This is a genomic window from Streptomyces tropicalis (assembly GCF_029269835.1).
GTDB lineage: Bacteria > Actinomycetota > Actinomycetes > Streptomycetales > Streptomycetaceae > Streptomyces > Streptomyces tropicalis.
In genome coordinates this window covers 1-56,675 of record NZ_JARJBB010000023.1, presented here as the reverse complement: position 1 = coordinate 56,675, position 56,675 = coordinate 1, and the positions used below count along the sequence as shown (strand labels likewise).

The window sequence follows — 56,675 nt, the reverse complement described above, 5'->3', positions numbered from 1 at the left end:
CCGGCAGTGCCTTCGACTCGCTCCGCCTCGACGCCGTGCCCGACAAGGAGGCGCTGCGCCGGGTCTACGACCTGCCCGGCGAGGCGGCCGTGCGCAAGCAGATGACCGAACTCACCGCACAGACACAGCGGTTGATCGGATGCTCATCGCTGGTCCTGGTCGCCAGCGCGGACGCCGAGGGCAACTGTGACGTTTCCCCGCGCGGCGGTCCTGCCGGGTTCGTCGCCGTCCTGGACAAACGGACGGTGGCGATACCGGACGCGACCGGCAACAAGCGACTGGACACCCTGCAGAACGTCGTCGCCACCGGACGGGCCGGGCTGCTGTTCGTCATCCCGGGGCGCACCACGACGCTCAGGGTGAACGGTCGGGCGTGCGTCTCCACCCGTCCGGAACTGCTGTCGCAGCTGACTGCCGTGGGCAAGCCGCCGGCCAGTGCGCTGGTGCTGGGCATCGAGGAGGTCTACCCGCACTGCCCCAAGTCGCTCCTGCGCAGTGGAGCCTGGAAGACGGAGCAGTGGCTGCTGGCGGACGCCCAGCCGACCTCGGCCGAGGTGACGCTGGCCCAGCTGCGGATGCCGGAGCTGACGATCGCTGACATCGAGCAGGCGGAGGCGGATTCGCTGAAGTACCGGTACGAGTAACGCGCCGACCAGCGATTGTGTCTCATGTGGCAAGTTTCGCGCGCTTCTTGTAGCAGGTCAGGGCGGCGCCCATGGCCTGGCCTCGGCCCTGCCGGCCGTTGCGGACCCGGTACGGGATCTTGAGGCCACGAGCAGCCCATGGCAGGCTCATGCCGCGTGATCGATGAATTCGCGAAGGACAACCTGCACGGGAGACTGCGGCGGGACCGCAAGGCGCTGCTCTGGAAACTCGACGGCTTGTCCGAATACGACGCCCGCCGACCCTTGACAGCGACCGGGACCAACCTCCTCGGCCTGGTCAAACACGTGGCCACCGTCGAAGCCAGGTACTTCGGCGAGGTCTTCGACCGCCCTTCCCCGGAACCGCTGCCCGGATGGCAGGACTACAACGGCGGCGACCAGTGGGCGACCGAGGACGAGACCCGCGATCAGATCATCGGGTTCTACCGGCGCACGTGGGAACACTCGGACGCGACGATCGACGAGCTTCCCCTCGACGCCCCCGGCCACGTGCCGTGGTGGCCGGAGCCTTGTCCCAACACGAACCTGTTCGCCGTCATGGTCCATGTCCTCGGCGAGTCCAACCGGCATGCCGGGCACGCCGATATCCTGCGCGAGGGCCTCGACGGCCGGACCGGGATGCGCGCCGAGCACGAGAAGCAGATCGACGAGGAAGCCCGTGCAGCCTACTGCGCGAAGATCGAGAAGGCCGCCAGGTCGGCCGCACCCATCAAGGCCCAAAGGCTGTCTCACGTGACTTGATCTTCGTGCGGCATGCTGCCGATCGTGGGTGCTGATCTGTCGAAGCGTCTGGTTGCTGATGAACTCTGGGAGCTGGCGGCCCCGTTGCTGCCGTCGTTCGCTGCGCGTCCGCAAGGCGGTGGGACCGCACCGTGTGACGAGCGGGCCGTGTTCACGGCAGTAACATGGCCCGCCCCGACGCCCCACCCCTCTACCACGGAGCATTCATGGCATCAGACCACGGACCGAACCGTGCGTGGCTCATAGCCTTTCGATCGGCGCTCTGCGCGGCCGGTGCGGCGGGGCTCGCCGGCACCACGGCCAAAAGCCTTGCGAGCCCCGGTCCCGCCGAGTTCTGGATCTACTTCACGGTCCAGAGCAATCTGCTACTGACCGTGTTCTTCGCAGCGCTGGTCATCCGAACGTTGTGGGGCTCGGATGTCGAAGATGCCGAAGGGGCCTTCCCGGCATCGGTCAAGGGCGCGATGACGCTCTACATCATGATCACCGGCACCGTCTTCAACCTGCTGCTCGCCAATCCGGCCAGTCCCTTCTACCAGCAGCAGAAGGAGTCGCACTACACGTGGGACAGCGTGCTTCTGCACGTGGTCACACCGCTGATGGCCTTGCTGGACTGGTGGTTCTTCGGCCCGAGGGGTGCCCTGCGTCCGCGACATGCGGCGCTGTGGCTCGCCTATCCGCTGGCCTATCTCGCCTTCGCGCTGGGCCGGGGCGCTGTGGTGACCAGCGGTACGCGCTACCCGTACCCTTTCCTCGACGTCGCCGGTTTCGGATACGGGCGGGTGTGCGTCAACTGCTTCTTCCTCGCCTCCGCCTTCTACCTGCTGGGTCTCGGGCTCGTTGCCCTCGACCGCCGCTACACCCCGCGCGCCACCCCGGCGGTCACAGTCGGTCAACGGCCGGGCTGAGTCGCGGCGTCGCCGCACGCCGAGTCGTCCATCGCTACCGAGGATGATGCAAAATGCTGACGGTATTGATCGTGGCTGGCATCGTCGGGGCCGTATCGGGAGCGATTGGCATGCTCCTCATGCAGCGGAAACAGCGCGGCCGGTGAGGATCGGGACACCTTGTCGCTCCCAGCTCGGGATGATGCGGTGGGTGCGGACTGCGGTCAGGTCGTGGGTGCGGCCCGGCAGTACGGGCGAGATCCACGTCACCTCGCCGGCGGGATCGGTGATGATCTGGAGGTTCACCCGTGCCGACGGTGCTTTGCCGAGTAGTCACCCCGGCCGCGCCTGCGCGGTCGCACTCGGCGAGGGCCCTGTCCACCAGTACGAAGTCCGGATCGTGCTCGCGCAGAATCTTCAGCAGGCCCGGGGCCCGATCGGCGAGCAGGCCGGTGACGGCGGTGACGTGGGCGTGTGCGGTGCCGGGTGGCGTGGCGGTGCAGATACACGAGAGCGACGAGCGCACGCTGGTGCGGCGGGAGTTTGCGCCGGCTGTCTCACGGGTGACGATGAGCATCGTGACCACTCGACCAGCACGTGGGGCAGGTGGAGTGCGGCAGGGTGGGAAACCAACGAAGCATCTGCGCCGATGGGTTGAGACTCCGAACGCCTTCCTCAACGGCACGGAAGCCTGGTGCGTTGCGGCCCCCACCCCACTGCGTCGGCGTCACCCGATCAGTGGCCATGCTGTCGCGCCGCGTCGGTGTGGCGGGCGCCCTGGTCCACAAGGCGAAGAGACTCAGTCAGTCGCTCAGTGCGGGGGTCGGCGCAGGGTCCGGAGGAGTTCCGGACGTGCGTGGTGTTAGCTTCCCTTCCGTGACGGAGCACCAGGGTGAGACCAGGGCGGCCTACGACGGGGTCGTCGAGCTGTATGCGTCCATGTTCGCTGATCGGCTGGAGTCACGGCCGTTCGCACGGTCCATGATCGGAACTTTCGCCGAGTTGGTGCGCGGGACGGGGAACCTACGAGCAGTCGACGTCGGGTGCGGGCCGGGACATCTGACCGCCATGCTGCACGACTTGGGGCTGGACGCCTTCGGGCTCGACCTCTCCCCGGGCATGGTCGACCACGCCCGGCAGGCCCATCCGGCGCTGCGGTTCGACGAGGCGCGGATGGAGGCCCTGCCGGTCGAGGACGACTCGCTCGGCGGCGTGCTGGCCCATTACTCGATGATCCATACCCCGCCCGGGGAATTGCCGGCGCTCCTCGCCGAGCAGGTACGTGTCCTGGCCCCAGGGGGCCTGCTCCTGGTCTCGTTCTTCGCGACCGAGGGACCGGAGCCGGTCCGCTTCGATCACAAGGTGACGCCCGCCTACAGCTGGCCGGTGGACCGGTTCGCCGAGTTGCTGGCCGGGGCCGGGCTCGTCACGTTCGCCCGGCTGCTCCACGACCCGGCCTCCGAACGGGGTTTCCTCGACGCCCACTTGCTGGCCCGCTTCGACTAGTGCTGTGACCGGAACCTTCACCGGCCCGCGACGCCCGGCCACAGTGGGCTTCGCTCGTAGCGTTAGGGTGCGCCGATGACCTCTCAGTCGCTGTACTTCCATCCCGACTATCTCGATGCCGTACGTGCCGAACGGAAGACGACCACGGTGCGTTTCCGCGACCCGGTGGAGACGGGCGCAGTGAGCCTCGTGTTCGAGTTGGACAACGAAGTGGTGTTGCCGGGTGTCATCACACAGGTCATTGCGAAAACCGTTGCCCAGTTGAGCGAGGCAGATGCCCGCGCGGACGGTTTTCGTGACCTTGCCGAGCTTCACGACAGGCTGCGGTACCACTACCCCGACATCGGGCCGAACGACAACATCACCATCGTTCACTTCCGGTTGGCGAAATGAGCTGGTGGCACTGGGCACCGCTCGGAGGGGTCCCCGCGTGATCACGCAGCTTCACGGCGTGGGCGGGCCCAGCGGATGCCTTTCTCGCGGCGGATGCGGGCGGGTTCACGGCGCTGGGCGGCCAGGACGTCGGGGTGCCGTGCGTTGGTGTTGAGTCAGCGCAGACAACGGTGCAGTTCCCGGGTCCGGACGATGTGGTGGGGGTGGTTGGAGGTGGCGAGGGTGAACTGCTGCAGGGGCCCGAAGTGCGCCTCGATGGGGTTCGCCCAGGAAGCGTTCGCCGGGGTGAAGCACAGCTCGACCCTGTTCTTGGCCGCCCCCCGTCGAATGGGCAGTCGAAGTCGGTGAGGTTCACTCGGACGGCCCAGACAGCCCGCGCCTCGGCGTGATCAGCGACCATCCGGAGGTTGCGGCGTTGCTGCCAGCCCGTGGCCGAGCAGACGCTCCAGCTCCCGATCCAGCAACGTGCCGGGAGTTCAGGAGCAGGACCTGGGTCCGCTCCATGTGCTCCTCCTTCCCCCGCGCGGGGACCCTGCTGTGCTGCGTGGGGGCGGGACCTTCCCGCTGGGCGCGGGGAGACAGGGCAGGACCAGATGCTCCTCGCGCCCGCAGGGATCCCCGGGCCCGCTCGAACCACACCAAATACGACTCGGTCGTGTCGCCATCGGTGGACGTCGTCAGCATCGGGTGGGTGATGCCTCGAGGCGCGATCAGGTGGCTGCTGCCGGACCTCATCCGCGGGTGATGGGCGGCCCCGTCACCAGGGCGCAGGTAGGGGGCCGCCCAGCCCTGCCGTCCTGTCACGCGGCAGGGCACTACGACGCTAAGGCGCGGTTCTCCCACGGTCGTGCTCGATGACGCGTCCGAGTGAGCCGCTGCGCCACCCGTGGCACGCCCCGACGTCAGGAGCGGGTAGAGCCCAGGGGACGCGGCTTCGGCGGGGCCCAGCCGTGCGGCGCGCGGCGCCCGGCATGCGGGCTCCCGAAGGGGAAACGGGAGGGCATTTCTGCAGCTGGTGCGGAGAGCGGTGCCGACCGCTCCTGCTTGTCGAGCGTCGCGAAGACCTCACGGACCCGGCCCGCCGTCAAGGCCGGCCCCTCACCTCGAAGAGGGCAGAGGGCCTGCTCCCGTCGCCGCCCTGCCGAGTCGGCTCAGATGCCGGAGTCGCCCGTCACTATGTCCTGGGCCCCGGCGGATGGGTGCGGGCCGATCACCGGGCTGTCCGCGACCGCCATCAGTGCCCGCAGGCCGACGACAAGACCGGAACGCAGATGGCCGGGCAGCCTGCCCACCAGCGCGGCGATCTCCCGGTGCCGGTGGTCGAGCACGGTCCGCACCAGGTCAGTGCCGGTTCCGGTGAGCCGCAGGACGACCTCTCGGCGGTTGTCCGGGTTGGTCCTGCGGTCGACGAGGCCGCCGGCTTCCAGACGCTCCACCATGCGCAGAGCCGTCGAGGGGTTCACTCCCAGCGTGGTGGCCAGCTCGGCGAGCTTGACCGGCCCGCAGCCGTGCAGGACCACCAAGGCGCGCAGTTGCGGCAGCGTCAGCGTGCTGCTGACCTCGGCGAGTGCGCGGGCCGACAGTGCGACCAGGAACCGTGAAGCCGCCATGAGGGCGGCGGTCACCTCCGTGGTCTCCTCGGCAAGATCATCCTCGTCGAGGTCGTCTTCATCCGCCGACGGCGGCACCTGGTTGTGCGTGGCGTCTCGGCCCATCTGCCTGTCCATGTGTCCATCATCCGGTCGTTGCTTTTTATTGCACACTGCAATGTTACCCTGGGGGCATCGATCCGGTCCTCGCACGGGTGCGACAGGGCCGGTCAAGGGATGTGATGGCTATGGGCATGGAGCTGATTCACCGAGCATATTCATTTGTCTGTCTCAGGTGCGGACACGGATGGGAGGCCGAGTACGACATCCGCCTCACCACCGATGAGTACGACCGCCTGCACGCCGACTACTTCGTAGCCGGGCGGAAGGTGACCTCGCCGCTCAAGTCGGGGCATTGCCCGGCCTGCGAAAGCGGGCGCATACGAATTCTGCGCCCCGGCAGAGTGGACTCCGCCCGCCCCCGCCAAGACTGACAGCGACACCCCCCGCCGCCGCCCCGTCGGGCCCTGCCGGGCCGTGCTCCCCGGAGCCTCAACGGGATCTCCTTACGTCCCGGACCCCCCTTCCGTCTCCTTCCAGGGCAAAGGCGCCCGCTCCTCCACCGTGCAGCCCCGTGCCGGGCCGTCGACTCCGCTTTCCGCGGATGCTGACGGCCCTGCTCGTGCGCGCGGCAACGGTGGACTGCTCCCTCACTGCCTCAACAACGCATGAAATGGAGGTACTTCGTGCCCACGGCCGATACTGCCCACAAACCGAAGAAGCCGGCGGAGGCAGAGTCCGCGCCATCCGGTCCCCACGCCGGCGTGAAGATCGCCCACCTGGGGGACTTCCAAGTCCTGCCGCGGGTCGTGGTCATCACCGCGCTGGCCGCCCCCGTCGGCGCGGTTGCCGCGTTGGTCGCCGTGGGGCTGCTCAAGCTGATCGCGCTGTTCACCAACCTCTGCTTCCACGGCCGTCTCTCCTTCGGCCAGACCACTCCGGGCAGTACCGCGCACTGGTGGCTGATCCTGTTCATGCCGGTGCTCGGAGGCCTGATCATCGGGCTGATGGCCCGGTTCGGCTCCGAGAAGATCCGTGGGCACGGCATGCCGGAGGCCATCGAGTCGATCCTGGTCGGCGGCAGCAAGGTTCAGCCCCGGCTCGCCGTCCTCAAGCCGGTGTCGTCCGCGATATCCATCGGCACCGGCGGGCCGTTCGGCGCCGAAGGGCCGATCATCATGACCGGCGGCGCGGTCGGCTCGATCCTCGCCCAGTTCCTGCGCGTCACCACCGACGAACGCAAGACGCTCCTGGTGGCGGGATCCGCCGCCGGCATGGCGGCCACCTTCAACGCGCCGCTCGCCGCGATCCTGCTCGCCGTCGAGCTCCTGCTCTTCGAATGGCGGCCCCGCTCCTACCTGCCCGTCGCGGTCGGCGCGGTCACCGCCACCGTCGTGCGCGGGCCGATCCTGGGCACCGCTCCGCTCTTCGGCGGCGCCCACGTCCCCGCCCAGCTGCCCGTCTCCACGTACGCGTTGTGCATCGTCGCGGGAATCGTCGCGGGGCTGCTCGCCCTCCTGGCCACCTGGCTCGTGTACTTCTCCGAGGACCTGTTCGCCAGGGTGCCCCTGCACTGGATGTGGTGGCCTGCCCTCGGCGGCGCCGTCATCGGCATCGGTGGTCTGGCGGAGCCGCGCGCGCTGGGTGTCGGGTACGACGTCATCGACCAGCTCCTCACCGGCCGTGCCACCGTCGGACTCATCCTCGGCATCCTCGTCGTCAAGACCCTCATCTGGGGTCTCTCTCTCGGATCCGGCACCTCCGGCGGCGTGCTCGCCCCCATGTTCATGATCGGCGGTGCACTGGGGGCCGCCGAAGGGCTGGTCTTCCCCTCCGTCAGTCCGGGCTTCTGGGCCCTGGTGTCCCTGGCGGGCGTCCTCGGCGGAGTGATGCGCTCGCCCCTCACCGGCATCGTCTTCTGCCTGGAGCTGACCCATGAGATGAACGCCCTCATCCCCATGGTCATCACCGCGTCCTCGGCCTATCTGCTCTCGGTGATCATCCTCAAGAGGTCCGTCCTCACCGAGAAGATCGCCCGCCGTGGCCTGCACCTCACCCGCGAGTACTCCGTCGACCCCCTCGAAGTCCATCTCGTCCGCCAACTCGAAACCCCGGCCACCACCACGTTCCGCAGGGATCAGAGTGCCGGCGGCGCTACCGCGCTGCTCCGAGAGGCCCACCACAGCGCCGACGGCGACGGCCTGCTCGCCCAGCGGCTCTACCCGGTCCTCGACGACGGCGGACGCCTCATCGGTGTCGTCACCCGCACCGAGCTCCTGCACGGCGACCCGGACGACACCCGCCCGCTGAGCGACCTCGCCCGCCCCGCGATCACCGCTCACCCGGACGAAACGCTGCGGACCATCGCCAACCGTATGGCCGGCCAGCACGTGACCCGCGTCGTCGTCGTCCCACGCGACCGACCGGGACACGTCGAGGGGATCCTCAGCCTGCGCCACCTGCTGGAGGCCCGGCGCGTCGACCTGCACGAGGAACAGCACGCCGAGCGCATCCTCATGCCCTTCCCTCGGGGGCCCCGGCAGCCGGCGTTGGCTCTTTCCGCTGCCACCGACGCGCTCGGCGACGGCTCCGACCGCTGATCCTGCGCGCCGCGCCGACCACCGGACGGCGGCCGGCGCGGCCGGGGTGCTGGAGCGGTGGACGACGCACGGGCGCATGAGGTGTCCGACCGGCACTGTGGAGGCATGCACCAGTCGGCTGATCGGCCACGGCGCGAACAGCGCCGTGACCGGCAGCGCGTGCATCCGGTAGACGAGCGCCGCGTGGGCCGCGGCGGCCACATCGGGGGCTGGGGCGTTCGCGCGGCGGGGCCACGACCAAGCTGCACTTGGCTGTCGAGCAGGGTCAGAAGCCCAGGACCTCTCTTCGCGCCAGGAGGACAACACTCCGTGGTACGGAGGGTCGGCCCTGCGGAACCCCGCCGGGGGTATCTGTTCCAGCTCGTTCAGCGTCAAGACCTCCGACGGCCAGGACGAGCTGAGCACGGCCTACCACTGCAATGGGGGCGACACCGTGTGGCACACCTACTGGGGCGGGAAGCTCATCGGTGCCACCGACAGCGCCCAGCGACGCGCTTCGGACGACGCCCTGGGCATCCACTTGCCGTCCGGACAGTCCGCCGGTCGCCTCTATGACGGACCTGCGAACGAGACCGACGGGTACTCGAAGGCTGTCACCGGCTGGGGACACAACAACGTAGGAGACTACGTCTGCACCGACGGTGCCAACTCCGGCGTTCACTGCAACGTGCAGATCTCCAAGACGGACATCGGGGTCACGGGAGCGAACGGCGTCTACCGCCCGATCACCGATCTCGCCTATTCCACGTCGCTCACTCCGGACCGCATCGCAGCAGTGAACGGCGACAGCGGCGGCCCCGTCTTCGCCGGCGTGAACAACTACTCGGCCGATGAGGCGCGGGGAATGATCACGGCCCTCGACCGGACAGTCACCTGCCCGTCGTCCGAGTACGTTCTCGACAGCGGCGTGAGAACCCCTTGGTGCGTCCAGGGCGTGTACTTCGTGCCGATCTTCCAGACCTTGACCGACATGAACTGGACCCTGGTCACCTCAAAGTGAACCGCTGAGCGACCGGTGGGCCGCCCCGCTGAACCTGCGGCCCGCCGCACTCACCCAGCCCGCCTGAAAAAGCCAGGATCGGCCCGGTCACTGGCCAAAGATTGTGGAGTGTGACCATGCCCAAGACAGGCCAACGGCGTCTGCAGCGCACGACGTGGGCTGCCATAGCACTGGCCTGCCTGATCGCAGCCGTGGCCGGCGGCTGGGCGCTCTGGGACCGCTCGCACACCTACGACGCCTCCGTGCCCGGCGACGTGCTGATCAGCGGCGACGGTCGCACGCTGACCACCCCCGTGATCTGGACCGGCTGCGAGGACGAGCCCCGCCTGGTGGCTCACGAATCCGCGCGGACGGTCTCACTGGAATTGGAGCGCAAGCAGCACGCTTCTGTGCCCAAGAACGCCGCGTGCATCGGAGACGGGGGAGACAATCAGCGGGCGCTCACCACGACCCTGGGCCGCCCGCTGGGAGGCAGGACGCTCTCCGACGCCGTCTCGCACGACATCATCCGGCCCTTCGAGGCCCCTCACATCGACCATCCCCGCTACCTCCCCAAGGGCTATGCGCCATCCGACAAGCCCATCGGTCCGGGCGACGTCACCCAGCCCCCGTACCGGCGCACCCGGACGCCCTCGTGGACGGTCACTTACCTCAGGAATCCCGGCCAGGGAGGGGACACGGGCTCCCTGAGCATCAGCCAGACCACCGGTCGGATCACTGAAGGACCGGGAACATCCGTGTCGGTCCACGGCCACCCCGGCCACATGGAGCGCGGCCCACTGGGTGAGCAGCATCTGACCTGGTACGCCGCCGGATACACCTTCGATGTGCACGCCGCAGACCGGCTCCTGACCGAAGGCGAGTTCCTCAAAGTAGCCGATCAACTCGGCCCCTAGACGATTCGTCGTCCCCCACTCTGATCCCTGCCTGGTCAATGTGCATTGATCGACGACGTGACGAGGGCCCATGCAGAGGGCACGGCTCCTCTCAGAGCACATCGTGAACTTCCACTGCGTCCATGTACGGCCAGTCTCCGTATGGTTGGCCGGATGAGCAGGAGATTGCGCATGTGTTTCATCGGCGACTCCTTCGTCCAGGGGATCGGCGACCCGGACTACCGGGGACGGGTCGGCCGGGTGCTCGCTGCCGCCCGTGACGACATCACAGCGTTCAACCTCGGCATCGGACGCAGCACCTCCGAGGACGTCATGCGCCGCTGCTGGCAGGAGGTAGGGTCCCGGACTCTGCCCGATGCCGACAATCGGCTGGTCATCTCCTTCGGCAGCAGTGGCGCCGTCGAAGAGGGCGGCAGGGTCCGTGTCGCCGCGGATCGCTGCCTGGGTAATCTGGCCTCGATCCTCGATGGATGCCGGCGTCGGGCGATCGCGCCGCTGGTAGTGGGTACACCACCGGTCATCGGCGCAGGTACGGAGCATCTGCGGCGGACTTCGAGACTCGCCGACGAGATGGCCGCGCTCTGTCGATCACGTGGCGTCCCGTTCATCGGCACCACCGAGCACCTGGCCGTCGACCCTGTGTGGACTCGGGAGGCCATGGCCGACGACGGCGCACACCCCGGGAGTGGCGGCTACGAAAGGCCGGCGAACCTCATGCGCGTGGACCAATGGCACGAATGGGCCAACGACACGGGCCCCTGACTTGCGTCAGCCGTAGCCGTCCCTTCGTCACATTGGCGGCCAGACGGCTCCCCGCTTTTAGTCGCGCTTGGGCCACATCGGGCCCTGGTCGGTCCAGATGACGCCCTTGTTGCGGCACAGGCAGAAGGGGTGGCCGATCGGGTCGGTGTAGACCTGCCAGCCGTAGCCGTTGGGGCCGATGAAGTCCTGCCTCAGCGTCGCGCCGAGGTCGAGGATGCGGCGCTGCTCGGACTCGATCTCGTCCACTTCGAAGTCGAGGTGGAACTGCTTGGGGTGCTCGCTGTCGGGCCACTGCGGAGCGCGGTAGTCGTCCACCCGGATGAATGCCAGCTCGATCTCGCCGAACTGGATCCCGGCCCAGTCCTCGGAGCTGCCCTCCTTGATCGGACGGCCCGTCACCTCGGAGTAGAAAGCCGCCAGCTTCATCGTGTCCGGACAGTCGATAATGAAATCAGTGAGTCGCAGCATCCCGCGATCTTGTCACAAGCTCACAACCGACTTCGAGACAGGCCCTCATACTCCAGCAGTACTTCGATGCCTGACCTGGGGAAACGTCGAGCGGTGGGGGCGTAGCTGAACCAGTAGCGCCACCCGGGCCGCTCCCAGGCTGCCGCAGCAGCGACCGGTGTCACCGGAACTGGAGACTTCCGCCTCAGGCAGCAGGCCCGGGGGGAGCATCCCAGTCGCCTGGGCCGGTTTGCCTATCCTCACCCGTTGCACTGCCCGGGCCCACTCCTATTACGCCACGAAAGCCGCCGTCGACCGGGAACATGATCTCGATGACGAACGACGCAAGGTGGTGAGACGCCCGGGTGTCTCACCATCCTGCTCTTCTACCCTGTGCCGGAGCGGCCGAGCAGGGGGAACCGGCGATGAGCATGGATTCGACCTCGGTGGCGAGACAGTGTGGAACCGGTCAAACGGTGCCGGCCGCCTGTTCTTACGACAGGTTGCGGCCTTTGAGGCGGAGCTCAAGCTGCCCTCGGGAATCGGCCAGGGCCATCAATGGGGCGACCCGGACACACTCGAGATCGATCTGGCCGTTTAGGCGGAGTTCGCACGCGGCCTGGTCGCCTGGCACTGCCGGACGGGACACTCAGTGGTCATTGCGCTTTCCGAGGGGTTCGTGGCGACGGCGGTCGCGCTTGCGCGGCGCGCGGGAATCGAGGTGGAGATGACCGAAACGGGGTCCGCCCGCGTAGGGGGCGGCGTTCAGAGCAACGTGCAGGTTCCCAGCAATCCCCGGAACGCATCTGCCGCCGTCGCCACTGCGCTGGACACGCGGGCGCGGGAGATGGACTGTTGGATGGCCCGCTGAGCCGGTAGACCCAAGGCCGCTTCCTGTCGACCTACCTCCATGCATCACACTTCGACAGGAAGAGGTGATCACCTCTTCTCCATGGGGATCGAGATCAAAAAGGCGGTCCCGCGAGACTCGTGCGCCGTTTCGTTTTCTTGTGGAGTGGGTCTCGCATGGTTTTCCCAGCGTGGAACATGCGCAGGCTCCCTCCGAGGAGGGGGCCTGCGTCGCTGCTGATGGTGTGGTCCGTCGAGATCAGGTGGGCAAGTGGCCGCTCTGATCGGTACTGTGTTCGACTTGGTGGATGAGCCGCTTGAGCTGGTTGATCTCGTTGCTCAGAGCGTTCTCTCCGGCGGGGGTGAGGTGGACCCAGGTGCGGCCACGTTTCCCCTCGTAGCCCTTCTCGATCTCTACGAGTCCGACCTTCTCGAGTACGGCCAAGTGCTGGCTGAGGTTGCCGGCGGTCAGGTCGAGAGTGCTGCGCAGAAAGCCGAACTCCACGCGTCGAGCCTCGTGAGCGATCGCCAGGATGCCCAGCCTGACCCTCTGGTGAACGACGTCGTCGAGTCCGTTGGAGGGATGGTTCACGTTGTTCGCCGCCTGGACAGGGCGAATCCGGCGGCCCCGATCAGCAGCACGCTGCCGTTGACGACGAGATGTGGCAGGTCGGTCCACATCGACGGAGCTGTGATGAACTGGCTGAGGTCACGCGGCAGCAGCACGATCGTCAGGTAGCCGAGCGCGAAGGCCGCTAGCGCCCAACTCCGCTCCACTCGGGCAAGGACCAGCAGGCCCAGGCCGATGGCGACGGCTGGAGTTGCCACGCGGTACAGGAATTCGGCGCTTGAGGCGCTCCCTGGAATGTGGATGCCGTTGAGGCTTCCTTCCTGCGCCAGCGGGTGGTGCACCGCCCACAGCGAAGTACCGGTGAGGACTAGGCCGAGGGTGGTCCCCGCAAGAACGTAGGACCATACCCGGGTTCCGATGCCGCGCCGCCGGGACCTGCTCACGTAGAAGCCGCAGATCGCCACGTACGCCAGCATGAGAGCGACCGGCCAGTAGATGAAGGACCAGGTGGCGTAGTGATTGCAGAACGTGATACTTGAGTTACCCACCGGTAGCTCGGGTCTGCAGGTCATGGGGTGAGGGCCGTAGCGGTAGAAGGGGATCGCCGCGAGGTGCACGAGGCCGAGCAGGAGAAGCGGGAACCAGATGCCGCGGTGGGCTTCGCGCACCCGTCGGGTGAGCTCACGGGCGGTGGCCAGAAGCTCCTGAGGTGTGCCTGTCGAAGGCGCCGACATGTCTGCCATGCGGTTATGTTTGCAATACAAACCTGTTGGCGCAAGAGGGTAGTTGGGTGAGGTGGCAATTGAGGTCTTCCTGGAAGTCCGACAGGTAGGCCTGGCTCGGCTCATAGGTGGACCGAGTCCGCGGACGTGGGCCGGCCGCCTCGCCCGGAGCAGCCGTGGCGCCGCCCTCGACGTGAACTCCTGTCGACCGTCGACGCGTCGTCACTGCTCGCGGGCAGCACGCTCTCTGTCGCGTAGGTGGGCCGGTGCTCGGAGCGCTCCTTGACAGAGCGGGACGGCGGGGACGCCTGCTGGCCGCAGCCCTCGTTCTCTATGCGGCGGGGCTGGTGATGGTTCTCGTGGGACTGGACCGGTTGCCGTTCGGTGTCACGATTCCGATCGGTCTGGTGACGGGGCTGCTGGGGCCGGCCCTGCCGGGAGGATGGACTGGCCCAACTTCCCTGTGTGGTGCTGGGCGACCGCCTGTCCCGGGCAAACGTGCTCGATGCCGTGACGTTCAGCGTGGCGAGTCTGGCCGGTCCGGCTCTCGCCGGCGGCGTGGCGCAGACGCTGGGGGCCACGACAGCCGTGGTGGTCTCCGCGGTACTCATCGGCTTGGCACTGCCTGCTGCCTGGATGCTGCCCACCCTTCCCAGTCGGGCGCGGTGCGCTCAGACAACCTCAGTGGTCAGCGATCTTGCTGTCGGTCTGCGGGTCGTCACCGGAAGAGCGTCGTGGGCCCGAGCGAGCCTCACCTCGGTCCTCTCGTGTGCGGCGCAGGGCATGCTGGCGGCCTGCATTCCGCTCCTGGGCGGATCCGGCCGGGGCGCGGTGCTGCTCTCCTGCACAGCGATCTCCGCTCTGATGGCCAACGCCGTACTCGCGCGGTTTCCACGTTCGGTCGCCCCCGACACGGTTATCTGGGCCAGTGCCCTTGCCCAGGCTGCGGCGTCGTCCTTGGCCATATGGGGTCGACCAGGTGTGCTCATCCTGGCCGTACTCCTGGCCGTACTCCTGGCCGGGACCGGTGAGGGACCCCAATGGGTTGCATTGTTCGCAGTCCGCCATCGGGAGGCACCTGTTGGTGGCGGCCTGGGAGGTAGTCCGGGACTCGTTCGCTGACCATGACGTCTCTGGCACTTTGTTGGGCGTCACTGTGCTCGGCTACAGGGACCAGCTCGTCGAGATCGAGGCTGTCGCCGCCGTACTCGATTCGTGAGAATTGCTGCGGCGGCCGAGCGCGGCTTGGACCGGATGTGCCTGCTGGGAACGCCGCGGATGCGATACTGCCAGCCGCTTGTCAGGGTGACTGGCAGTCGAAGTAGGTAGTTGCGTAGCTGTCTGAGGTCGGCCGGTTCGGGTAGGCTCCTCGGCTCTTGCCCGGGTGTCCCTCACGATCACACCCACATCCGCGGTGGCGCCCGCGGTGCCGTTGCCACCGTGCTCTCCGCGTCTGCAGGGATGGTCCCGTCGACCACAACCCCGGCATCGTGGTCGACGGGTGCTCCGCTCGGGGATGGTTCCCCGTTCAAGCTGGACGGGCGCTCCGATCCGGAGTGCTCCCTGCGTTCGCGGGGATGGTTCCGAAGCGCCGATCGTTCATCAGTTGTGCCGGGGCCGCGGCCGGCCGCGGCCCCGGGGTGTGCAGGCGGTCCGCGGTATCTCGGTAACAGCTGTTACCATGCTGGTATGGCGAAGACACAGCTGGGTGCGCGAGTGGATGAGGACGTTGCGGAACTCGCGAGGAGGCGTGCCGCTGACCTGGGGCTGAGTATCGGGGACTATCTCGCCAGGCTTGTGCAGGACGATGCCAGTGGTCTGCGTGCCCGGGCGGTGGACGCGGCGGCCCGGTTCCTGGCCGAGCACCAGGGGGTCTTTGACGAGGCCGAGCAGGCCCAGCAGGCGCCTCGGGGAGCGCGTGCGGCCTGATGGATCTGCACATCGATGTTCCCTGGATCCTGCAGGTCGCCGAGGCTGCCGGGGCGGATGATCCGGCTCCTGACGATTACGGAGTTCCTGTCTCGGCGGTCGCCCGCCACCAGGCCGAGCTGTTCGAGCAGCCCGTCTACGAGGGCCCCTACGCCAAAGCTGCGGCCTTGGTGCACACGTTGGGTCGGTGCCGCTGGTTGGAGCGCTCCAACCTGGCCGTGGCTGCCGCGTCTGGTGTCATGTACCTCGAAGCCGCCGGGATTCCGGTCAAGCCCGCCCGCGAGGATGCCATCGCTCTCAAGGACCTGCTCCTCGACCCCGCCTGTACCGCGGGCAGGATCGCCGCTCTGCTGCGGACCTGGCCCACCGCGACGTGACATCGCTGCAGCCCCTGGCACCGTTTCATCCGGCGTGACGACGGGGTGGCCCCAGGTCCTGGGATGGCTCAGGGCCAGAGGCGCGGTGCTCCCGCTCGCTGGCGGGGGATGGTCCCCACCCGTCCGCCGTCGGCTACGGTCCGAACTGCGTGCTCCCCGCGTCTGTGGGGATGGCGGGCAGGTCCCTCGGGCTGTGGATCCAGGAGGGTCACTGATGTGTCGCTCTGTGTACGAGAACCGGCTCTGGTCCGTTTCTCGTGGTCGTCTACACAGCGCGGCTCGATTTACGGGCCCGCCGCGATGCCGCACGAACCGGTCTGGCCCGCTGTACGAGTGACGTCGGGGGCTTCTCCCACTGGGGATGGGTGAAGGCCAACCCGGCTGCGGTCAGCCGGCCCGGCACCACCCGGCGGCTCTTGAGCAGCAGCTCCGTGTTCGATCATCGCTGTTCTCGATCTTCTGCCCGACGCGTGGGAGTGGGCACATGGGGCCGCTGTGCCGCTGTGGGTGGTGCCGGTCACCGCGCTCGCCTCGTATGCGGCTGTCGGCGTCGTGGTCCGTATGGGCTGCCCGTGCGAGCTGGGCCGCGCCGGTGGCATCGGCGCGGCATCCGGGCTCGCCCTGCACCGGTTCCTGGAGGGGGCGACTCTGGCGCTGACCGCCTCTTTTGTCGTGGTGTCGGCGCTGCTGGTACATGCCGCGAGCGAAGGTCTGGCACTCGCCGCCCTGCTCGGGCGCAGCCGCGCCGGCGAGTGGCGCCCTGGATCGGGCTGGCCTGCCTGGTCCGGCCGCGGGCGCCTTGGTGGCCAGTGCGCTGCCCATCCCGAACGGTCTCATGTCGCTGCTGCCGGCATTCGTTGCCGGGGTACTCGCGCAGGGAGCGTGGGTGGCCCTCAGGCTCGCCCGTCAGCAACATCCTCGGGAGGAGCGATTCCTTGGAGTGCCAGCAACCATGGCGATGACTCTCGCGGCCCTCCTCACGGCGCTGGTCGACCTTGTCGGTGCCGTCGGCCGCTGAAGCTGACAGCGCCCCACGGCTGCCGGGAGTTGATCGCTCTCACCGTCGGCTCCCGCGAACCGGGCCGGTCCTCAGCCGCACGTGATGCGTGAGAGGGCCGACGAGGCGTACGCCCCCTCCGGGCGGCCGGTGACGGCGCCCTGCGTCTCAGGAGGGCCTGGCCAAGGTCTTCCCTGCCCCCTCACGTGAGCAGAGGTACGGGGTTCACCAGAGGGCCGACGACCTCGGCTCTCCTTCTTTTGCGAAATCCGTGCAGCCCGGAGCGATGAAGGGGATCCGGGCCATCTGCACGCCGGGGGCCGCCACGAGAGGGCCGGCCGCGGGCAGGGATGTACGTCCAGCTCAACGGTGCCCCCTCAGGGACGCCAAGAGGGTCCACTGACGTGAGGACCGCGTTGCCGGTGCCCAGTCCGGCCGGTTACGGCGCCGTCGAGCCCTGACAGAGGCGAGTGAGGTTAGCCCGGCCATCGGCATCGACCCGATCCGCAAGAAGTTGAGCAAAAGGGGGTGAACAGCTCGAACCGTTCGGCATGCGCCGCCCGTGGAACTGAATGAGCGCGCCCGTCCAGGATCCGGCCCACCGACCGCCCCGAGGTTGTTGGCGGTCTTCCCCCTCCGGTCTCCGCACATCCACGGAAGAGCCAGAAGACCATGTTCGTGACCGATTCCCCCAGCCCGAGCTCACTGCTCGGCCGGCCCTGCCGTCACCAGGCGCTGCTCACCCTGTCCGCCCAGGAGGCACACGTCTCTGCCGCCCGTCACTTCGCGGCCGATCTGCTCACGACCTGGAGTGTGCCCGCGAGCGAGCGGGACTCCGCCGTTCTCATCGTCGACGAACTCGCCACCAACGCCGCCCAGTACGGCCGAGAACGCATGACCCTCCAGCTCGCCCTCGACGACGGCACACTGCACATCGTGGTCACCGACTCCGGCAAGGCCGTGGAGCGCCACCGCCCCGACATCGCCTCCGACGAACACGGCCGAGGTACCGGCATCGTCCAGTACCTCGCCCAGTCCACGCAGGTGCACCAGACGCGCAGCGGCCGCGAAGTCCGCGCCTGCCTGAGGTGCTCGCCATGACCGGACCGGACGTTCCGCACGGGCCGCGGCCCTCCGCCGGGGCCGACACTGCAGCACAACGACAGACCACCGTGGGCGGCTGCGGCGCCGGGTCACCCGACGACCCCTCCGAGTGGGCCTCCGCGACCAACAGGCCGCGCCCCGTCGACGGCTGCCCGGACCCGGCCCAGGTGCCCACGCGGTCCCGGGTGAACCTGCGGGCCCCCGATCACGGCGGTCCCGACCACGACACGGTGCTGTGCCGACGCTGCGGCGGAGGTGTGAGCGTGGAGGGCAGCCCGAAATGTGCCGAGGACATGGCCGCCCCGCCCCCGCACGAGGCGTATGCGAACGCCCCCGACCTGCGCCGCGAGATGCACCAAGTACTCGCCCTCGGTGCCGAGCGCGACGGCCGCCGGACCAGGTCCGTCACCGGCCCCCCGGTCGATGCACCGGCCGCCGAACGCGCCTGGCTGCTACGCCGGGCCTCCCTCATGGACCGGATGGCCCTGGACGACCCCGGCCCCGCCCTGGTCGCGGCCGCCGCACAAACCGCCGAACAACTCGTCCTGCACGACCGCCGCCATCCCGACCTGGTGGCCGGCCCGCACCACCCCGACGCGATCACGCTCACCCCCAGCCGCCGTCTCTACGTCCGCCAGGAGTACGCCGCCTGGACGGCCGCCGGGCGCCCCGGAACCTGAACCGACCCCACCCCCTCGGGAAGAAGGACACATGACCCGCAAGGACGTCGACACCCGGAACGTCCCCACAGCAACCGACCGATCCCACTCGCCTCGCCTCTCACGTCCGAGAGCCCTGCGTGAACCTTGCGCCGGCCTGCGGCAGGACCGGTCATGCCGGGGAGAGGCGATGAACCCACCATGGCCGAACGCGCAGACCCACCAGCCGCTCCAGGTGCCCGAACGCGATTGCTCCCAGGAACCACGGCTGAGGGGCCGACCGGGCCGAACGCCGCCGCACACCCTGCGGGCCGGGCAGCCGGAGCGCGTGGCCATTCAGGTCACAGGCAGCGAACTTCGCCTCGTCGTAGGCCTGTTGCCGATCGGTCTCCCCGCGGTTGCGGCGGCGCCCCAAGGTTGTACGGTTACGCACCGTAGCAAACATACGTTCGAAGGGTTGGGGTGACGATGTTCCGCAATGCGCTGGAGCCCTGGCACCTGCTGATCCTGGTCGCGGTAGTGGTTTTGATCTTCGGCTCGAAGAAACTACCCGACACGGCCCGGGCGCTGGGCAAGTCCCTGCGAATCCTCAAGAGCGAGACCAAGGCCATGAAAGACGACGGCGCCTCGAACGAGCCACGCCCCGAGCCCGAGCCCGAGCCTGCACCGGGACCGCGGACGATCTCGGGCGCTCCCGAAGACACCGCCACGGCCCGCGCCGTGCCCACGGACAGCACGACCAGCCACCGAGACTGAGCCCGGTCCTGCGCTCCCCTGGCTGATCCTCCGCACGGGACGCTGCCCGAAGCCTCCTCCGACGGCTCACCTCCTGGGCTGCCGAGCCCCCCGCGCCGTTGTCCGCAGTATCGGCCGGCGTCTTGGCCGGAGCGGGGCGGCTTCCCGGCCCGGTCGCGGCGCGTCACAGTGGACGGTCTGGGGTCGTGAGCCGCCCACCCTCGCGCGGGGCAGGACAGATCAGCTCGCCGTACGTGGTGCCGACCTGAACCAACTGCCTCCCGGACGCGCGACCGGCAGCAACCCACGCCGTGGCGAGTTCGCGCCCCACCGGGCAACGGAGACGATCACGTACGAACGCAGGGCCGGCAGTCTCCGGTCCGGCGCACGGGATGAGGACCTCGAGTGCCCCAGTCAGCCCGCAACAAGAAGAAGGATTCCGGGGGATGGATGCCGCTCGCGGAGCACCTTCGTGAGCTTCGCAATGGCTGGCGTCGTGCCGGCCTCACCGGTATGGCTGTACCAGCTGTGGGCGTTCGTTGCCCCCGGGCCTGCACAAGCACGAGCGGAAGTACGCCTGGGCGTTCGTCGGCGCGGGCGTCCCGCTGTTCTTCGGCGGCGTCTTCTTCGCCTACCAGGTGCTGCCCACGACCGCGAAGGTATTGATCGGCTTCACCCCGCACGGGGTGAGCAACCTGCTGCCGCTGGATGATCTGCTCGACCTCGTCACCCGCATGGTGGTTGCCTTTGGTCTCTCCTTCGAGATCCCGCTGCTGCTGGTGATGCTGAACCTCAGCGGGGGAGTGTCCGGCCGGCGGAAGCTCGGCTGGTGGCGCGGCATGATCCTGGGGATCACGGCCTTTTCGGCTGTGGCGACGCCGAGCACGGACCCGCTGTCCATGCTGGCGCTGGCCGCACCGATCTAGGTGCTCTATTTCGCCGCCGTCGTCTTCTCGCTTCTCCGTGACCGACGCAAGGCTCGCAGAGAGGCAGAGGGACGCGGCGACGCGGAGGCCTCCGACCTCGACCTCACGCCGCAGGACATCGGCGAAGTGGAATCGGTGTCCGCCGGCCGGGCCCTGCCCGCGCAGCCGGACGCTGACGACGACCGCGCCGACGGGTAGGACGACGTGAGGACGGGCCTTCACAGGGCACGGATTGCGGAGGCCCCGACGGTGCGCAACACCAGCCGACAGCCCGGTCTGCCTCCGCTGCCTTCACGGTCCGCATTCTTGCTGTCCACCTCCTTCATGCCGCGGTCATGATGCCCATGGGGATGCCGATGGCTGTGTGGTCTTGACCGTCGTCGGGCCCTGGCGGTGGGTCTCCGGCAGCAGGGCGCAGGGGGTGGGGGAGTGTTCGGGGGCGTCGGCCGCCGTAGCCTGTGGGTCGACCCGCTCCGACCAGCTGATCAGCGCCTCCCGAACGACGGAGGAACCTCAGAGCTCGACGCCGTACCCGGAGAGCCGGGCACCGGCAGCGAGGCCCCCACGGTGAAGCGCATACCTCTGCTCACACGTGGGGCGAGGAACACCTCGGCCGGGCCGCTGCAAACACCAGGGCGGAGCCACCGGCCGGCCGGACAGGGAAAGTGCACGACCCCTTCGGCGTACTCCTGCATCAAGTCGGTTGCGGGCTGGGCCGGTTCGCCGAAGCCGGGGTGAGGGTGAGGGTGACCAGGGCCCGGAAGTCGCCCGGCGCACCGCGAGAGCCGCCGTGCGCTCGCACACGACCGCTGTGGTCACGTCACCGGGCGGCCAGGCCGCCCGGTGACGTGACCGCCCTCGCCTCACGCCCGGATGGTGACCAGCTTCTGGTCGTTGCCTGTGAGAATCTCGAAGTGCCCGATGGCTTGCGGGGACATGGCGACCGCCCCTGGAATCGTGGTGCCGGGAGGGTACTGGCCTGCCCGCCAGCTTGCGACGTCCGTCCTGGCTCCGCCAGGCCCGACCGCCTGCAGCCGGCAGGTGATTCCGGCGGGTGCCCCCTTGGCGGAGACCTGCAGGACGCTGCCCCAGGCAGAGGGCGAGACCTTCACCGAGGCGGAGACGCCGGTGGTGGGATCGCTTCCGGAGAAGGTGCGCCAGGCAACCGGCGCGGTCGGCCCGGGCGGCGTCGCCTGACTGCCCACGGATCCGATGGCCGCCAGCCATGTGCCGCCGGCCGCTGCCGCGATGAACGTCAGCGAGGCGGCAACGCCCGCCAGTTGCAGACGCCAGGTCCTGCGGCGGCGGGACGCGGCCTGCTGGAGCAGCCTCTCCAGCACACCTCTTTCCGGCGCCTGCGCCACCACGGGCGCGGCGGGCCGTTCGGGCAGGGAGCGCTGCGCGTTTTCGGCTGCCCGGGCCACCAGTCGGTGGGCCAGGTCTGCGTCGGCCGTCGGCACCGTCTGGCCTGAGGCTTCGGCTTCGGTCACCGTTGCGAGCAGCGCAGGCAATCCCGCCAGCCTGGTGTGTTCGGCCCGGCATTCGGGGCATTCCGCGAGGTGGGCGCGCACCCGTTCCATTTCCGGCGAGGGTAGCGTGTCCAGGACGTACCCTCCCAGCGCCAGCCGGAGGGTGTCGTGCTCCGCATTCATGGTCGCCACCTCCTGCCCGCCACGGTCATGGCTCGATGCCCCGTTCCTGCAGCGCCAGCCGCAGGGCGTGCAGGGCGTAGTACGTGCGCGACTTCACGGTGCCCAGCGGGATGCCCAGCACCTCTGCGGCCTCCGTCATGGTCCGGCCCCGGTAGTAGGTCTCCAGTAGGACGGCACGGTGGTCCGGGGACAGCGTCCGAACGGCGTCGGCAACCGCCCAGCTCTGCAGTGCCTGCTCGATCTCGTCCTCGCCCGGTTTCTGCTCGGCGGCTCGCTCCAACGCCTCGCCGCCGGCCTCGGTCGGCCTGGCCTGCCGGGCCCGGTGGGCGTCGATGACCAGGTGCCGGGCGACCGTACACAGCCATGCCCGGGCCGGGCCGCGTGCGGGGTCGAACGCGGCGGGATGCTGCCACGCCCGCAGCAGTGTCTCCTGCACGACGTCCTCCGCCCATTGCCAGTCTCCCGAGGTCAGTCGCAGCGCGTAGTGGAACAGGGCTCCTGCGTGCTCGGCGTACAGAGTGCGCAGCAGTTCCTCGTCTGCGGTCGAAAGGGTCCCTTTACCGGAGACACGGTGCGCGGAGCGATCCGGATCGGTCCGCGGACCACGTTTTCGGGAACTCCAGGTCATAAGACGATCATCGCGCACATATACCGCTTTGTCCTGTAACGCACGACGTGGGGCGGGTGGCGCTCCGTGAGCGACGCGGGCGATCCGCCCCTACCGCCAGGGTCAAGAGAGCGTGGCGCCCGGGGAAGACCGGCTGATCTGCGGCGATATCAAGAAGTCCTGCAAAAAGTGCATATCTTCCGAACCGTGGGACCCCTGCCGTCCGTGGAGCCGGACAAGAGCTGACGCACGCGCAATTCCTCATCGATTTCCCCACGCGGCAAAGGATGGATCAGAGGTGACCGAAATACAGCACGCGACGTACGCGCTCCTTGCGCCGACCACGCCCACCCCGCCCCCGCGCATCGAAGGCGGTGTCACCGCGCAGCCCCGGCCGGTGCCCAGCACGCACCGCGGCGACGGCGCTGCTCGGCGCTCCACGCGCACAGCGCTCGAGGGCCGAGCAACCACCGGGGCAGAACTCCACCCGGCCCGGCGTGCGCACCAGTCGTATGGGCACCGCAGACCCGCCCCGATTCGCTCGCGGTCCTCCGCACAGGAGACTGCCGCGCGCCGCCTGCACCTTCACGGCGTACAAGGGCGGATGCGCAGCGCGGGGCACATCGAGGCCAGCGGCCGGCACGGGGCAGCCCCCTTCCTCGTTCGCCGGCTCCGTGAGAGCCCGGCGCCCATGTACGCGGCATCCACCACTCATCCCTGCCCGCGCCTGCGCCCAGCCGGCGCAGTCCCCGTCTCCGCCGACCAGTGAGGAACGGACACCATGCAACTGAACCTTCGCACAGCAGGCCGGCGATCACGCGCTGCAGCCGGGCTGGCCGTCGCCACCGTCGCCACTGCCGGTGCGCTGGGGCTCCTCAGCGCATGCGGCCATTCGTCGCACTCCCCGGCCTCCGGAGCCGGCGCCGTCACGCCCGGTCCGGGTCAGCACCAGACGGCAGGAATGCCCGGTGCCACCGGGCCGGGGCACACGGCGGGCTCCGCTCACGGCGCCTCACCGATGCCCAGCATGAGCATGCCGATGGGTCCCTCGAGGGCGGGGGCGCCGGCCGCGCCGGTGGCCGGGAACGCCGTGGCGATCAAGAACTTCGCTTTCTCCCCGGCCACGCTGAAGGTCAAAGTGGGCACGACGGTCACGTGGGCCAACCAGGACACCGACGCCCACACCGTCACCAGCGCCGGATCGGGCGGCCCGTTGCACTCGGCCGCGCTGAACACCCACGCCACCTACAGCTACACGTTCACCAAACCCGGCACCTACGCCTACCTCTGCACCATCCACCCCTTCATGACCGCCACCGTGGAGGTGACCCCATGAGCGACTACTACAACAGTCACGACGAAGCGCCGGCTGGCGACGCCGGTCGGCCCGACACCGAACACGGTATGACCCGACGTCAGCTCCTCCGGCACGCCGGATGGTTCGGCGGCGCCGTGGTGCTGACCGTGGCCAGCGGAGAAGTGATCAGCCACATCGCGGACTCGCGTGGCACCAATGCCGGGGCCGCCGCCGCGGCCGCCGCAGACATCGGTGCGCTGCGGTTCGTACAGGTCTCCGACAGCCATATCGGGTTCCAGGGCCCGGCCAACATGGACGTGGCCGGCTCGTTCACCGAAGCGATCAACCAGGTCAACTCGCTCGGATTCAGACCCGACTTCGTCATGCACAGCGGCGACCTGACCCACCTGTCCACGACCGGGCAGTTCGACCAGGTCAGGCAGATGATGACCGGCATGCAGACGGACCGCGTCTTCACCGTACCGGGCGAGCACGATTCCATCGGCGATGCAGGCCGCGCCTACCGGCGGATCTTCGGCATGGGCACGCTCGGCGATGGCTGGTACAGCTTCGACACCCACGGCGTGCACTTCATCGCCCTGGTCAACACCCTGAGCCTGGAGAAGCTCGGCCATCTCGGCAACGACCAGATCGACTTCGTTCGCAAGGACCTGGCGGGACTGTCGTCGGACACCCCCATCGTGGTCTTCAGCCACATCCCGCTGTTCGCCATGTACCCGCAGTGGGGCTGGAGCACTGACGACGCCCTCAAGGTCATCGCCCTCCTGCGCCGCTTCTCCTCCGTCACCTGTCTCAACGGGCACGTCCACCAACTGTTCACCAAGACAGACGGCAACATCACCTTCCACTCCGCCACCACCACCGCCTACCCCCTGCCCAAACCGGGCCGTGCCCCTGCCCCCACCCCGCAGGTCGTTCCCGCCCGGCAGCTCAAAGAAGCACTTGGCATCCGCAGCGTCGGCTACCGCCAAGGCGACCGCGAACTGGCCGTCAAGGATCAGAGGCTGGCATGAACACCCGACGATTCCTCGCCCCCGTCCTGCGGTCGGCGACCGCCGCCACCCTCGCCGCCGGCGGATACATCCACGCTCAGCTCTACATCGACGCGTACCGATTCATCCCCTTCATCGGCCCCCTGTTCCTGCTCCAGGCCGGCGCCTCCTTCGCCCTCGCCGCCCTGCTGCTGATCGGGACACCGCCCCTGCTGCTGAGGATGGCCGCGGCAGGCGTCGCGCTCGGCGCCCTCGCCGGCTTCACCGCCTCGCGCACCGTAGGTGTGTTCGGCTTCACCGAGCACGGTCTGCAGCCCGCACCGCAAGCCGTCCTCAGCCTCCTCGCCGAGACCGGCACTCTGCTGCTCCTCGCCATCTGGCAGGTGACCGTAGCCCGACAACACCGTGCTGCCCGACTCCCTGTCGGTACACCCACCTGGAACCGGGCCACCACCCGCACACCACCCCCGGCCTGACCCCGTCCCACGCTGCGCGGGCCGCGGGCGGCCGGCGGTGTGGACGTCGCACGCGATCAGACAGGCCGACGGGACACGCCGTCTGCGCCAGCCGCCCTGGGAGCGGCTGCGTCAGAGCAGTTCATAGCGCTGCAGATCACATGTGGAAGGCGGGCAGTGCTGTGGGACCTGCGTCTCGCCTCAGCGGCGCCTGAGGGGATGAGCCTCCTGACGTCAGCCTGTCTGGCGGATCGAGGCGCCGACGAGGATGCCGTCGGCCACGGTGTACTGGCCGGCATATGTCTTGAGCGTGCCATCGGTCTGGGTGGCATACAGGACGGCGTGGACGCCGGAGGCTCCGAATTCGCTGATGGTTCCCAGGGTGATGCTCTGGGTGGTTCCGAAGCCGGCCACCCACCGGCCGTAGGTCGTCCCGGCGATGTTCGAGCCGCCGAGCGCCCAAGCGGCCGCGTAGTCGTGATCGGTGATGTCCTGGTAGTACTGCGAGACCACCGCCGAGGCGTTGGTCAGATGCGGGCGAGGAGCCGCCGGGGGCGCGGTCTTGGGCCTGACGGCCGCCGTGGCCTGCGCCGTGGACGTCGGCGTCGGTCTGGCAGTTGGGGACATCGAGGGGGGCGAGACCGAGCCCGGCACGGTGCGCGTCACGGTAACGGCCGGGGTTGCCCCGGATGCCGTTCTTGCGGAGCAAGCGGCGAGAGGCAGGACAGCGAGCAGAACGGCTGCCGAGGTGATGCGACGCACGGGCCCCCCTTTGGCGGTGCGGAAGTTACTGCAGACACCATGGCACCTGCGCACGGAGCGAGCGCCGGTGTTGGCCAGAACGTTGTCGCGGATGGACCCTGCCGGACCGTCTGCCTTCTGCAGCGCCTTGTCGACTTGGGGGAGTTGCGCGAGAACTCCAGCACGTCGGTCCGTTGGCAGAAGCCGCAGGGGGTCCAACCAGGTTGCCCCTCGCGTCGTCGCCAATCCGGAGCAGCGCCGCAATCCATCGGCGGCTGCCTCCTGCGTGGGTGGGTGCCGGCGCGCTCGGGCGTCGCCTCGTGGACGTCTTCGCCGCCGTGTACTTCGGCGCCCGACTCCGGTCTGCTGAAGCGGTCGGCCTCGCCGAGACGGACCTGGTCCTTCCTGAGCAGGGCTGGGATCGGCTCTCCTCCACTGGAGTCCTTCGGTCGGCAAGCAGTGGACCGATTCGGGGGAGACCCGCGACGACCGCGGGTTGAAGAACCGGGCGACCGAGGATGTCGGGCGGGTGACTTTCCCAACCCACCTCGTTGGCGCCCATTGCGTCCATGTACGGCTCCACGACTGCCGGCGGCGGCCGCGGACGCTGGTACCGATGGTGACCTGACACATCACCATATCTGCGGGGTGGGTCCCAGCCGAACTGGCTGGACCCACCCCGCATTTCGGGGTCGGATACGTCGACGACTCCGCGCGAAGGCCTCCATATGGGAAATGGGGGTACTCGGGTTTGAGTCGGGGGCGGAGTGGGCCCGCGCGAGGGAACCTGCGCGACCTCCTGCTATGTCCCCGCCCCCGGCTCCCTAAGCCGGCTAAACGGGTGCGGGATCCTGGAAGCAGGCGGTGACGTCCTTGCCTCGCGGGCAACGGTGCGCCTGCCATCCGTCAGCGAGCGCATCGACGAGGAGCAAGCCACGTCCTCCAAGGGCCCCCGCACCGGGATGACGCTGCTCGGGCAACTGGGGAGAGGCGTCGTGCACGGTCACGTGCAGGCACTCCTTGTCCCAGGTGAGGATGAGCTGAGCGGCACTGCGCGCATGCACATGCGCGTTGGTCACCAGCTCGGACACAGCCACAAGAACCCCTTCTACCAGATCCGGTGCTGTCTCCGGCCAGCCGAGAGTTGCCAGGTGTGCCCGCGTCCAGTCTCTGGCTGCCTTCACCCCGCTGTCGATCGGCAGCGACCGTGCCCATCCCACTGCCTTCAGCGACGAGTCCTCCTGACGCACCGACAACTCCCTAAGTCGTACAACATGCCTGAGCCATATGCCCGCGAAGCGGCTGGCAGAACATGCCGCAGAACCTGCGCCTTCGGGCGAATCATCAGCCACCAGTCCGCCTGCCGCTCCAAGGCATGCATGCGTCGCCAGCACCCATGTAGCACGTCGGGCCCTGCGGGACGGGGGCAGTTCGTGGTCGAGGACGCTGGTCGGGCGGGGCGGGCCGTCCCGGACTTTGTCCTGTCGTCGATGTCAGCGCGGCGCATCCATTTCCACAGCGTCATCGCGTGGACTCCGAAGTCGGCGGCCACCTGCTCGACCGTCACACCCGGCCCGCGGTTCCTCGCGACACGCACGACATCCTGACGGAACTCCTCCGGATAAGGCCTGGGCAGAGCGACATCCTTCCCACCCGCCCCACAGGGCAGGCCACTTCAGATGACCTGCCCCACCTCTCAGGTTCCAGTTTTGCTGGCTACTGAACTTGATTGGGTGATGTCGGGCCGTTCGACTGACGCCGGCCGCTCAGCTCCGGTAGCTCTGGACCGTGAGATACGCGCAGGGCGGCGGGTTGACCGACGCTGGGAGGGTCGCGCGGGAGCGGATCCGGCTTCAGGCCGTGGAACGCTTCGAACGCGGGGAGAGGAACCGGGACATAGCTGCCGCGCTGCGAGTCAGCGAGCGGTCGGTGGAGCGGTGGCGCCGCCAGTGGCGCGAGCGGGGCCGAGGCTGGAGTCCTGTCGAAGGGCTCACCCGGGCGGCCGAGGGATCTTCTCCGCGCGAGCGGAGGTGAGCCGCTGACGTACGCGGAGCCGGAGTACAGGCCCCGTCTTGTCCGCGCGAGCGGAGACGAGTCGTCGCTCTGACGGGACCGGTGCAGACCCGAGGGCGATCTTGTCCGCGGGAGCGGAGGTGGCTGACCGAGATGGACGGCGCCGGGCGGCGCGCTGGGTGGGGGCCGAGCCGTGCGTCGCCCGCGTGGCCGGCCACTGCGCCCTCGAGTTCAATCTCGCATCGAGGCGCAGCGGGACGTCGAAGCCGACAGGGGCCGGGAAGAACCCCTCGCACGCGCGCTGCGCACCCACACCGACATCGTCGACGGCGAGGCCCTGCGCACCCCGACGACGCGCTGTGCGCTGCGGGAACACGAACTGGTCGTCCGTCGCACCGAGGCTTTCCTGCTGCGGGAGTACACCGACTGGCTCGGCATCACACAGCCCAAGCGGCTGCGCACTCCTGCTGGCATCACCGACCTGCACCTGGCGTTGCCGGAGGGGAGCGAGGTCGTGGAGGCCAGGCGTGCAAATACCCTCGGGTTCGTCCGGGATGTGTTGGCGCAGCTGTTGGATTACGCGCCGCACACCCCTGAATCGGCAGCGCGGCTGACGGCGCTCCTCCCGGTGCGCCCCGCCGACCGCGATCTGGCACTGCTGCACCGTTACGGCGTTGACTGCGTGTACCGCACGCATCCGCGGACGTTCGACCGTTCACCCGCTCCCGAGGAGGCCCGTGCGGCCATGATGCCGCTGTGGCGGCACGGCCGCGGCCGGCACAGCTGAGCCACGCCGGGCGGCCAGTCAGGAGTTCCTGCTCCACTAGGGTGCCTGGCGAAGGCTGCTGACCGGGTGTGCGGGCGCATCGTTACAGGAGCCCGCCTTGCTTCTGACGTGGGAGGAGGCGACCACGCGGCGGGACCAGTCCCGTCGCGTGGTCGCCGGACTGGACGGTGCGGCGAAGCTGGAGGTCTTCGCCCAACTCACGGCATTCGTGGGGGTCGCCGATGGGATGGCGCGGGCCGCAGCCGCGCCGTCCCCGGGCCGAGTGGCAGCCGAAGCTCGCTCCCTCGCCGCTGTCGCTGCCAAGGCCAACAACCCGCACCTCGCTCTGGCCGCTTGTCTGGAGCTGACAGCCCCGATCCGCTGGGAGCTTGCCGAGGTGGCCGCCTTCCTGCTGCCGGTGCGGTTCACCGGTGGGGTCCGCTTCGGGCGGCCCACCTCGGTGCTGGCCATGGGTCTCCTGTTCAGTCTTCCGTGACGCGGATGATCGTCTTGCCTGGGGTGCGCGTGCCGGGGGCGAAGGCGGAGGGTGCTTCGGCGAGCGGCCGCACAGCGCTGACGACTGGCTTGAGGCGGCCGTCCCTCAGCCGCGTGGCGAGATCAGTGAGCCGGGCGCGGTCGGGTTCGACGACGAAGAAGACCGCCCGCCCGTCCCTGGGCCGGACCCTGGGCGGCATGACGACGGTGATCAGCGTGCCACCCGGCCGGACCAGGGCGGCCGAGCGATCGAGGATGTCGCCGCCGATCACATCGAATACGACGTCGACGTCGCCGGCGTCCTCCAGCTTGTCGGTCTGCAGGTCGATGAAGGTGTCCACGCCGAGTGCGCGTGCCCTGTCCCGCCCGGAGGCCCGACCGGTGCCGATGACGCGGGCGCCGACCTCGCGGGCGAGCTGTACCGCGATCGAGCCGACGCCGCCCGCGGCACCGTGGATGAGGACGGTCTGGCCTGTGGTGAGGCGGCCGTGGTGGAACAGGCCCTGCCAGGCGGTCAGCCCGGAGATCGGCAGCGCGGCGGCCACGGTGTGGTCGATGTCCGCCGGCAGCGGGGCGAGGTTGCGGGCCTCCACCGCGGTGTATTCGGCGAGTGTGCCGTTGCGGGTCCAGTCGGCCAGGCCGAACACCCGCTGTCCGACGCTCAGGCCGGTGGTGCCGTACCCCAGCTCTGCTACGACACCGGACAGCTCGTGCCCGGGCACGCTCGGCGTCCGGTCGCGGCCGACGCGATCGGTCCAGGTGGCGGGCCAGTCCAGCTCGCCAGGGGTGAATCCGGCGGCGTGCACCCGCACGATGACGTCGTTCTCGGCCGCATGGGGGTAGGGCATGTCCGTCAGGGACATCCCGGCAAGACCGGCGTCACGGTCTCGCACAGTGATGGCTCGCATACAGGTCCTTACTCGAAGGGCGGCGACCCGAGCGCGTAGCGATCGCGCGCAGGGCTCATAGCGGCTGCAGGTGGATGTATGCCGTGCCGCATGATCGATCTCACCCGCTCTGGCGTCTTCGTTCCTCGCCCTGGCGCGTTCCCATCAGAGAAACGAGGTGCCCCATACGGATGCGAAAGCTCCGACGTGTATCAGTCTGTCGGGATTGAGGATCCTGCGGTGCGCGGTGATCGGACCGTCTGTGATCCGGACCGTGAGCTCTTTACAGCCTTCCACGTCGGTGTCGCTCGGAGCGTGCCGACGCGATATGTCAGGGCGGCGCCACTGGAGGGGCCGGCGTTCCGGGCCTATCCGGGGCGGGTGAGTGCTGCAGTCCGTGGTGGACTGCGACCTGTGGCCGGAATTACGTAGCGGGGTTTCTGCTCCCGGCAGCGCGCCCACCAGTTGTGGCACTGCACGGTGGACGGTCGCCGTGCGCAGCTCTTCCATGAGCCGGTCGAACGCCGCGGCGTCCTGGCGGGACGACGGCATCGAAGGTGCCGGTCCCTGTGACGACTACGGTTCGTCGAGCGCTTCGAAGATCTCATCGACCGCCCGGGCGGCCATACGCGGGGTCTGGGCCGGAGCGCTTCGATGAGTCTGCGGTGGCCTGCTGCTTGGAGTAGGTCGACGAGACGACTGGCAGCGGCATCGGTCGCCGCCTTCGCACTGACCGGAACCTTGATGGGCACCGCTTCGGCGCAGCCCGCTCCGGCAAGCAGCACCCTCAGCGCCGTCCGGGCGGGCGCGGTCAGGACCGTGGCGGTCAACTCGGCCGCCGCGGCCGGCTGCAGGATCGGGCAGTTGGTGATCACACGGACCAGCATGTGCCTGGACACCAGGGCTGAGGTGGACGTGCTGCGCAACGGCAAGATCATCGGTCGGGCCACGTTCGACATCAAGCACTCCATGACGCTCCAGGCCGGGAAGCGGAACTGGAACGAAGCTTTCACGGTCGGCAAGGCGACACTCGTCAACGCCTCCGGCATCCGCGTGAGCGTGAGTGTCGGCGCTGGCAAGGGCATCACCACCAAGGTGAACTTCCCTCAGGGCTCCGCCCTGGGCGCTGCCCACAAGGGCACGGTCGGCTACAAGACGAACGTGGGCAAGAAGCAGCAGCAACTCACCTCCTCGTCGTACCGGTTCACCTTCACCAAGCCCGGCTACACCCTCGGCGGTTTCACCTACAACTCGGCGCGCTACCGGTGCGACGACAAGCTGTGGGGCCCGACCAGGCGCCTGAAGGCCCCGGGGTGCGTCTTCCCGGGCGGGAACATCGCCGTGAACATGGGCGACCTGCGGTACATCTCGGAGAACATCCGCGACATCCGCAAGAAGGGCGGCCACTACGGCGAGTGGGGCTACGGCAAGCCGCTGCACCGTCTGGACTCCGAAGCCCAGGCGAAGAAGAACCGCGATGCCGTCTGCGGACGGGCCAAGCCCAGCGCCTGGGAGCGGCAGCATGGCCTGACCTCTTGCGACGAGTACCCCTTCGCGTCGACGAAGGAGGGCGGGACCAAGCTGCCGGCATCCCAGCGGGGCATCAAGTTCGTGCCGCCGACGGAGCAGGACCGCCAGGGCGGCCGGATATCCGGCTTCCGGAAGCAGTTTCGTGTCCTTGACGGCGACGCCTTCTACGTAACCATCTGAGCAGTGCAGCGCATGTGACGGGCGGCTCCCCGCATCCGGGGCGGGGAGCCGCCCGCCACGCACCTGGAAGGACAGCCCAGTGACCGGCCCCCACCGCCACACGATCGACGTCCCCGCAGACCACCACCAGTACTGGCTCCTCGCCACCCGCCCCGGCGACGAGGAACCCCCCTACCCGGCCGAGCCCAAGACCGGCGACGTGGGCCTGCTGGACGTCTCCCGCAAGGGCCGCGCCGGACACGTCCACACCCACACCCCCTACGGCGACATCCACCTGGCTCTGGAGTTCCACGACCACGCCCCGGCGCTGCAGACCGACGGCTGGCACACGGTTACCGAGGCCAGCATGCGCTTGGCCGACGAGATCCTCCTGACCAATCCCGCCGACGCCGAGCACACCGTTCCCGTCCCCAGCACCGCGGGGGAGTGGTCGTGGTGGCGTGTGCGGGTCCACGCCCGCACACAAGCCGCCGGCGAAGGCCTGCACCCGCCCGGCGTGCACGAGGAACAGGAACACCACCTGATCCAGCTCTGGCCCGCCCCGAAAGGCCCCGCCACCGACATCATCGACCGCGGCCCCGTCGACGTACTCATGACCGACGCCGACGAAAGCGTCGCCGGCTCCTGCTCCATCGCCTTCAAGGAGCCCTCGCACAGTCTCACCTTCGCCGTCGGCGACCGCCCCCGAGCCTTCGACGCCGGGCCGGCGGACACCCTCGCCCTCGCTGACGACGGGCGGAGCGCCCGCATCCCGACCACCGGGTGGGATGACAAGACCCTGTTCGGCGCCGCCGTCTCCTTCACCCGTCCTCTGCCCACCACCGCGGCCCAGTGGCAGATCGACCACGCATTCACCCTGCACGGCCCCGGCACCACGATGTGGATCACTCCGGACGAAGACCTCGAGTACGCCGACTCCGTGCCACTGCCCATGACGGTGCCGGAGCGGGGATGGCACATCATCGTGTACACGCGAGGCCGCACAGACGCCGGAGACGGCGAGTACTACGTGACGGTGTGGCCAGAGTCGTAGGCATATCCCGCCCGAGCGCCAGCCCGGAACCACGCAGGCTTTGGGGACGCACTGGCGGTAGCAGTGAATGGGCAGTCCTGCTGGCCGAGGCCCGCAGCCGGATGCCGAGCCGACTGGGCTCCGTGACTGGAATCCATGCTGCGCTCGGTCACGTCCGGTGGAGTGGTGTATCGACGGCCACTCGGTGATCCCGTTTTTGACGCTGTGCGGGGAGGAGGCCGACCACGTCGGTGCGGCGGCGGATCTCCTTCGTGGGCCGTTCCTGCGGATTGTTCGGCCAGGTCTGCCACCAGATCTCGCGCGGGAAAGCGGTGAACGCCGGCAGGTCGTGCTGGGCGCCGTCCAAGTCGGTTGCTGCCTTGGGGAATCACGCCACCAGTGCGGCGCCACACCGCCGGTGTGGCGCGACGATGCGGCGGTGCTCCGACCTGGTGGGGCCAGCCGGAACAGCCAGGCGGATGGCCTGGCCGTTCCGTTCCGTATCCGTGTTCCGGGAGCGGTGCCTCAGGCGTGCGGAACCAGGTTGTGCTCAGTTCCCAGGGTGCTCGTACCGGTGTCGGCGTACAGCGTGGTCTCGCCGTCGGACCAGCGGATGACGAGGTCGTCGGTGCGGTGGTTGGGGGTGAAGTCGCCGGTCGTCATGACTGTGTTGTGGGTTCACAGGCCGTTGGGGTTCTGGATGCGTGCCTCGGTGTCGAGGGCGGAGGCGGTGGTCCCGGTGTAGTTGTCGAGCTCGCCGTCCGACCACTGCACCATCAGGTCCCATTTCTGGTTGCCGGAGTACTCGCCGGCGGTCAGAAGTGTGGCGTTGGTCCAGATGGACTTGGGTTTCTGCAGCTGGTGCTCCTGTCCGAAGCCTCCCGCCCCCACATTGGTGTAGAGGGTGAGTTCGCCGTCGGACCAGCGCACCATCAGGTCCGTGACATAGGTCGAGGAGTTGAAGCGACCTGCGGCGATCTGGGTGGCGTGCTCCCAGATGGTGTGGGGGGCGGCCAACCGTGTGCCGGGCACGTTGAGGCCGTTGGTGCCGGCGTCGCCGTAGAGGGTGACCTCGCCGTCGGACCAGCGGACCATCAGGTCGAACTGGTTCGATCCGGTGAAGTCGCCCGCCGTGATGGTCTCCGCGTGAGTCCAGATGGACTGGGGGGCGACCAGCTGCCGTTCGGAGATGAAGTGGCCTTGGCCGTCGTTGGTGTAGAGGGTTACCTCGCCGTCGGTCCACACCACGATCAGGTCGCTGTGGCCTGCTCCGTTGAAATCGCCGGCGGCCGTCAGCTTGGCGTGCTTCCAGGTGTTGCCGTCACCCATGGAATAGGGAAGGGCCGGTTGGTGGTAGGGGCCGTGGTCGGTGTGCAGACCGTTCTGGGCGTCGTCGTAGAGCTGGAAGAACCGGTCGCCGTGCAGAGGGCTGTAGGTGATCCGGTTGTACAAAGGGTTGTCGCTCGGCACATCGGGGCCGCCCCGCAAGAAGCCGCCCACATTGCCGATGATCTCGCCGGTCTCGCCCGAGGGGTCGAGCTTGGAAAACCATGGTCCGCCGGAGACCCCGCCCCACATGCCGCCGCAGTCGATCTGCATCTGGTTGTAGGCGGGCAGGGGCGTCGTCCAGACGTTGGCGCAGCGGAAGGCGCGGTCCTGCGGGTTGTGCCCGACCATCGGGTAGCCGACGACCGTCACCTGGTTGACGAAGCCCGGGGTGCGGGCCAGCGTATTGGCGCCCACGACGTCCTGGACGTTGCGCCCGCCGTTCTCCTTCAGGCTCGCGAAGGCGAAGTCCAGGTCGGAGTTGGCACTGCGGTCTGCGGCGTACTGTGCGTCGCGGAACCAGTCCTTGACCGGCCAGATGCCGTACGGCTGGTCGCCCGCTGACTTGGTGTGGTCGTACTTGGGCACGAACGCGGCTTTGTCACCGAGGCAGTGACCGGCGGTCAGGATGAGATTCCGGCCCCCGCTGTTCACCACACTCGCGGTGCAGTTGTGGGCCTTCATGTCCTTGCTCTGGCTGAAGAGCGTGCCCACGGACTTGATGCCGTCGAAGTGCTCACCGTCGATGGCGGTCAGGGACCGCTTCTTGTGCGGTGCCGTCCAGCCCTGCGGCTGCGCCTCGCGGCCCGAGGGGTCGGTGGCCGAGGCGATGCGCTCCGGCGTCCAGAACCGGATGGCGTCCTCGACCGTCCAACTGCCGTCGTCACCGTCATTGGCGGAGGTGGCACGTCTCGGCGTCGGAGTGGTCTTGCCGCTGGGTGCCGGCTTGGTGGTCGCGGCGCGGGAAGCGGTTGGTGTCGGTCCGGCGGCCTGGGCCGCCGCCGCGTTGCCCAGCAGCAGTGCGGCGCACAGTGCGAGGGCAGCACCGAGACGTATTCGTTGGGTATGCAAGTAGATGTACTCCAGGTCAGGCATGCCGGAGGGCAGGCCGGAGCCTGCGGACATGCGTGAGGGTGGCGGCCGCCGCGGAAGACGGGGCCGGGTCTCCGCGTCTACGGAGGTCTCCCCCTGGAGTCACGAGAGCTGCCGCGACCCGCGAAGGTTCGCGTGGTGTACGGGGTCGTCGCGTGTACCGGGGCCTCCGAGCCTGCGGAGGGATCCGCCGCTACGAAATCAACGGCAAGGGGCGGCCCGTCGGGACGGGATCGTCGGTCCTGGCGCATGCGCAACGCCGAACAGCGCTGTTGCACGCGGGGCGGCGGACGGCATGGTCCGCCGCTGTGCCGGCCGCAGGTGTACCGCTGCCTTGTCCGGTCGAAATCACCGCGCACCCCCAGATGCGTTCCCCCATGCCGCCGTGAGGCGGATTCCAACGACCGTGGTCAGCGGTCGCGGCGCTCAGCATCGCACACGCTATCGACACGCGCACGCCAGTATCACAGCGCCCTGGCTGCTCACGCAGCCGGTCGCAGCCGGGGGGAGCCCATGTGGATGGTGTCGCACACCGTCGCACGTACCTGCCGGCCGCGGGTGTCGGACATCTGCACCAAGGTGCCGTAGTCGGTGCGTGCCGGGTGCGGCGGCTGCACCTCGATCTCCGGATCCTCATCGACCGGTATGCCGCAGTACCCGTCCCGAAGAGGGGCCGCAGGATAGAAGAGCGGGACCTCGACCGTGCGGCCGTGTTCCAGGAACAGGTGCACCGACGTCGTTGTCTTCGGCTTCGCCTCTACCGCCGGCCCCTTGCCCAGGTAGACCTGCATATACGGGTAGCCGTCGAAGGCGCAGGGCGTGGTGCCGGTGTTGGTCGCGCTGAGCAGGGCCGTCGGCTCCTTGGCCGACGGGGCGGCGGGACGCGTCAGCTTCCATCGCAGATGCGCGGTGCCGCATGCGGCACCCGCTCGGGCATCCGCTGAGGCCCGGGGGGACGCACTTGTCCGTGCCGGACCGGGGGGTGGTGCCGCCGTCCGCGACGACGGTCCGCTGCTCGGCTTCCCGGCGTCTCGATGCGCAGGGCCGCACGCCACAGCAGCCACCATTACCGTCAGGCCGATAGCGGAGACTGCCGCTGTCCGCCGTGCCACGAGAACTCCCCCTGGGGAAGCGACCCTTGCGGGGGCCCGGTTGCCACCGCTCCTGCCTCCCGGACAGGGAGATGCACTTGTCTCCGCGAGGGTTCCTCTGGAGCGGTACCCACTTCCGCACTGCCGTCAACTGCCCGGCAGGACTGTGAGTACTGGCGCGGGCGGCGATCGCGCTCGTGGTCGTACGGATCGGCCGCACCGGCAGGGGTGATCGGCGTCGAGCGGTGCCCTGCCCCGCCCGACCGCACCAAGGCCCTGACAGAGAGTCCGATCGCGGCCCTGCGGCGGCTGGAGGCAGCGCCGCGGGAGAAGACCTTCTGGAAGATGCTCTGAGAATCGACGGCCCGAGCCGACGAGGCGCTGTGCCTGAACATGGAGGACCTGTCCCCTTGAGATGCGCTCGTGGCGCCCCGCGGTGACTGGTGCCTGCCGGTCCGGTCCCGCGCCTCAAGCGGCAGCAGCAGGCGGCCGAGGAAGATCCGCTATCGGGCGGTATACGGCTTCCATTTCTTGGGGTTGACCTGCACGAGGCTGTTAGAGGAAGAGGCGTTCGCGCTGGTACCAGCACCGGTGCCGACGTTAATGGGGCCGGCCTGGTAGCCGGGCACGTAGGCCCGCTGATAGGCGGTCAGCGGCCGGGGCGAATGATCGCCGATCAGGTTGGCGGTGACCTGGAGGGAGCGGCCTTTCGTGGAAGGGACGGTTTTAGTAGCGGTCTGATCCTTTTCGCCGTCCAGTGTGATCTCGTAGCTGTAACGGCAGTAGTGGCGGCTGGTCTTGGCGAGTAGTACGAGCGTCTGGGGTGCGCCCTTGACGATGGCGACGGTGTGACCGAGGAAGTAATTTCCCGACAGTTGCAGTGAGTCGGGGTTGAAGTTCTGCGGCGGCGGGTGGGGGGAGTCCAGGTCGAAGCCGATGTCGACGACGTCTGTCGATCCTCCCCCGTTGCCCTGCGGAGGGTCGTAGACGATGGTGCCGGTGAGGGGCGCGGTACAGGTTTTGTGGAGGGTGATGTCGGTGATATAGGCGGTTGCGTCGCCGGCATTGGTGAGCTTCACCTGTGTGGCGACGGCGTCGGGTAGCACCCCGGGACCGTTCAGGCTGTTGACGTCACTGGCCAACTGCTGCGGGGTCCGTGGTACAGGACCGGGGAAGATGACGGTGCCACCGCCCGTGACCCTCATGGTGGTGACCGACGAGACGTTCACCACCAGCGGGTGATCGTCACCGAAAAGACTCTTGACCTGGGCGATGGCGCTGTTCCCCAGATCCGTACCGACTGCGGTCAGCGCCACGGTCACTCCCGTGCCTACGGGTATCAGAATCCAGATGAGGGGTTTCTTGACCCAGGAGAGAGCGGTCTGCCTGGGGGTGGGCTGCGGTTCGGCGTCTTGAGGCGCTGGACGGCGTAGTGCGGCGGTGTCGATCTGGCGGCGTCTGGAACGGCGGCCGTGGGCGGCGGCCCGGGCGCGGTAGGCATTCCAATTCGAGTCTCGGCGTGGCATCGGCGTATCTCCAGCAGTGAGTGAAGGGGGAACCACACAAAGAGGGCAGGGTCAGCCGGTGTGACTGCACAGTCGGCGGTACGGGGTGCTGCCTGCGAAGTTGTTCCATGCGGCGTGCGTCAGGTTCTGGCCGGCCAGGGAGCACACGCGGTCGGACCACTGCTGGGGACTGAGTGCCCAGAAGTAGGTCGACATGGCCTGGGGATGCTTTCCGAGGGTGCCTCCGGCGGCGGTCAGCAGCGTGCCGGTGGGGTCGAACGACACGTGGAAAGCCGCTTGACCTTCGGGCAATCGAAAAGCGGGATAGGCGAGTTGTCCGTTGTCGGTGCGATAGACCAGGGCTCGGCTCAGTGACTCTCCGACAGCGAGGTAGCGCCCGTCCGGGCTGTAAGCGATGCTGAGCGCTGGGCCGGGCAGATGGATGACCGGTGACGTGGACGTCCCATGGCCCCTGTGGTCGAGGAAGGTAATGGTGTCGTCGTCCGAGAGCGCGGCCAAGTGCTTGCCGTCGGGCGCGTAGGCCAGGTGGTAGGCCCACCGGTCGAGCGGGACCGTCTGCAGCCTGTGAGTGTGCAGGTCGAGCAAACCGAGGCGGTTCCTGGGACCGAGGTCCTGGGACCGGCCGGTACCGATGGAAAGCGCCGCGGTAGATCCATCAGGGCTCAGAGCAAGGTCACCGCCGGCAGTGGACCCGGTGGCGATGGCGAAGACCTGCTTCCAGGTGTGCGTGGACCAAGCAGCGACCTGTCCCACGGTGTCACGGGCGATCATCAGGTGCTGCTGTTCGTCCAGGACGACGGAGGTGGCAATGTTCGGTGGTGCGTCAGGGGCAGGGTTCGCTCCGCTGCCGTCGCCGGGGAAGACCAGGTAGCGCAGGGGCTTTCCGGTCTTGGCGTCCCAGACGAAGACGGCAGCCCTTCCGTCGGGGTCCTGCCCGGCGACGGCGGCGAACGATTGTGTCAGAGCGGCCTCGTTGGCGTAGAAGGCGGAGCCGGACGTCCACCAGCTGGTCTTCGGATTGAGGGTGCGCAGGCGTGTGGAGGTGGAGGCCTTGCGGCCGGGCTCGCGCGGGTCGGGACGGACGAGGTAGACGTCTGTGGTCCGATTGCTGCTGTTGGCGTCGTTCAGGAGGAGGTTGCCTGCGGTGTCGTACGCCAGCACCGTGGAGGCTTCCGCAGAGGCCGGTGGGACACCGGCGCCGCCGATGTCGACGACGTTGACCGTGTCCCCGGTGCTGCAGACGGCGAGGTACTGACTGTCGGCGGTGTTGGGTGTGGCGAACTGGCTGGCGTAGCCGCCCTGAGAGTGGGTGGTGAGGACCGTGCCGTCGCTGCCAATAAGGTCCGTCCCTCGATCCGTGGCAACGGCGAGGGTGGCGTTGCTGCGATAGGAAAGCGCGTTGACGTATCGGCTGACGGATGCGTAGGGGAACACTTCACGCCGGGCGGTGCCCAGGGTCCACTGCGCCAGCCCCTGCTCCGTCCCGACAGTGGCGGTCAGGGTGCCAGTGGTGGAGTCGGCGGCCAGCGCAGTGACCCGGCCGCGCAGATCGGCAGAACCAAGGACACGGCTCGAGCGGAGTGTGCCGAGGTCGAAAGAATAGATTCCTTCTTCCTCGGTGCCGATGAGGATGCGCGACGCCGTCTTGTCCAGTCCGGCGGTATACGGGTTGCTGGCCGTCGTAGGCGTGAGCGGGTTGCGTGTGGTCGTACTCGTCAGGGAACTGCTGTGCATGGCGCGCGTGCGGCTGTCCCACACGCGGACCTGGCCGTCACCGGTCACCCAGTAGATGCTCTGGCCGTCAGGAGTGAATCCCAGGGCCACCGTCTGCACACCGGCCCCGTCCTTGGCCGCCGTAGCGAGATGGATCGGGGCAGGGGAGCGGGAAAAGTCGCCGGTGTGCCACAGGAGGACGTTGCCGCTGCTGTCGGCACCTACCAGCAGCGGTGTATCCGGCCCGCACGCCAGCGCCACCACCGCAGAGCTCCGGCCGAGCCGGCCGAGCAGGGCGCCCGACCACAGACTCCAGATCCGGACGCCGCCGTCGGGGCCAGCCGTAAAGATCAACTGCCGACGGTCATCCTGCGCAGCGGCGGCGAGCCTCCCGGTACCGGTGTTCAACCGCCGCAAGACGAAGTCCTCGTCCTCACTGATCTGCAGGAGCAGCCCCGAAGTCTGGTCATCGGGGTGAAGTCGATAGGCGGCCAACGCCAGTTGCGCGGCGAGTTGCGGGTTCTCGGATTCCGCGCTGAGGGCCTCCGCTGTCAGACGCTCGGCCGCCGCGACCGTGTTCGTCGCATGGGGCCATCCACTCGCGGCAAGAACAAGAAGAACCAGCACAGCGGCTGTGACAGCGCCGACCAGGGCCGTGGCGAGCCTCCGCGCTCGCACGCCGGCCTCGTCCCAACGTGAGGCCAACTTGCACACCAGCTCGTGCAGGACGACCGGCATCCGCAGGCCCGATCTGCTGCACCGTCTCTCAAGCGCAGCTAACGCCGGAACGAAGGCTTCTCCTACAACCCGACCCAGGGCCCGGGCGGGAGCGCCGTCTGCCTGTTCGACAGCCCAGAGCACGCAACGAGCCTGGCCGGCGAACGCAGATGCACACCAGGCATCGTGAAGAGCATCAGCAAACCCAGATGTCGCTCGTATCAGCGTCATTCGCTCCGGATCCGGAAACAGCCCCGGCGGCCCGTCGTCCAGGAGCGCCAGCATCAGCCGTACTTCACTGACAGAGCCACCCTCCTCCGTACCGCTGTCGTCAGCACACAAAACCCTGTGCTCGACGTCCGTGAGAAGTTCCGCGGGAGGGGCCTCCGCCAGGGCCTGAGCAACCAGGGCTGCGAACGCCTCGACCGGCCCGCTACCCGGCTCAGCCAGCACATCAAGCACCACCGCCAGCCCCGGCACCCGCTCAAAAGGAGCCCCCGGGCCGACGACCGTGTCCCACGGCAGAGGCAGAACCTGAGCGCAACGCCAGTAGGACAGCGCCTGCGACAGCCACTGCCGCGCCCGATCGGCATCGCACAGGGCTCGGGCCACAGCCAGCACGGCCGCTGCCGCCTCTACCTGTCCCGGCGCGACCCGCTCCTGCACCCGGTCCAGGGCACTCAAGCCCGCTGGCGCGGTCTTGGCCTGCCTGATTGCCAGTTGGCACGCGGAAAACAGCTGGTCGACAGAGGCCACCGCCGGTTCATTGCCTGTCTCTCCTGCCGGTGCAGACCTGTTCGCTGGCCCGCGGTTCCGTATGAAATCGCGCAACTTCTTCCCCCTCCGCGCTGCCTGCCGGCTCCCCCATACGCTTCTGTCGCACTGCAATCACCCCGCGAGAAAGGACCGGGTAGCTCACTGCCGGGGCGCCAACACGGCCACCTCGGTCACTGCACCGTGGTGGAATGTGATCTCCACCGGCAGGTCCCGGCTGACATGAAAGGCGGACACGTGCAGGCCGGCCGGGATGTACCACGGCGCAGCGCCCTTGCTCTGGTAATAGCCAGGGCTGACAGCAAGGGCCGGGATCTGGCTGTTGCTGCTGCTGTCCACGCCCCACAGTGACTCCGCGATGCCTGCCAGTGGCCACAGGGGCCCGGTGATCAGCTGATCGCGGCCGCCGGCGGTGACTGGATACAGGGTCCGCACCTGCGCATCGGCAGTGAAGTCGGCTGTGACCGTCCCGTCGCCCGCGGCGCAGGTGTTCGCTGCCGCGCAAGCCGTGGAGACCCGAACCGGAGCCAGTGTCAGCTTGATCCGCCCATCGGAGCCGGCAACTGTGCGGGTGGCGTCCACCACGGCGTCTTGGAGGCGCCCGCCGAAAGTGCCCTCGGATGGGGGCGCCGACGGCGCGGCAGGCACCTCTCTGGCCGGTACCGACGCCGGGGCAGCTGTCACGATGCTGTCGTGATCGAGTACGAAGTGATCCTTCGACCAGCGCCAGTCGCGTCGAATGGGGAAGCCCGAACCGAAAGCGGTGGAGAACACACCCGAGTTCTCCGCTGTCTCCAAGAAGCCATCTCGGAAGTGGACCGCGAACGACAGTCCTTCGTTGATCGTGTTGCTACCAGTCCCCGACGAAGTCAGCCGGCGATGCCCACCGTCCGGCATGAGCATCCCCCAGCCAGCGGCTCCATTGCCGTAGACCGCAGCGTTGGCCGAGCCGTCACCCGTGAACGGGCCCGTAACGATGAACACAGCATCAGACATCCCGGGCAGCACCGCTGCCTGCACCTTCACACCGCGCGCATTTTCGACGCCCAGACCGCTCTCTGCATCAGGCGGGTAGGTGGACTGTGCCACCTCGTGCCACCCTCCAGAGGCATAGCGCCAGAACACCAGATGCCGGTGCTGGTCGTAACAGGCAGCCTCGAACCCTCCAGATGTCCTTACGACCATCGGCGTCATTGGCGCTACTCGCCTCGAGAGCTGACGCTCAGCCACCGCAAGCGACACCACTGGGCGCCTCGCCCCCGTGCCCGTCGCCCCCTCGGTGCCACGCCCCAGAATCCACACGGCGACTCCGGAGCTGACAACCACCACGGCCATCAACATCAGCAGAGCCCACCGACCACGACCGAACCCTGGACGCTCTGACACCCGCCGCCCCCGACTCTCCTCCACCCCCAGGATGGATGAAGTCTCAATTATGCCCCCAATAAGGGGAGTTTTGGGAGGTTGCGGCTGACTGGCATCCGACAATTTCGACCTGAGCAACGCAGTCGGCCCACGTCCCGACCGCTCCCGACGTGACCAGTGCTCGCAAGTCTCAGCCCGCCCGGAGATCCGCTTCGGAGAGGGTCTGCGGATCTACCCCATGGCGCCCGCCCGATGCGTCAGCCGCTGGGCAGCGCGACATTTCCGACGTCCTCCCGAAGACTGTCATGCCTGGAACAACGCAAAACAGGCCTCACGCCACCTGGCCCACCCTCGCCCGCTCTTCGAGTATCACCGCCGAAGACTTTCGGCGTCCTGTGTGAAGGCCGCGCCGCACCCCCACCTTCTCCTGAGCGGCACTGCGCAGCAGCCCCGGCTACTCTTCACGATCAATCTCCAGCAGTTGGCCCAGCGCAGTCGTTTCGCCGCTCGCGCAGCGCTTCGACGCCAGTAACTTCGCACGCCGGGTGGACGCCGCCGGCGGCTTCGGACTGCAGCTCTGCGAAGCGGCGGGACTGTAAATCGTTCGGTGTAAATCCCGATCACGGAGGATGTGCCGATGATCAGTGAGAACGTGACGGAGACCGAGACCGTCGAGCTGTTGGAGCCGCAGTCGGCGAAGGCGGTGGACGACCAGCTGATCGACGAGCTGGTCTCCCGGACTCAGGCTGAGGGACTGCAGCTGACCGGAGAGGGCGGTCTGCTCGAGCAGCTGACGAAGCGGCTGCTGGAGTCCGCTCTGGAAGGTGAGATCACCGACCACCTCGGCTATGACAAACACGAACCTGCCGGGACGAACGGCGGCAGCTCCCGCAACGGCACCCGCGAGAAGACCGTGCCGAGTGATGTCGGGCTGGTGGAGATATCCGTGCCCCGCGACCCGACGGATCGTTCGAGCCGAAGATCGTCAAGAAGCGACAGAAGCGGCTGACCGGGGTGGACGAGATGGTCATCTTGATGTCCGTGAAGGGTCTGACCACCGGCGAGGTCCAGGCCCACCTCGCGGAGGTCTATGGCGCCGACGTCTCGCGCCAGACGATCTCCACGATCACTGACAAGGTCCTCGAGGGCATGGCCGAATGGCAGAACCGGCCCCTCGACCCGGTCCATCCGGTCGTGTTCATCGACGCGATCCACGTGAAGATCCGCGATGGCGCAGTGGCCAACCGGCCTGCCTACGTTGCCCTGGCCCTCACCGCCGAAGGCCGGCGCGAGATCGTCGGCTTGTGGGCCGGGGACGGCGGCGAGGGCGCCAAGCACTGGCTGCACACCCTCACCGAGATCAAGAACCGCGGCGTGAGCGACGTCCTCATGCTGGTCTGCGAAGGGCTGAGGGGCCTGCCTGACGCGGTCGAGGCCGTCTGGCCAAGACGGTCGTGCAGACCTGCGTCGTGCACCTGTTGCGGAACTCCTTCCGCTGTGCCGCCCGTCAGGACTGGGACAAGATCGCCAAGATCCTCAGGCCCGTCTACACCGCCGCGACCGAGGAGGCCGCGCTCGAACGGTTCGCCGAGTTCGCCGACGCCTGGGGAAGGAAGTATCCGGCGATCTTCAGGCTCTGGGAGACCGCCTGGGAGGAGTTCACTCCGTTCCTCCGGTTCGACACCGAGATCCGCCGCATCGTGTGCACGACCAACGCGATCGAGTCCGTGAACGCAAGGATCCGGCGGGCGGTCAAGACCCGCGGACACTTCCCGAACGAGACCGCCGCCCTGAAGTTCGTCTACATGGCGATCATGTCCCTCGACCCCACCGGCAAGGGGCAAACCCGCTGGACCCTGCGCTGGAAGACCGCTCTGAACGCCTTCGACATCACCTTCGACGGCCGGCTCTCCGCAGCCCGCCAGTAACCACCCCACCTCAGTTGCACCGCTCGATTGACAGACCCGTACTAGGAGGTCAGGTCTAGCGGCTGCAGGGTGCTCCAGTAGCTGTGCAGGATTTCTTGGGGCGCGGCCGGACTGGCGTCCCGCCGAGAGGCCGGGGGCCAGGTCGGCGGTTGCTTCGATGCGCGACGTGTCCACCAGCTGACGGCGCCTGCGCTCATACAGCTGCCGGCGATCGCAGCTGCGACGATGGTCAATGCGCTTCGAGTCATGTACGGCATTTCATCCCTGTTACGTGGTCTGTCGGAGTGGTGCGTGCATTCGGGTTGCCCGGCAACCCGGCTTCACACTCGCCGGACCTTCTTGCGGATCCGCGAAGGCAGCCCGGTGGCGCAAGAAGGGGTGTCACGCCGGGCCCCGTTCAGCCGAGCAGCGGGCCGCCTGCCGGGCTCGTACCGGTTCGGTGCTCGCCCGCTCTTGATCACCCGCCGGGGCCGGCGTGCAGCAAAACCACGGCTTGGCCTGTCCGTCGGGGCGCACCCCGTGAGCCCTGCAGCTCGCGGTGCGCGTCCGCGAGCTGCAGGGGCTCGATGAACGACTGGAGCGAATGAGCCAGGCGCCGAAGCGCGGCATACTCCTGACCGACGCGGAACAGATTGCGACATTCAGCGACGACTGGGATCCCGGGCAATCGCAGACGACGCGCACGCTCTGGGGCCGGACTACACAACGGGTCCGTTCGCAGAGCGCTCCGCGTCCCGCTCCCGCGCAGACTGGCAGCAGCTCTCGGACGCGATGCGCGACATGCAAGCAGATCTCATGTGTCGAGTGGGGGTGAAGAAGTTGGAGAACAGCTCGCGGTGGCGTTCGACCAGTTCCCCCGCCTCCTGGGTTCCTGTCAGCAGGTGCTCCAGCCAGTAGAGAAAGTCGTCTTCATCTCCGACGAAAGGCCTTACCGGCTTTCGAGAGGGTGCCCATCTGGAGGCGCAACTTGGGCCGTGAGGTGTTCCCCGTGGTGTGCCCCTTTTGCGCAGGGAACTTGGAGATCGACATCTGCTCGTGGAAGCCCTCGATCTCACGGCCGAGCGGCTGCGCCACCTCCAGGACGCGTTCACCAAGGCGGCCGACGACTTCCGCGCCGGCGCGCACCGTTGCGCCGAACTGGACGACTCCGACGCAGGGCACCCGGTGTGCCAGGACGACCAGCAGGCGCACCGCCCACACGAGCCTGGCCCACATCGCGGCCGACGCTGTCGCGGCGGCGTGGTTCAGCGCGTACCTGTCGGACTGTGTGCGGCGCATTGGCGGCTGTTCGTCCTGGCTGGGGGGCCGTGCATCGTGAACGGATTTCTTTCGCAACCTGATGCGCGTCTTTGTCCTCTTCGTGCAGGGCGGATCGAGGTGGCCTCCCGGCTCAACCGTCCTGCATCGAAGGGGGATCGTTGTTGCGCAATGCAGTTCGGGCCGTGGGCGTCGCCGGTCTTGCCGTAGTGCCCTTGCTGGGAGGGGCGGCGGGGGTGTCGGCCGCCGAGGGCACGAGCCCGGCTCCGGGCGGCAGCCCGTCTCCGACGGTCCGCCTGGAGTACCACGTGGCGCAGAACCTCGCCCTGGAGGCGGGGCAGACCACGAAGCAGCACGTCACGATCGCCGGCCAGCCCGTCGCGGACGGCGGCGGCCCGTCCTGGGCGGTCACCGGTGGCGTCGCCGCCACGGGGCTGGCCCTCGCCTTCGGCGGCGCGTTCGCGGTACGGCGCCTTCGCTCACGGAAGACTGCGCCCCCCCGCGTAGCGGCGGACCCGGCGGCCGCGGACCGTCAACACCGGGCGGCTCGAGCGGGCACCCGTGGGCGCGCGCCGCATTGTGCTCTCCGCCCTCCTCGGTTCTTCCTTCATGTTTCCTTCGCTCCCTCCGGCCGCTTCCGGTCCGGAGGCAGTTCGTCCATGACTCAGAGAGCATTCCTTGCACACCTCACCCAGACGAATATCCGTTGCGATCCTTGCGGCCCTGAGTGCCCTGTTCCTGGCAGGCGGGGGAGGCCTCGCACAGGCCTTCGAAGAGCGGCAAGCAGGCGCAGGACGTGGTGGGCGCGAACACGCTGGTGCAGACCCCCAGTTACCTGAACAAGGTCACGATGGTCGGGTACCCCTCCAGCCACGACCCCGAGGACCATCCGGTCCGCTGCCCCACGCAGACGGAGGCGCTGCCCGGCTTCTACCAGATCCAGGCCAAGTGCCGTGGCATGTGGGGCGGTGTCTCCGGTGGCCCGTGGTTCTCCCGGGTCGACTGGAAGAAGGGCACCGGCGAGATCATCGACACCGTCGGCGGCTACAACGGCGGCGGCAACGACGACGACGTCGACTGGCTCACGTACAGCCCCATGCACGGCGACTGGTTCTTCCGCCTGTACGACGAGGCGAAGAACAACCAGGTCCCCGCGCACGGCAGCACCTACGACCAGCCGCCGCTGCCGTACTCCATGGGCGGCGGCGAGACCTGGTCCCATGCCAAGCTGCTGGCCTCGGGCGAGTACACAGGCGACGGCAAGGGCGATCTGATCGTGGTCTGGACCGACGGTGAGGTGACCCTGTACACCGGCGATGGCAACGGCGGCTTCACCGGCGAGCGCCAACTGGCCGCGCCTCAGGCGTCTGGCAGGACGTCAAGTCCATCACTGGTGGCGACTTCTCCGGCGGCAACGGCTCGGACCTGCTGGTGGTGTTCAACTCCGGCGAGGTCAGGCTCCTCCCGGACGTCGGCACCAGGGGTATGGACGGCGGGATCAAACTGGCCGACGCCGGATCCATCTGGAGCCACGCCGACCAGATCACCGGCGGCAGCTTCGGAACCGCGAAGTATGTCAGCGACCTGCTGGTGCGGTGGAGCGACGGCGAGGTCACCGACTACACCGCCCTCGGCGACAAGGGTTTCGGCGCCGAACACCAGCTGGCGAAGCCGAAGAGCGCCTGGAAGGACGCCACTCTGGTGACCGCGGGCGACTTCACCGGCGGCAATGGCTGGGACGCCCTGGTGCGCTGGGCCGACGGAAGGGTCTCCCAGTTTCAGGATATCGGTCCGGATGGCGTCGGCAATGGGGTCCAGATGGCTCCGGCAGGCAGCATCTGGTCGCACGACTCGGTGATGACGGCGGGCAGCTACGACTCCAACGGCTGGCCGGACGACCTCGTCGTCCGCTGGTCCGACGGCGAGACCACCATGTACGCACACACCGGCGCCACCTTCGGCACTGAACATATGCTCGTCGCCCCGAAGTAGCCGCCCCACAACCTGCCCCACAGCGCAGGCGGATCCGGGTGGACCCAACCCACCACGCCACCCGGATCCGCCCGCCCCATCCCTGTCCGACCCCCTACTCTGCTCCAGAGGGCTGGTCACCTACAGATCGATCCCGCGTCCAGCTTCGCGCGGGGCGGATGAGATCTGACGGATGCAACCGACACCGACCTGATTGAACGCGCTCATGCAGAGGAGCGGCAGGACTCCCTGCCGGGGAAGAACGGGTTCCCCGGCCCCTCGGTGCTGGTACTCGATACCGTTATCCGGGCAGACGCCTGTCTCACCAGCGCAGATCGTTTGCGATCGGTCAACCGGCGAACTCACTCGATCGAGCAACCTCACGAGCTTTGCCGGTCGGTCTTTAATCGAGTGCGAGAGTCCCGGTCCGGGTGATACAAGGTCTGCGTGACTGAGCATCTCCACTTCCCCACCCTGCTGCGGATGATTGACGAGCGGTCCGCGGCGTTCCGCGCCGCCGTCGCCGCGGCCCCCAGCCTCGACGCCGACGTCCCGTCCTGCCCGGGCTGGACGCTGTACGACCTGGCGAACCACCTCAGTGAGGGGGACCGCTTTTGGGCCTACATCGTGCTGAACACCGCGCCGGGCGACGAGCGGCCGAGCAAGGACGGGCTGGCGGCGCCCAGGGAGCGCGAGGCCCTCATAACCTGGCTGGCCGACTCGACGGAGCAGCTGCTTACTGCTCTGCGCGAGGCCGGCCCGGACCGGGGCTGCTGGGCCTGGTGGGAGCCGCTGGCCTCGCCGCACACGGTGGCCGCCGTGGCCCGCCGCCGCGTCCCGGAGTCGCTGATCCACACCTACGACGCCCAGCTGGCCTCCGGTACCCCGCAGGAGCTGCCGACGACCGAGGCGGTCGACGCCATCGAGGAGTTCCTCGCCACCGTCTGCACCGCCACGGTCCCGTGGCCGGGCGAGCCCGCCACCATGGACTACCACGCAGCCGAGAGTGGCTCCTGGCGCCAGACGGTGGACGCCGCCGGTTCCCGCTTCACCCGCCTCACCGCGGCGGAGGCCGCCGAGAGCAAGCCCACCGCCGCCATCTACGGCACGGCGAGCGAGATGGCCCTGCTCATGTACATGCGCATCCCGGCCGGCTCGCTGCGGATGGAGGGCGACGCCGACCTGCTCCAGCAGCTGCAGGACTGGGACTAAGAACTCCTAACGACATGATCTTCCAGGCGGTTGGATCACTCCGGGACTGATGATCCGGGGTTGTGGGGTGGCTCGGCCGAAGCCGTGGGAAGTTGACGACGAGCTGTGGGCGGTGGTCGAGCCGCTGCCACCGAAGGTGGAGCGTCGGACGCGGCGTCCGGGACGCAGCCGCATCCGGACCGGCTCGTGTTCCAGGGCATCCTGTTCGTCCTGCACACCGGGATCGCCTGGGAACACCTGCCGCAGGAACTCGGCTTCGGCTCAGGCATGACCTGCTGGTGCCGCCTGGTCGAGTAGACCGAGGCCGGGGTGTGGCCCCCGGCTGCACGAGGTCCTCCTGGCCGGAGTCCGCGGCGCAAACACCCTGGACTTCTCCCGGGCAGCCGTCGACGCCTCCCACATCCGCGCGTTAAAGGGGGAGCCAAGACCGGACGAAGCCCCGTCGACCGGGGCAGGGCAGGCAGCAAGCACCACCTGATCACCGACGCCACCGGCATCCCGCTCGCCGCCACCCTGACCGGCGGCAACCGCAACGACGTCACCCAGCTGATCCCACTCCTGCAGGCCGTGCCGCCGGTGCGCGGCAAGCGCGGCCGGCCTCGGCGCCGCCCTGACGTGGTGCTCGGGGACCGTGGCTTCGACCACGACAAGTACCGCCGCATGGTCTGGGACCTCGGCGTGAAACCGCTGATCGCCCGCCGCGGCACCGAGCACGGCTCCGGCCTGGGCACACAACGCTGGGTTGTGGAGCATGCGTTCGTCCATCTGCACTGGTTCCGCCGCCTGCGGATCCGCTGGGAGATACGGGACGACATCCAGGAAGCCTTCCTCGCCCTCGGCTGCGCACTCATCTGCTGGCGACGCCTGAAGTCGTTGCGTCAGGAGTTCTCAGGGACCCTGTGCAGCGTGGCAACGGCTCTGTTCCGGTTCCCAATCGGCAATTCCCGGAGGCGGTAGATCGTCATCGCGGGGGTACCGGTTGGTCACTCAGGCACCGACTCCGGTGATCTGCCCAGGGCGGGAACACAAGGTGATCACGATGACTACTGCATCGGCGCGACGTCTGCGGAAGAGCGCGCGTGACGTTTTCGGCTGGGATCGACTGCGGCCGGAGCAGCTGGTGGCGATGGAGGCGGTGATGGAGAGGCGCGACACCCTCGTTGTGATGCCCACCGGATCCGGGAAGTCGGCCGTCTACCAGGTACCGGGCCTGCTGCTACCCGGACCGACCGTCGTGGTGTCACCGCTCATCGCTCTGCAGCGGGATCAGGTCCAAGGGCTGCTGCGCCGGAATGGTACGCAAGCGGCCGCGGTGAACTCGACCCAGAGCGGCAGCGAGAACGCGGCCGTCTGGGACCGGATCAGCGAGGGTGACGTCGACTTTCTCTTCCTGGCACCCGAACAGCTGGCCAAGGACGAGGTGATCGAGCAGCTCGCGGCCGCCGAGCCGGCCCTGTTCGTGGTCGACGAGGCCCAGTGCCTGTCCTCGTGGGGCCACGACTTCCGTCCGGAGTACCTGCGGCTCGGGCAGGTCATCGACCGGCTCGGCCGGCCCCCCGTGCTCGCTCTGACGGCGAGTGCCGCCGCGCCGGTGCGGGCCGACATCATCGCGCAGCTCGGCATGCGCGATGTGCGCGAGGTCGTAACTGGCTTCGACCGACCCAACATTCACCTGGAAGTCATCCCCTTTCAGGACGCCGCGGTCAAGGAGCGGGCCGTGATCGAACGCGCTGCCGCGGAGCCCAAGCCCGGCCTCGTCTATGCGGCCACCCGCCGAGAGGCCGAGGGGTACGCCGAGGAACTGAACCGGCTCGGTCTGGACGTGGCGGCCTACCACGCGGGTATGCCGGCGCGGGAGCGGGGCAGCGTGCATGACCGCTTCATGGCGGGCGAACTGGACGTTGTCGTGGCGACGTCCGCCTTCGGTATGGGCATCGACAAGCCTGACGTCCGCTTCGTGCTCCACGCCTCCGTCCCCGGATCGCTGGACGCCTACTACCAGGAGATCGGCCGCGCCGGCCGCGACGGCGAAGAATCCCGCGCGATCCTGGCCTACCGCCCTCAGGATCTCGGTGTGCAGCGCTTCTTCGCCGCGGGCCGCCCCGACCCGGACACGGTCGTCCAGGTCGCGAGCACCCTGGAGGAATACGGCGGGCCCGTCGCGCCCACCGACCTGCGGGCAGAGACCCACCTGACGGCCAGCCGCCTGACGGCCGTCGTCAACCTCCTGGAGCAGGTCGATGCTGCACGCACCACCGACGACGGCGACCTGGAACCCACCGGTGTCATGAGTGCGGCCCGTGCCGCACAGCAGGCGATCGAGCTGGGAGACGCCCACCAGCAACTCGAGCGCTCCCGCGTCGACATGATGCGCGGCTACGCCGAGACCACCGGGTGTCGGCGTCGGTTCCTTCTTGGCTACTTCGGTGAAGTCGAGAACCTCGAGGCTTGTGGCGCCTGCGACCGGTGCGCGGCAGCCGAACTGGTCCAAGAGGGAGCAGAAGCCGGCCCAAGCGTCCTGGCAGGCACCAGCGGCCGGCCGCCCACAGCTGCCTCTCCCTCGGCCGACGAGATCCAGCACCCCTTCGCGCCCGGCACCCACGTCCGGCACGAACACTGGGGGCAAGGCTCGGTCATGAGCGAGGAGAACGAACGCCTGACCGTACTGTTCGACACCGTCGGCTACCGCACCCTCTCCCTCGACATCGTCACCAAGAACAAGCTGCTCATCAAGTGCTGAAGCGTCCCAACTCCCGGGCCATACTCTCGAGCCGGCCCCGGCCCCGGCCCCGGTGCAGGGCGTGTTCGCTGAGCTCCGTGATCAGGGGCTGGGAAGGTCGCGTGGCGGGTTCACCACCAAGCTGCTCCTGGCTGTCGAGCAGGGCAAGAAGCCCATGTCGGTCGTCGTGACGGCCGGGCAGCATGGGGACTCGCCGCAGTCCGAACTCGTACTAGGGTCCGTCTTCAAACGGATCTTGCCCAGAGCGGGAGCGTCGCGAGAGTGACCGCTGCCTCGTAGGAGGCGGCGGTCTTTTCGTATCGGGTGGCAATGCCGCGGAAGCCCTTGAGTCGGTTGAAGCAGCGCTCGATCATGTTGCGTCGACGGTAGATCTGCCGGTTGATTCCTGCTGGTCTGCCGGCGTGGCGGCCGCGGTTGTAGCGATGCCGTTGTTGGTCCGCCTTCTCGGGGATGGTGTGTGCGATGCCGCAGGTAGGAACGGAAGCCACGGGAGCTGTAGGCCTCCTCGACCGGCTCCGGGGGCCCACCACGCCGGCCGCCCTCCATCACAGGGCCCGAAGGCCGGCTCACCCCGCGCCTCCCCGGCGCCGCGGACGTCCGGTTCTCTGCTGTTTCGATCCCCGCCCCCGACCCTAGCCAGCAGCGGATCTGCGTGCCCTGAGCCGCGGAGCGGCACCGTGTCCGAGGGGCCGGGCAGGGGTGGCGCGGTGAGTGCCGAGGGGTCCTGTGAGGCGCATCGCGCAGCACGCCGTCCGACCGCGGTGCACACCGGCGGAGCGGAGAATCCGCCGCTGCCCCACCCCCGGACGTTCCGGGGGCCGGGCAGAGGTGCCCGCACCCGTCGCGGCGCGAGGTGCACGGCCCGACGCGGAACTCTGCGTACGTGCGTCGATCCCGCGTCGGGCGGTCCTGACGTGGGTGCGGCCAGACGATGGCGCCGCAGTCGGGTGCGACGACTTCCCGCCGGCGTGCGGCCCGCGTCGCGGCTGGAATTTCGGACGGACTTACGTCGACCGCCTTGTCGAGCTCCTGTCTCTCTCCTACAGTCCCAGCGAAACAGGTGATGGGAGCGCTCCCATCGCGCGACACCGGAGTACCACCCCCACACCCTCCGGAAGGACTCGCATGCGCACTTCACCGCGCTCCGTCCGCCGCAGCGGACCCGGTCTGTCAGTCGCACTACTCCTCGCAGTCACCGCCCTGACGGCGCTGCTGGGCACCGCCCCCACGGCCCGGGCCGGCACCTCGGTCTGCGAACAGTTCGGATCGACCACGATCCAGGGCCGCTACGTCGTCCAGAACAACCGCTGGGGCACCGGCCAACCCCAGTGCATCACCACCACGGACTCGGGTTTCACGGTCACCCGGGCCGACGGCTCGGTGCCCACGAACAGCGCCCCGAAGTCATTTCCGTCCGTCTACGACGGCTGTCACTACACCAACTGCGCGCCCGGCACTCGCCTGCCGGCGCGGCTCAGCGGCATATCCGACGCGCCGACCAGCATCACCTACAGCTACGTGAGCGACGCGGTGTACGACGCCGCCTACGACATCTGGCTCGACCCCACGCCCCGCACCGACGGGGTCAACCGGACCGAGATCATGATCTGGTTCAACAGGGTGGGCCCCGTTCAGCCCGTCGGCTCGCCGGTCGGCACAGCAGGTGTGGGCGGGCGCCAGTGGCAGGTGTGGTCCGGGAACAACGGCTCCAACGACGTCCTGTCCTTCGTCGCCCCGTCGGCGATCACCAGCTGGACCTTCGACGTGATGGACTTCGTCCGCCAGGCCGTCTCACGGGGGCTGGCACGGGACGACTGGTACCTGACCAGCATTCAGGCAGGTTTCGAGCCCTGGCAGAACGGCACCGGCCTGGCGGTGGCCTCGTTCTCCTCCGCCGTCGACCCCGGGGGCGGGGCCGGCGGTTCCGGAGACCGCGCGACCTCTGGCAGGGTGGGTTCACCGCGGACGTCACCGTGACCAGCCCCGGTTCCTCACCGGCCGACGGCTGGAACGCGGCATTTGCCCCTCCGACCGGGCAGCGGGCCACCAGGCAGGTCGATCGTGTGGCAGGCGGCACTGTCGTCGTGTCCGGGTCGTCCCACTCGGTCACGTCTCTTGTGCAAGGGCCTTGACGGCCGCAGAGTTCGGAGCGGCGGTGAGGGGGCCCGGCAGGGCACGGCCGCGGTTCCCCTCCGGGTTGGACAGGATCTCCGCGAGGGCCTGGGACGGCAGGATGCCCCGCCCCTTGGCCTCCGTGAGCCGCGTGTGCCAGTGGCCGCCCTCGGCGAGCGCCCGGCCGCCCGCAGGGCCGCGAGGTACCCACGCGGCGGCGTCGTCTTCGTCGCTCGCCCACACGTACCCGAGGTCCGGGCCGCCCTCCTTGTCGGCCACGGTGATGTACCGCACCGCCTTCTCGGTCCGGGGCCGGTATATCGCCGGCCCCGGCGCCACCTGATCGAGGTGCACATCCTCGGCGAAGCGCGGGTTGACCGGTCGTCCGCTGCTCATCAAATCCAGGTTCCCCCTCCGCGCGCTCACGCGAGGATACGGCGGCCTGCACTTCGGATGTGTGGGGCGATGCCGGACTGCCATCGTTTCGCATCCGAGCCCGGCCTTCAGTGCGGCCGGATCATGGGGGCCGCGAATGCTGGGCTCAGCCCGGTGGGCTAGATTCGTGATCGCTTTCGCACGTCCGACTGCCTGGGGAACCGTTGTGTCGCAACTACCGCCGCTGGGCGGCTCGAACGCCTCCTACACCCAAGCGCAGATACGACGCAATCGTCTGGTCCTCCTCGCGGTCCTCCTTGTACTGGCGGGTCTGGTGGCGTTCTCGGTCTTCGGCCCGCACGACCCGAAAGACCAGTCTGCGACGCTCAAGGCCGGTGACTGCTTCCAGAACATTGGGACGGACAAGGAAGCGAAGGCCAGGAAGCTCGACTGCACTGATCCGCATGCCGATTACAAGGTCCTGAAGATGGACAAGGACGCGGTCGTCGATACCCTCTCGTGCTCCGACGTCCCAGGCACGACCGGCTCGCTGACCCAGTCCGACCCCGGGCACTGGTTCGTCGTGTGCTTCAAGGACAACGACGAGAATGGCCACAAGTAGCCCGAGGTACAGCCTGCACGCACTGCTGGCAGTTTCCGTCTCGTGACCACCCCAACTCGGGTTGGGGTAGCTGTGCGAGGCGGGGGCCGGTCCACGGTCGGTCACGGAGATCGCGGGCATCGACTGTGTTGTGGGCTCTCCTACGCGATGATCGGGCCTTCACCCCCACCCCGCCCATCACATAGACGGCTTGACTCAACCCGAAGCCACGGACCCGGCAACGTGGCTGAGGCCGGCGGGGCTGCAGCGAGACACACGCGCACCTGATCGGTCGGCGGGCCCGCCGTCGTGGCTGGCGTTCGTCAGCCGAGGCACAGACGATCTCCGGAACGCCCCGCCCTCACTGGCGCAGGAGGCCACAGCCTTGACTCGGTCATTGAAACTCCAGCCCAAAGCCGCTACGCCGCCCGCGTGGGCGCCGTAACGTTCTGGGCCGCCCCGGGGTCGGTCGTTACGGTGATCGCATGACGCCCGACTCCACCTCACCCGCAGACATCGCGTCGATGCCCAGGGCCGGGTTCGCCTTCCCTGGCTCACTGCGCGACCAACTCGTCGCAGCGGTCCTCAACGGTTCCAAGACCTCCACGACAGGGCTCGTCGTCGCCTATGAACGTGAGGGAGAACCCCTGCCGGAAGTCGGGAGACGATCGGTGGTCATCGACTCGGCCGAGAGTCCGGTCGCGGTCATCGAGGTGACCAGCGTGCGCGTCGTCCCGTTGGGACAGGTGGATCTTGCCCACGTGGTGGACGAGGGGGAGGGGGACGCCAGCGTGGCCGAGTGGCGCGAAGGCCACGAGCGGTTCTGGCACAGCGAGGAGATGCGTGCGGCCTTGGGAGACCTCGACTTCACCGTCGACGACACGACGCTGGCGGTTCTGCAACGCTTCCGTCTCATCGCCGACCTTCGCGTAGCCGATGCTGCCCCGGACCTACGAGGGACGTCGTGCCCCTGACGTGCCCGACGGAACAGCGAGTAGCGGGGAGTCTCGGGGAACAGCGGAGTGCCATCCGGAACACGCAGGTCGGCGTCTCGCCAGGTCAAGCCACATCCGCGTACGCGATCTCCCAAACTGGTGCTGTCCAGTCGGCGCCAGCCCAACGCCAATCAGGCACCGAGGCCTGGAGTGACCGATATGCGGTGGGGGAGTCGGCCGGTCTGGGCTCGGCGGTTAGCGGCGCTGTACGTCATCGGATTCCTAGAAGGGACGGGAGCACACGCGTACTTCCTTGCAACGGGCGGACTCGCCGCGTACAGCTACGCGCCGACACCGGTGCAACTGGTGTTCCACGTTCTCCTCGTACTTGATCCGTCGGCCGCCTTACTGATCATCTACGCCCGCTCGGTCGGGCCGCTCCTTTGTGCCGGCATCATGCTCGTGGACCTCGCTGCGAACTGGTGGATTCAGTGGAACACCGTCCTGACACACCCGGCCGCCTACCTCCGTCCGGCCGGCGTGTTGCCCATGACCCTCTTCGGCGCTTTGGTGCTGGGTACTGCCTTCCCATTGAAGCGCGCACTGACATCAACGCCGCTGGACGACGCCTCCGCACGGGCCTGGGCGACCTTGGCCTGGGCCTCGGAGGCGGCGGCGAAGGCAGCCTGGGCCTTGTCGACGGCCTGCTGCACATTGTCCGGGAGGCTGATCCGAACCAGGTTGAAGCGGAGGCCCATCAGGAACTTGTCCCCGAGGGTGGATTCGAGATCCTCCGCCAGCGAGCTGTTGATGGCGTTCTGGACCGCGGCGATGTTGCCGTTGTTGCTCTTGCCGGCCACCTTGCTGCCCGAGGCGC

The 56,675-nt window shown here is 68.5% G+C and carries 47 protein-coding genes and 11 pseudogenes (1 of these 58 running past the window's edge); 33 read left to right on the top strand and 25 right to left on the bottom strand.

The features are described 5' to 3' along the window. The 3 genes from P3H78_RS28660 to P3H78_RS28650 form a co-directional block, all read left to right on the top strand. Positions 1 to 644: the 3' portion of an MSMEG_1061 family FMN-dependent PPOX-type flavoprotein gene (locus tag P3H78_RS28660; protein WP_276112076.1), read on the top strand. It extends 16 nt beyond the left edge of the window; only the last 644 of its 660 coding nucleotides appear in the window; its start codon lies off the left edge, out of view; its stop codon occupies positions 642 to 644. A 156-nt stretch (positions 645 to 800) separates the two neighbouring features. Continuing rightward, the gene (locus tag P3H78_RS28655; RefSeq protein ID WP_276112075.1) at positions 801 to 1,406 is read left to right on the top strand and encodes a DinB family protein; all 606 of its coding nucleotides are present in this window, start codon (positions 801 to 803) and stop codon (positions 1,404 to 1,406) included. Positions 1,407 to 1,612: 206 nt separating this feature from the next. Further along, on the top strand, positions 1,613 to 2,314 hold the full coding sequence (locus tag P3H78_RS28650) for a Pr6Pr family membrane protein (RefSeq protein ID WP_276112074.1): 702 nt from the start codon (positions 1,613 to 1,615) through the stop codon (positions 2,312 to 2,314). A gap of 120 nt (positions 2,315 to 2,434) precedes the next feature. On the opposite strand, the pseudogene P3H78_RS28645 reads toward P3H78_RS28650, so the two are convergent. Further along, positions 2,435 to 2,926, bottom strand: a pseudogene (locus P3H78_RS28645) (transposase family protein); the annotation flags it as partial. A gap of 243 nt (positions 2,927 to 3,169) precedes the next feature. On the opposite strand from P3H78_RS28645, the gene P3H78_RS28640 reads away from it, so the two are divergent. Beyond that, positions 3,170 to 3,799, top strand: coding sequence for a class I SAM-dependent methyltransferase (locus tag P3H78_RS28640; protein WP_276112073.1), 630 nt, complete (start codon positions 3,170 to 3,172; stop codon positions 3,797 to 3,799). Positions 3,800 to 3,874: 75 nt separating this feature from the next. Then, positions 3,875 to 4,192: an ASCH domain-containing protein gene (locus P3H78_RS28635; protein ID WP_276112072.1), complete on the top strand. Its 318-nt coding sequence runs from the start codon at positions 3,875 to 3,877 to the stop codon at positions 4,190 to 4,192. Between the two features lie 41 nt (positions 4,193 to 4,233). On the opposite strand, the pseudogene P3H78_RS28630 reads toward P3H78_RS28635, so the two are convergent. After that, positions 4,234 to 4,521: pseudogene (locus P3H78_RS28630) on the bottom strand (IS630 family transposase); the annotation flags it as partial. 822 nt (positions 4,522 to 5,343) lie between these two features. Next, positions 5,344 to 5,919 carry a MarR family winged helix-turn-helix transcriptional regulator gene (locus P3H78_RS28625; RefSeq protein WP_438828062.1) on the bottom strand — a complete coding sequence of 192 codons (576 nt, stop codon included), beginning with the start codon at positions 5,917 to 5,919 and terminating at the stop codon, positions 5,344 to 5,346. Between the two features lie 686 nt (positions 5,920 to 6,605). Between P3H78_RS28625 and P3H78_RS28615 the strand changes: the two genes are divergently transcribed. Further along, on the top strand, positions 6,606 to 8,441 hold the full coding sequence (locus P3H78_RS28615) for a chloride channel protein (protein ID WP_276112070.1): 1,836 nt from the start codon (positions 6,606 to 6,608) through the stop codon (positions 8,439 to 8,441). 111 nt (positions 8,442 to 8,552) lie between these two features. Here the strand turns inward: P3H78_RS28615 and P3H78_RS28610 are convergent. Continuing rightward, a pseudogene (locus P3H78_RS28610) lies at positions 8,553 to 8,642 on the bottom strand (respiratory nitrate reductase subunit gamma); the annotation flags it as partial. A gap of 232 nt (positions 8,643 to 8,874) precedes the next feature. On the opposite strand from P3H78_RS28610, the gene P3H78_RS28605 reads away from it, so the two are divergent. From P3H78_RS28605 to P3H78_RS28595, 3 genes are all read left to right on the top strand, one after another. After that, positions 8,875 to 9,441, top strand: a complete 567-nt coding sequence (locus P3H78_RS28605; RefSeq protein ID WP_276112069.1) for a chymotrypsin family serine protease — start codon at positions 8,875 to 8,877, stop codon at positions 9,439 to 9,441. 116 nt (positions 9,442 to 9,557) lie between these two features. Beyond that, entirely contained in the window at positions 9,558 to 10,337 is a 780-nt protein-coding gene (locus P3H78_RS28600; RefSeq protein ID WP_276112068.1) for a hypothetical protein, read from the top strand. A 153-nt stretch (positions 10,338 to 10,490) separates the two neighbouring features. After that, complete coding sequence (locus P3H78_RS28595) at positions 10,491 to 11,099, top strand: GDSL-type esterase/lipase family protein (RefSeq protein WP_276112067.1); 609 nt, start codon at positions 10,491 to 10,493, stop codon at positions 11,097 to 11,099. Between the two features lie 57 nt (positions 11,100 to 11,156). Here the strand turns inward: P3H78_RS28595 and P3H78_RS28590 are convergent, their stop codons facing one another. Next, positions 11,157 to 11,567: a VOC family protein gene (locus P3H78_RS28590; protein WP_276112066.1), complete on the bottom strand. Its 411-nt coding sequence runs from the start codon at positions 11,565 to 11,567 to the stop codon at positions 11,157 to 11,159. 157 nt (positions 11,568 to 11,724) lie between these two features. On the opposite strand from P3H78_RS28590, the pseudogene P3H78_RS28585 reads away from it, so the two are divergent. Beyond that, a pseudogene (locus P3H78_RS28585) lies at positions 11,725 to 12,417 on the top strand (DUF6086 family protein). 237 nt (positions 12,418 to 12,654) lie between these two features. Here P3H78_RS28585 and P3H78_RS28580 read toward each other — a convergent pair. Beyond that, positions 12,655 to 12,987 carry a transcriptional regulator gene (locus tag P3H78_RS28580; protein WP_276112065.1) on the bottom strand — a complete coding sequence of 111 codons (333 nt, stop codon included), beginning with the start codon at positions 12,985 to 12,987 and terminating at the stop codon, positions 12,655 to 12,657. After that, positions 12,984 to 13,709, bottom strand: a complete 726-nt coding sequence (locus P3H78_RS28575; RefSeq protein WP_276112064.1) for a hypothetical protein — start codon at positions 13,707 to 13,709, stop codon at positions 12,984 to 12,986. Before P3H78_RS28575 ends, P3H78_RS28580 begins: the two co-directional genes overlap by 4 nt. A gap of 1,060 nt (positions 13,710 to 14,769) precedes the next feature. Here P3H78_RS28575 and P3H78_RS28570 point away from each other — a divergent pair. The 3 genes and pseudogenes from P3H78_RS28570 to P3H78_RS28560 form a co-directional block, all read left to right on the top strand. Continuing rightward, positions 14,770 to 14,907 (top strand): annotated as a pseudogene (locus P3H78_RS28570) (RidA family protein); the annotation flags it as partial. Positions 14,908 to 15,377: 470 nt separating this feature from the next. Beyond that, positions 15,378 to 15,617: a hypothetical protein gene (locus tag P3H78_RS28565; RefSeq protein ID WP_276112063.1), complete on the top strand. Its 240-nt coding sequence runs from the start codon at positions 15,378 to 15,380 to the stop codon at positions 15,615 to 15,617. Next, entirely contained in the window at positions 15,617 to 15,994 is a 378-nt protein-coding gene (locus P3H78_RS28560) for a fic family toxin-antitoxin system, toxin component (protein ID WP_276112062.1), read from the top strand. Before P3H78_RS28565 ends, P3H78_RS28560 begins: the two co-directional genes overlap by 1 nt. A gap of 265 nt (positions 15,995 to 16,259) precedes the next feature. On the opposite strand, the gene P3H78_RS28555 is transcribed toward P3H78_RS28560, so the two are convergent. Continuing rightward, positions 16,260 to 16,397, bottom strand: coding sequence for a hypothetical protein (locus tag P3H78_RS28555; RefSeq protein ID WP_438828061.1), 138 nt, complete (start codon positions 16,395 to 16,397; stop codon positions 16,260 to 16,262). Between the two features lie 1,266 nt (positions 16,398 to 17,663). On the opposite strand from P3H78_RS28555, the gene P3H78_RS28550 reads away from it, so the two are divergent. The 4 genes and pseudogenes from P3H78_RS28550 to tatC form a co-directional block, all read left to right on the top strand. Next, positions 17,664 to 18,092, top strand: coding sequence for an ATP-binding protein (locus tag P3H78_RS28550; protein WP_276112061.1), 429 nt, complete (start codon positions 17,664 to 17,666; stop codon positions 18,090 to 18,092). Continuing rightward, complete coding sequence (locus P3H78_RS28545; RefSeq protein ID WP_276112060.1) at positions 18,089 to 18,775, top strand: hypothetical protein; 687 nt, start codon at positions 18,089 to 18,091, stop codon at positions 18,773 to 18,775. The genes P3H78_RS28550 and P3H78_RS28545 overlap by 4 nt, the downstream gene beginning before the upstream one ends. Before the next feature lie 447 nt (positions 18,776 to 19,222). Next, complete coding sequence (gene tatA, locus P3H78_RS28540) at positions 19,223 to 19,510, top strand: Sec-independent protein translocase subunit TatA (RefSeq protein ID WP_276112093.1); 288 nt, start codon at positions 19,223 to 19,225, stop codon at positions 19,508 to 19,510. Positions 19,511 to 19,973: 463 nt separating this feature from the next. Further along, positions 19,974 to 20,613: pseudogene (gene tatC / locus P3H78_RS28535) on the top strand (twin-arginine translocase subunit TatC); the annotation flags it as partial. Between the two features lie 665 nt (positions 20,614 to 21,278). Here the strand turns inward: tatC and P3H78_RS28530 are convergent. Both P3H78_RS28530 and P3H78_RS28525 read right to left on the bottom strand, forming a co-directional pair. Beyond that, complete coding sequence (locus P3H78_RS28530) at positions 21,279 to 22,067, bottom strand: anti-sigma factor (protein ID WP_276112059.1); 789 nt, start codon at positions 22,065 to 22,067, stop codon at positions 21,279 to 21,281. Between the two features lie 25 nt (positions 22,068 to 22,092). Next, positions 22,093 to 22,695: a sigma-70 family RNA polymerase sigma factor gene (locus tag P3H78_RS28525; RefSeq protein WP_276112058.1), complete on the bottom strand. Its 603-nt coding sequence runs from the start codon at positions 22,693 to 22,695 to the stop codon at positions 22,093 to 22,095. A 1,006-nt stretch (positions 22,696 to 23,701) separates the two neighbouring features. Between P3H78_RS28525 and P3H78_RS28520 the strand changes: the two genes are divergently transcribed. From P3H78_RS28520 to P3H78_RS28510, 3 genes are read left to right on the top strand one after another with little or no spacing between them, the layout of a single operon-like run. Then, positions 23,702 to 24,010 carry a plastocyanin/azurin family copper-binding protein gene (locus P3H78_RS28520; RefSeq protein WP_276112057.1) on the top strand — a complete coding sequence of 103 codons (309 nt, stop codon included), beginning with the start codon at positions 23,702 to 23,704 and terminating at the stop codon, positions 24,008 to 24,010. Further along, positions 24,007 to 25,005, top strand: a complete 999-nt coding sequence (locus tag P3H78_RS28515) for a metallophosphoesterase family protein (RefSeq protein ID WP_276112056.1) — start codon at positions 24,007 to 24,009, stop codon at positions 25,003 to 25,005. Before P3H78_RS28520 ends, P3H78_RS28515 begins: the two co-directional genes overlap by 4 nt. Further along, positions 25,002 to 25,460: a hypothetical protein gene (locus P3H78_RS28510; protein WP_276112055.1), complete on the top strand. Its 459-nt coding sequence runs from the start codon at positions 25,002 to 25,004 to the stop codon at positions 25,458 to 25,460. Before P3H78_RS28515 ends, P3H78_RS28510 begins: the two co-directional genes overlap by 4 nt. 213 nt (positions 25,461 to 25,673) lie before the next feature. On the opposite strand, the gene P3H78_RS28505 is transcribed toward P3H78_RS28510, so the two are convergent. The 3 genes from P3H78_RS28505 to P3H78_RS28495 form a co-directional block, all read right to left on the bottom strand. Beyond that, positions 25,674 to 26,066, bottom strand: a complete 393-nt coding sequence (locus tag P3H78_RS28505; RefSeq protein WP_276112054.1) for a hypothetical protein — start codon at positions 26,064 to 26,066, stop codon at positions 25,674 to 25,676. Positions 26,067 to 27,013: 947 nt separating this feature from the next. Further along, entirely contained in the window at positions 27,014 to 27,430 is a 417-nt protein-coding gene (locus P3H78_RS28500) for an ATP-binding protein (RefSeq protein WP_276112053.1), read from the bottom strand. After that, entirely contained in the window at positions 27,406 to 27,816 is a 411-nt protein-coding gene (locus P3H78_RS28495; RefSeq protein WP_276112092.1) for a transposase, read from the bottom strand. Before P3H78_RS28495 ends, P3H78_RS28500 begins: the two co-directional genes overlap by 25 nt. A 152-nt stretch (positions 27,817 to 27,968) precedes the next feature. Here P3H78_RS28495 and P3H78_RS28490 point away from each other — a divergent pair. The 3 genes and pseudogenes from P3H78_RS28490 to P3H78_RS28480 all read left to right on the top strand — a co-directional run. Then, positions 27,969 to 28,188 (top strand): annotated as a pseudogene (locus P3H78_RS28490) (helix-turn-helix domain-containing protein); the annotation flags it as partial. A 198-nt stretch (positions 28,189 to 28,386) separates the two neighbouring features. Beyond that, the gene (locus P3H78_RS28485; protein WP_276112052.1) at positions 28,387 to 28,980 is read left to right on the top strand and encodes a hypothetical protein; all 594 of its coding nucleotides are present in this window, start codon (positions 28,387 to 28,389) and stop codon (positions 28,978 to 28,980) included. 97 nt (positions 28,981 to 29,077) lie between these two features. After that, positions 29,078 to 29,455 carry a hypothetical protein gene (locus P3H78_RS28480; RefSeq protein WP_313884432.1) on the top strand — a complete coding sequence of 126 codons (378 nt, stop codon included), beginning with the start codon at positions 29,078 to 29,080 and terminating at the stop codon, positions 29,453 to 29,455. Here P3H78_RS28480 and P3H78_RS28475 read toward each other — a convergent pair. After that, positions 29,442 to 30,362, bottom strand: a complete 921-nt coding sequence (locus P3H78_RS28475; RefSeq protein WP_276112051.1) for an NADP-dependent oxidoreductase — start codon at positions 30,360 to 30,362, stop codon at positions 29,442 to 29,444. The two genes, P3H78_RS28480 and P3H78_RS28475, sit on opposite strands and share 14 nt — an antisense overlap. Positions 30,363 to 31,085: 723 nt before the next feature. On the opposite strand from P3H78_RS28475, the gene P3H78_RS28470 reads away from it, so the two are divergent. Then, positions 31,086 to 32,051, top strand: coding sequence for a NucA/NucB deoxyribonuclease domain-containing protein (locus P3H78_RS28470; RefSeq protein WP_276112050.1), 966 nt, complete (start codon positions 31,086 to 31,088; stop codon positions 32,049 to 32,051). A 79-nt stretch (positions 32,052 to 32,130) separates the two neighbouring features. After that, positions 32,131 to 33,084, top strand: a complete 954-nt coding sequence (locus P3H78_RS28465) for a hypothetical protein (RefSeq protein WP_276112049.1) — start codon at positions 32,131 to 32,133, stop codon at positions 33,082 to 33,084. Between the two features lie 208 nt (positions 33,085 to 33,292). Here the strand turns inward: P3H78_RS28465 and P3H78_RS28460 are convergent. The 7 genes and pseudogenes from P3H78_RS28460 to P3H78_RS28430 form a co-directional block, all read right to left on the bottom strand. Beyond that, a pseudogene (locus tag P3H78_RS28460) lies at positions 33,293 to 33,448 on the bottom strand (transposase); the annotation flags it as partial. Positions 33,449 to 33,588: 140 nt separating this feature from the next. After that, positions 33,589 to 33,726, bottom strand: a complete 138-nt coding sequence (locus P3H78_RS28455) for a hypothetical protein (protein ID WP_276112048.1) — start codon at positions 33,724 to 33,726, stop codon at positions 33,589 to 33,591. 15 nt (positions 33,727 to 33,741) lie between these two features. After that, positions 33,742 to 35,514, bottom strand: a complete 1,773-nt coding sequence (locus P3H78_RS28450; RefSeq protein ID WP_276112047.1) for a trypsin-like serine peptidase — start codon at positions 35,512 to 35,514, stop codon at positions 33,742 to 33,744. 449 nt (positions 35,515 to 35,963) lie between these two features. Next, on the bottom strand, positions 35,964 to 36,548 hold the full coding sequence (locus P3H78_RS28445) for a DUF4232 domain-containing protein (protein WP_276112090.1): 585 nt from the start codon (positions 36,546 to 36,548) through the stop codon (positions 35,964 to 35,966). 527 nt (positions 36,549 to 37,075) lie between these two features. After that, positions 37,076 to 37,888: a hypothetical protein gene (locus P3H78_RS28440; protein WP_276112046.1), complete on the bottom strand. Its 813-nt coding sequence runs from the start codon at positions 37,886 to 37,888 to the stop codon at positions 37,076 to 37,078. Positions 37,889 to 38,149: 261 nt separating this feature from the next. Continuing rightward, positions 38,150 to 41,284 (bottom strand): WD40 repeat domain-containing protein, encoded by a 3,135-nt coding sequence (locus P3H78_RS28435; RefSeq protein ID WP_276112045.1) that lies wholly within the window; start codon positions 41,282 to 41,284, stop codon positions 38,150 to 38,152. A 159-nt stretch (positions 41,285 to 41,443) separates the two neighbouring features. Continuing rightward, positions 41,444 to 42,391: a hypothetical protein gene (locus P3H78_RS28430; protein WP_276112044.1), complete on the bottom strand. Its 948-nt coding sequence runs from the start codon at positions 42,389 to 42,391 to the stop codon at positions 41,444 to 41,446. Positions 42,392 to 43,286: 895 nt separating this feature from the next. Here P3H78_RS28430 and P3H78_RS28425 point away from each other — a divergent pair. Further along, positions 43,287 to 44,595 (top strand): annotated as a pseudogene (locus P3H78_RS28425) (IS256 family transposase). A 909-nt stretch (positions 44,596 to 45,504) separates the two neighbouring features. On the opposite strand, the gene P3H78_RS28420 reads toward P3H78_RS28425, so the two are convergent. Further along, complete coding sequence (locus P3H78_RS28420; protein WP_276112043.1) at positions 45,505 to 45,873, bottom strand: hypothetical protein; 369 nt, start codon at positions 45,871 to 45,873, stop codon at positions 45,505 to 45,507. Positions 45,874 to 47,283: 1,410 nt separating this feature from the next. Here P3H78_RS28420 and P3H78_RS28415 point away from each other — a divergent pair. From P3H78_RS28415 to P3H78_RS28400, 4 genes and pseudogenes are all read left to right on the top strand, one after another. Beyond that, positions 47,284 to 47,844 (top strand): hypothetical protein, encoded by a 561-nt coding sequence (locus P3H78_RS28415; protein ID WP_276112042.1) that lies wholly within the window; start codon positions 47,284 to 47,286, stop codon positions 47,842 to 47,844. 426 nt (positions 47,845 to 48,270) lie between these two features. After that, entirely contained in the window at positions 48,271 to 49,035 is a 765-nt protein-coding gene (locus P3H78_RS28410) for a maleylpyruvate isomerase family mycothiol-dependent enzyme (protein WP_276112041.1), read from the top strand. A gap of 49 nt (positions 49,036 to 49,084) precedes the next feature. Next, a pseudogene (locus P3H78_RS28405) lies at positions 49,085 to 49,917 on the top strand (IS5 family transposase); the annotation flags it as partial. 157 nt (positions 49,918 to 50,074) lie between these two features. After that, positions 50,075 to 51,775, top strand: a complete 1,701-nt coding sequence (locus tag P3H78_RS28400; protein WP_276112089.1) for a RecQ family ATP-dependent DNA helicase — start codon at positions 50,075 to 50,077, stop codon at positions 51,773 to 51,775. A 224-nt stretch (positions 51,776 to 51,999) separates the two neighbouring features. Here P3H78_RS28400 and P3H78_RS33600 read toward each other — a convergent pair whose 3' ends face one another. Next, positions 52,000 to 52,263: a transposase gene (locus P3H78_RS33600; protein WP_438828060.1), complete on the bottom strand. Its 264-nt coding sequence runs from the start codon at positions 52,261 to 52,263 to the stop codon at positions 52,000 to 52,002. 637 nt (positions 52,264 to 52,900) lie between these two features. Between P3H78_RS33600 and P3H78_RS28390 the strand changes: the two are divergent. After that, positions 52,901 to 53,886: pseudogene (locus P3H78_RS28390) on the top strand (glycoside hydrolase family 12 protein); the annotation flags it as partial. On the opposite strand, the gene P3H78_RS28385 reads toward P3H78_RS28390, so the two are convergent. Further along, a complete protein-coding gene (locus P3H78_RS28385; RefSeq protein ID WP_276112040.1) occupies positions 53,882 to 54,283 on the bottom strand; it encodes a hypothetical protein in 402 nt (133 codons plus the stop codon). The pseudogene P3H78_RS28390 and the gene P3H78_RS28385 overlap by 5 nt on opposite strands. 166 nt (positions 54,284 to 54,449) lie before the next feature. On the opposite strand from P3H78_RS28385, the gene P3H78_RS28380 reads away from it, so the two are divergent. After that, positions 54,450 to 54,884: an LppU/SCO3897 family protein gene (locus tag P3H78_RS28380; RefSeq protein WP_276112039.1), complete on the top strand. Its 435-nt coding sequence runs from the start codon at positions 54,450 to 54,452 to the stop codon at positions 54,882 to 54,884. A 464-nt stretch (positions 54,885 to 55,348) separates the two neighbouring features. Further along, positions 55,349 to 55,837, top strand: a complete 489-nt coding sequence (locus tag P3H78_RS28375) for an ASCH domain-containing protein (RefSeq protein WP_276112038.1) — start codon at positions 55,349 to 55,351, stop codon at positions 55,835 to 55,837. Between the two features lie 482 nt (positions 55,838 to 56,319). Here the strand turns inward: P3H78_RS28375 and P3H78_RS28370 are convergent. Further along, positions 56,320 to 56,675, bottom strand: a 356-nt coding sequence (locus P3H78_RS28370; RefSeq protein ID WP_276112037.1) for an SPFH domain-containing protein, incomplete at its 5' end; no start/stop codon positions are given.

What these genes read in the sequence shown, in the direction of transcription:
- P3H78_RS28565 (WP_276112063.1), top strand. Translation starts at nt 15,378, where the DNA reads ATGGCGAAGACACAGCTGGGTGCGCGAGTGGATGAGGACGTTGCGGAA.
- P3H78_RS28625 (WP_438828062.1), bottom strand. Translation starts at nt 5,919, where the DNA reads ATGGACAGGCAGATGGGCCGAGACGCCACGCACAACCAGGTGCCGCCG.
- P3H78_RS28525 (WP_276112058.1), bottom strand. Translation starts at nt 22,695, where the DNA reads ATGACCTGGAGTTCCCGAAAACGTGGTCCGCGGACCGATCCGGATCGC.
- P3H78_RS28455 (WP_276112048.1), bottom strand. Translation starts at nt 33,726, where the DNA reads ATGACGACCGGCGACTTCACCCCCAACCACCGCACCGACGACCTCGTC.
- P3H78_RS28505 (WP_276112054.1), bottom strand. Translation starts at nt 26,066, where the DNA reads ATGTCCCCAACTGCCAGACCGACGCCGACGTCCACGGCGCAGGCCACG.
- tatA (WP_276112093.1), top strand. Translation starts at nt 19,223, where the DNA reads ATGTTCCGCAATGCGCTGGAGCCCTGGCACCTGCTGATCCTGGTCGCG.
- P3H78_RS28560 (WP_276112062.1), top strand. Translation starts at nt 15,617, where the DNA reads ATGGATCTGCACATCGATGTTCCCTGGATCCTGCAGGTCGCCGAGGCT.
- P3H78_RS28545 (WP_276112060.1), top strand. Translation starts at nt 18,089, where the DNA reads ATGACCGGACCGGACGTTCCGCACGGGCCGCGGCCCTCCGCCGGGGCC.
- P3H78_RS28520 (WP_276112057.1), top strand. Translation starts at nt 23,702, where the DNA reads ATGAGCATGCCGATGGGTCCCTCGAGGGCGGGGGCGCCGGCCGCGCCG.
- P3H78_RS28445 (WP_276112090.1), bottom strand. Translation starts at nt 36,548, where the DNA reads ATGGTGGCTGCTGTGGCGTGCGGCCCTGCGCATCGAGACGCCGGGAAG.
- P3H78_RS28510 (WP_276112055.1), top strand. Translation starts at nt 25,002, where the DNA reads ATGAACACCCGACGATTCCTCGCCCCCGTCCTGCGGTCGGCGACCGCC.
- P3H78_RS28420 (WP_276112043.1), bottom strand. Translation starts at nt 45,873, where the DNA reads ATGCGCCGCACACAGTCCGACAGGTACGCGCTGAACCACGCCGCCGCG.
- P3H78_RS28635 (WP_276112072.1), top strand. Translation starts at nt 3,875, where the DNA reads ATGACCTCTCAGTCGCTGTACTTCCATCCCGACTATCTCGATGCCGTA.
- P3H78_RS28450 (WP_276112047.1), bottom strand. Translation starts at nt 35,514, where the DNA reads ATGTCCGCAGGCTCCGGCCTGCCCTCCGGCATGCCTGACCTGGAGTAC.
- P3H78_RS28475 (WP_276112051.1), bottom strand. Translation starts at nt 30,362, where the DNA reads ATGCGAGCCATCACTGTGCGAGACCGTGACGCCGGTCTTGCCGGGATG.
- P3H78_RS28650 (WP_276112074.1), top strand. Translation starts at nt 1,613, where the DNA reads ATGGCATCAGACCACGGACCGAACCGTGCGTGGCTCATAGCCTTTCGA.
- P3H78_RS28600 (WP_276112068.1), top strand. Translation starts at nt 9,558, where the DNA reads ATGCCCAAGACAGGCCAACGGCGTCTGCAGCGCACGACGTGGGCTGCC.
- P3H78_RS28470 (WP_276112050.1), top strand. Translation starts at nt 31,086, where the DNA reads ATGGGCACCGCTTCGGCGCAGCCCGCTCCGGCAAGCAGCACCCTCAGC.
- P3H78_RS28385 (WP_276112040.1), bottom strand. Translation starts at nt 54,283, where the DNA reads ATGAGCAGCGGACGACCGGTCAACCCGCGCTTCGCCGAGGATGTGCAC.
- P3H78_RS28595 (WP_276112067.1), top strand. Translation starts at nt 10,491, where the DNA reads ATGAGCAGGAGATTGCGCATGTGTTTCATCGGCGACTCCTTCGTCCAG.
- P3H78_RS28530 (WP_276112059.1), bottom strand. Translation starts at nt 22,067, where the DNA reads ATGAATGCGGAGCACGACACCCTCCGGCTGGCGCTGGGAGGGTACGTC.
- P3H78_RS28515 (WP_276112056.1), top strand. Translation starts at nt 24,007, where the DNA reads ATGAGCGACTACTACAACAGTCACGACGAAGCGCCGGCTGGCGACGCC.
- P3H78_RS28575 (WP_276112064.1), bottom strand. Translation starts at nt 13,709, where the DNA reads ATGGCAGACATGTCGGCGCCTTCGACAGGCACACCTCAGGAGCTTCTG.
- P3H78_RS28400 (WP_276112089.1), top strand. Translation starts at nt 50,075, where the DNA reads ATGACTACTGCATCGGCGCGACGTCTGCGGAAGAGCGCGCGTGACGTT.
- P3H78_RS28375 (WP_276112038.1), top strand. Translation starts at nt 55,349, where the DNA reads ATGACGCCCGACTCCACCTCACCCGCAGACATCGCGTCGATGCCCAGG.
- P3H78_RS28550 (WP_276112061.1), top strand. Translation starts at nt 17,664, where the DNA reads ATGTTCGTGACCGATTCCCCCAGCCCGAGCTCACTGCTCGGCCGGCCC.
- P3H78_RS28590 (WP_276112066.1), bottom strand. Translation starts at nt 11,567, where the DNA reads ATGCTGCGACTCACTGATTTCATTATCGACTGTCCGGACACGATGAAG.